The organism is Polynucleobacter sp. AP-Ainpum-60-G11, from assembly GCF_018688375.1.
GTDB lineage: Bacteria > Pseudomonadota > Gammaproteobacteria > Burkholderiales > Burkholderiaceae > Polynucleobacter.
On the sequence record NZ_CP061318.1, the window covers coordinates 1,840,613 to 1,895,867 of the forward strand.

The 55,255-nt window shown below is 46.0% G+C and carries 64 protein-coding genes, 1 tRNA gene, 2 pseudogenes and 3 riboswitches (1 of these 70 only partly in view); of the genes and pseudogenes, 22 read left to right on the forward strand and 45 right to left on the reverse strand.

Features of this window, described 5'->3' with window-relative positions; all coding sequences use genetic code 11:
- Positions 1 to 1,226, reverse strand: the 5' portion of a protein-coding gene (gene ahcY / locus FD971_RS09515) for an adenosylhomocysteinase (protein WP_215334063.1). The gene continues 220 nt to the left of window position 1, outside the view; only the first 1,226 of its 1,446 coding nucleotides appear in the window; its start codon is at positions 1,224 to 1,226; the stop codon falls past the left edge of the window.
- A gap of 61 nt (positions 1,227 to 1,287) precedes the next feature.
- Positions 1,288 to 1,399: riboswitch (S-adenosyl-L-homocysteine riboswitch) on the reverse strand.
- 79 nt (positions 1,400 to 1,478) lie between these two features.
- Positions 1,479 to 2,645, reverse strand: a complete 1,167-nt coding sequence (gene metK / locus FD971_RS09520) for a methionine adenosyltransferase (protein WP_215334064.1) — start codon at positions 2,643 to 2,645, stop codon at positions 1,479 to 1,481.
- Positions 2,646 to 2,849: 204 nt separating this feature from the next.
- Between metK and FD971_RS09525 the strand changes: the two genes are divergently transcribed.
- The 3 genes from FD971_RS09525 to dapF are packed head-to-tail and all read left to right on the forward strand — an operon-like array spanning position 2,850 to position 5,549.
- A complete protein-coding gene (locus tag FD971_RS09525; RefSeq protein WP_215334065.1) occupies positions 2,850 to 3,710 on the forward strand; it encodes a lysophospholipid acyltransferase family protein in 861 nt (286 codons plus the stop codon).
- A 25-nt stretch (positions 3,711 to 3,735) separates the two neighbouring features.
- Positions 3,736 to 4,635: a lipid A biosynthesis acyltransferase gene (locus tag FD971_RS09530; protein WP_215334066.1), complete on the forward strand. Its 900-nt coding sequence runs from the start codon at positions 3,736 to 3,738 to the stop codon at positions 4,633 to 4,635.
- Between the two features lie 59 nt (positions 4,636 to 4,694).
- On the forward strand, positions 4,695 to 5,549 hold the full coding sequence (gene dapF / locus FD971_RS09535; RefSeq protein WP_215335349.1) for a diaminopimelate epimerase: 855 nt from the start codon (positions 4,695 to 4,697) through the stop codon (positions 5,547 to 5,549).
- 45 nt (positions 5,550 to 5,594) lie between these two features.
- Here dapF and pyrE read toward each other — a convergent pair whose 3' ends face one another.
- A complete protein-coding gene (gene pyrE, locus FD971_RS09540; protein WP_215334067.1) occupies positions 5,595 to 6,263 on the reverse strand; it encodes an orotate phosphoribosyltransferase in 669 nt (222 codons plus the stop codon).
- An 8-nt stretch (positions 6,264 to 6,271) separates the two neighbouring features.
- Between pyrE and FD971_RS09545 the strand changes: the two genes are divergently transcribed.
- Positions 6,272 to 7,054, forward strand: a complete 783-nt coding sequence (locus tag FD971_RS09545) for an exodeoxyribonuclease III (protein WP_215334068.1) — start codon at positions 6,272 to 6,274, stop codon at positions 7,052 to 7,054.
- Here the strand turns inward: FD971_RS09545 and FD971_RS09550 are convergent.
- From FD971_RS09550 to gatC, 12 genes are all read right to left on the reverse strand, one after another.
- On the reverse strand, positions 7,047 to 8,381 hold the full coding sequence (locus FD971_RS09550; RefSeq protein ID WP_305848901.1) for an MFS transporter: 1,335 nt from the start codon (positions 8,379 to 8,381) through the stop codon (positions 7,047 to 7,049). The genes FD971_RS09545 and FD971_RS09550 overlap by 8 nt on opposite strands.
- Complete coding sequence (gene metW / locus FD971_RS09555; RefSeq protein ID WP_215334070.1) at positions 8,374 to 8,955, reverse strand: methionine biosynthesis protein MetW; 582 nt, start codon at positions 8,953 to 8,955, stop codon at positions 8,374 to 8,376. The genes FD971_RS09550 and metW overlap by 8 nt, the downstream gene beginning before the upstream one ends.
- Complete coding sequence (locus tag FD971_RS09560) at positions 8,952 to 10,091, reverse strand: homoserine O-acetyltransferase (protein WP_215334071.1); 1,140 nt, start codon at positions 10,089 to 10,091, stop codon at positions 8,952 to 8,954. The genes metW and FD971_RS09560 overlap by 4 nt, the downstream gene beginning before the upstream one ends.
- Positions 10,088 to 10,744 (reverse strand): nucleoid occlusion factor SlmA, encoded by a 657-nt coding sequence (gene slmA, locus FD971_RS09565; RefSeq protein WP_215334072.1) that lies wholly within the window; start codon positions 10,742 to 10,744, stop codon positions 10,088 to 10,090. The genes FD971_RS09560 and slmA overlap by 4 nt, the downstream gene beginning before the upstream one ends.
- A gap of 21 nt (positions 10,745 to 10,765) precedes the next feature.
- A complete protein-coding gene (argB, locus tag FD971_RS09570; protein ID WP_215334073.1) occupies positions 10,766 to 11,668 on the reverse strand; it encodes an acetylglutamate kinase in 903 nt (300 codons plus the stop codon).
- A 25-nt stretch (positions 11,669 to 11,693) separates the two neighbouring features.
- A complete protein-coding gene (gene dksA / locus FD971_RS09575; protein WP_062307316.1) occupies positions 11,694 to 12,071 on the reverse strand; it encodes an RNA polymerase-binding protein DksA in 378 nt (125 codons plus the stop codon).
- A 224-nt stretch (positions 12,072 to 12,295) separates the two neighbouring features.
- Entirely contained in the window at positions 12,296 to 13,360 is a 1,065-nt protein-coding gene (locus tag FD971_RS09580) for a GTP-binding protein (protein WP_215334074.1), read from the reverse strand.
- A gap of 63 nt (positions 13,361 to 13,423) precedes the next feature.
- The gene (locus FD971_RS09585) at positions 13,424 to 14,425 is read right to left on the reverse strand and encodes a tyrosine recombinase XerC (protein WP_215334075.1); all 1,002 of its coding nucleotides are present in this window, start codon (positions 14,423 to 14,425) and stop codon (positions 13,424 to 13,426) included.
- Complete coding sequence (locus FD971_RS09590; RefSeq protein WP_215334076.1) at positions 14,406 to 15,080, reverse strand: DUF484 family protein; 675 nt, start codon at positions 15,078 to 15,080, stop codon at positions 14,406 to 14,408. Before FD971_RS09590 ends, FD971_RS09585 begins: the two co-directional genes overlap by 20 nt.
- A 35-nt stretch (positions 15,081 to 15,115) precedes the next feature.
- Entirely contained in the window at positions 15,116 to 16,585 is a 1,470-nt protein-coding gene (gatB, locus tag FD971_RS09595) for an Asp-tRNA(Asn)/Glu-tRNA(Gln) amidotransferase subunit GatB (RefSeq protein ID WP_215335351.1), read from the reverse strand.
- Positions 16,585 to 18,102, reverse strand: coding sequence for an Asp-tRNA(Asn)/Glu-tRNA(Gln) amidotransferase subunit GatA (gene gatA, locus FD971_RS09600; protein ID WP_215334077.1), 1,518 nt, complete (start codon positions 18,100 to 18,102; stop codon positions 16,585 to 16,587). Before gatA ends, gatB begins: the two co-directional genes overlap by 1 nt.
- The gene (gene gatC, locus FD971_RS09605) at positions 18,099 to 18,392 is read right to left on the reverse strand and encodes an Asp-tRNA(Asn)/Glu-tRNA(Gln) amidotransferase subunit GatC (protein WP_215334078.1); all 294 of its coding nucleotides are present in this window, start codon (positions 18,390 to 18,392) and stop codon (positions 18,099 to 18,101) included. Before gatC ends, gatA begins: the two co-directional genes overlap by 4 nt.
- 62 nt (positions 18,393 to 18,454) lie before the next feature.
- Here gatC and FD971_RS09610 point away from each other — a divergent pair, with 62 nt between their 5' ends.
- The 5 genes from FD971_RS09610 to rodA are packed head-to-tail and all read left to right on the forward strand — an operon-like array spanning position 18,455 to position 24,023.
- A complete protein-coding gene (locus FD971_RS09610; RefSeq protein ID WP_046330974.1) occupies positions 18,455 to 19,498 on the forward strand; it encodes a rod shape-determining protein in 1,044 nt (347 codons plus the stop codon).
- Positions 19,499 to 19,523: 25 nt separating this feature from the next.
- The gene (gene mreC / locus FD971_RS09615; protein WP_215334079.1) at positions 19,524 to 20,453 is read left to right on the forward strand and encodes a rod shape-determining protein MreC; all 930 of its coding nucleotides are present in this window, start codon (positions 19,524 to 19,526) and stop codon (positions 20,451 to 20,453) included.
- Positions 20,450 to 20,974: a rod shape-determining protein MreD gene (mreD, locus tag FD971_RS09620; protein ID WP_215334080.1), complete on the forward strand. Its 525-nt coding sequence runs from the start codon at positions 20,450 to 20,452 to the stop codon at positions 20,972 to 20,974. Before mreC ends, mreD begins: the two co-directional genes overlap by 4 nt.
- Before the next feature lie 8 nt (positions 20,975 to 20,982).
- A complete protein-coding gene (mrdA, locus tag FD971_RS09625; protein WP_215334081.1) occupies positions 20,983 to 22,890 on the forward strand; it encodes a penicillin-binding protein 2 in 1,908 nt (635 codons plus the stop codon).
- On the forward strand, positions 22,872 to 24,023 hold the full coding sequence (gene rodA / locus FD971_RS09630; protein WP_215334082.1) for a rod shape-determining protein RodA: 1,152 nt from the start codon (positions 22,872 to 22,874) through the stop codon (positions 24,021 to 24,023). Before mrdA ends, rodA begins: the two co-directional genes overlap by 19 nt.
- A gap of 92 nt (positions 24,024 to 24,115) precedes the next feature.
- Here rodA and FD971_RS09635 read toward each other — a convergent pair whose 3' ends face one another.
- Both FD971_RS09635 and FD971_RS09640 read right to left on the reverse strand, forming a co-directional pair.
- On the reverse strand, positions 24,116 to 24,436 hold the full coding sequence (locus FD971_RS09635; RefSeq protein WP_143742185.1) for an HU family DNA-binding protein: 321 nt from the start codon (positions 24,434 to 24,436) through the stop codon (positions 24,116 to 24,118).
- 77 nt (positions 24,437 to 24,513) lie between these two features.
- The gene (locus tag FD971_RS09640) at positions 24,514 to 24,879 is read right to left on the reverse strand and encodes a hypothetical protein (RefSeq protein WP_215334083.1); all 366 of its coding nucleotides are present in this window, start codon (positions 24,877 to 24,879) and stop codon (positions 24,514 to 24,516) included.
- A gap of 162 nt (positions 24,880 to 25,041) precedes the next feature.
- Here FD971_RS09640 and FD971_RS09645 point away from each other — a divergent pair, with 162 nt between their 5' ends.
- Complete coding sequence (locus FD971_RS09645) at positions 25,042 to 25,944, forward strand: aspartyl/asparaginyl beta-hydroxylase domain-containing protein (protein ID WP_215334084.1); 903 nt, start codon at positions 25,042 to 25,044, stop codon at positions 25,942 to 25,944.
- An 11-nt stretch (positions 25,945 to 25,955) separates the two neighbouring features.
- Here the strand turns inward: FD971_RS09645 and FD971_RS09650 are convergent, their stop codons facing one another.
- Positions 25,956 to 26,252: a DUF167 domain-containing protein gene (locus FD971_RS09650; protein WP_215334085.1), complete on the reverse strand. Its 297-nt coding sequence runs from the start codon at positions 26,250 to 26,252 to the stop codon at positions 25,956 to 25,958.
- A 22-nt stretch (positions 26,253 to 26,274) separates the two neighbouring features.
- Between FD971_RS09650 and can the strand changes: the two genes are divergently transcribed.
- The 6 genes from can to FD971_RS09680 are packed head-to-tail and all read left to right on the forward strand — an operon-like array spanning position 26,275 to position 32,504.
- Complete coding sequence (can, locus tag FD971_RS09655; protein WP_215334086.1) at positions 26,275 to 26,940, forward strand: carbonate dehydratase; 666 nt, start codon at positions 26,275 to 26,277, stop codon at positions 26,938 to 26,940.
- 8 nt (positions 26,941 to 26,948) lie between these two features.
- Positions 26,949 to 27,836 (forward strand): lipid A biosynthesis acyltransferase, encoded by an 888-nt coding sequence (locus FD971_RS09660; protein WP_215334087.1) that lies wholly within the window; start codon positions 26,949 to 26,951, stop codon positions 27,834 to 27,836.
- A gap of 38 nt (positions 27,837 to 27,874) precedes the next feature.
- A complete protein-coding gene (locus tag FD971_RS09665; RefSeq protein WP_215334088.1) occupies positions 27,875 to 28,627 on the forward strand; it encodes a metallophosphoesterase in 753 nt (250 codons plus the stop codon).
- A gap of 7 nt (positions 28,628 to 28,634) precedes the next feature.
- Positions 28,635 to 30,053: a serine/threonine-protein kinase gene (locus FD971_RS09670; protein ID WP_215334089.1), complete on the forward strand. Its 1,419-nt coding sequence runs from the start codon at positions 28,635 to 28,637 to the stop codon at positions 30,051 to 30,053.
- 33 nt (positions 30,054 to 30,086) lie between these two features.
- Positions 30,087 to 30,824 (forward strand): pseudouridine synthase, encoded by a 738-nt coding sequence (locus FD971_RS09675; protein WP_215334090.1) that lies wholly within the window; start codon positions 30,087 to 30,089, stop codon positions 30,822 to 30,824.
- Between the two features lie 60 nt (positions 30,825 to 30,884).
- Complete coding sequence (locus FD971_RS09680; RefSeq protein WP_371743082.1) at positions 30,885 to 32,504, forward strand: peptide chain release factor 3; 1,620 nt, start codon at positions 30,885 to 30,887, stop codon at positions 32,502 to 32,504.
- A 2-nt stretch (positions 32,505 to 32,506) separates the two neighbouring features.
- Here FD971_RS09680 and FD971_RS09685 read toward each other — a convergent pair whose 3' ends face one another.
- Together FD971_RS09685 and FD971_RS09690 are read right to left on the reverse strand one after the other, a co-directional pair.
- Entirely contained in the window at positions 32,507 to 32,755 is a 249-nt protein-coding gene (locus FD971_RS09685; protein ID WP_215334091.1) for a hypothetical protein, read from the reverse strand.
- A gap of 35 nt (positions 32,756 to 32,790) precedes the next feature.
- Positions 32,791 to 33,015, reverse strand: a complete 225-nt coding sequence (locus tag FD971_RS09690; RefSeq protein ID WP_215334092.1) for a DUF2798 domain-containing protein — start codon at positions 33,013 to 33,015, stop codon at positions 32,791 to 32,793.
- Positions 33,016 to 33,169: 154 nt separating this feature from the next.
- Between FD971_RS09690 and FD971_RS09695 the strand changes: the two genes are divergently transcribed.
- The 4 genes from FD971_RS09695 to FD971_RS09710 are packed head-to-tail and all read left to right on the forward strand — an operon-like array spanning position 33,170 to position 34,993.
- On the forward strand, positions 33,170 to 33,376 hold the full coding sequence (locus FD971_RS09695) for a hypothetical protein (protein ID WP_215334093.1): 207 nt from the start codon (positions 33,170 to 33,172) through the stop codon (positions 33,374 to 33,376).
- 52 nt (positions 33,377 to 33,428) lie between these two features.
- A complete protein-coding gene (locus tag FD971_RS09700) occupies positions 33,429 to 33,935 on the forward strand; it encodes an MOSC domain-containing protein (RefSeq protein WP_251368629.1) in 507 nt (168 codons plus the stop codon).
- Complete coding sequence (locus FD971_RS09705) at positions 33,932 to 34,336, forward strand: GNAT family N-acetyltransferase (protein WP_215334094.1); 405 nt, start codon at positions 33,932 to 33,934, stop codon at positions 34,334 to 34,336. The genes FD971_RS09700 and FD971_RS09705 overlap by 4 nt, the downstream gene beginning before the upstream one ends.
- A gap of 9 nt (positions 34,337 to 34,345) precedes the next feature.
- Positions 34,346 to 34,993, forward strand: a complete 648-nt coding sequence (locus tag FD971_RS09710; protein WP_215334095.1) for a histidine phosphatase family protein — start codon at positions 34,346 to 34,348, stop codon at positions 34,991 to 34,993.
- Between the two features lie 45 nt (positions 34,994 to 35,038).
- Here the strand turns inward: FD971_RS09710 and FD971_RS09715 are convergent, their stop codons facing one another.
- From FD971_RS09715 to FD971_RS09735, 5 genes are all read right to left on the reverse strand, one after another.
- Positions 35,039 to 35,278 (reverse strand): hypothetical protein, encoded by a 240-nt coding sequence (locus FD971_RS09715; protein ID WP_015422196.1) that lies wholly within the window; start codon positions 35,276 to 35,278, stop codon positions 35,039 to 35,041.
- Positions 35,279 to 35,351: 73 nt separating this feature from the next.
- On the reverse strand, positions 35,352 to 36,104 hold the full coding sequence (locus FD971_RS09720; protein WP_215334096.1) for a transporter substrate-binding domain-containing protein: 753 nt from the start codon (positions 36,102 to 36,104) through the stop codon (positions 35,352 to 35,354).
- A 104-nt stretch (positions 36,105 to 36,208) separates the two neighbouring features.
- A complete protein-coding gene (locus tag FD971_RS09725) occupies positions 36,209 to 36,406 on the reverse strand; it encodes a hypothetical protein (RefSeq protein WP_215334097.1) in 198 nt (65 codons plus the stop codon).
- Positions 36,407 to 36,543: 137 nt separating this feature from the next.
- A riboswitch (glycine riboswitch) is annotated at positions 36,544 to 36,648 on the reverse strand.
- A gap of 2 nt (positions 36,649 to 36,650) precedes the next feature.
- Positions 36,651 to 36,743: riboswitch (glycine riboswitch) on the reverse strand.
- Between the two features lie 63 nt (positions 36,744 to 36,806).
- Positions 36,807 to 37,172, reverse strand: coding sequence for an aspartate 1-decarboxylase (gene panD / locus FD971_RS09730; protein ID WP_215302241.1), 366 nt, complete (start codon positions 37,170 to 37,172; stop codon positions 36,807 to 36,809).
- A 137-nt stretch (positions 37,173 to 37,309) separates the two neighbouring features.
- Positions 37,310 to 37,867: a phasin family protein gene (locus tag FD971_RS09735; protein ID WP_215334098.1), complete on the reverse strand. Its 558-nt coding sequence runs from the start codon at positions 37,865 to 37,867 to the stop codon at positions 37,310 to 37,312.
- Positions 37,868 to 38,051: 184 nt separating this feature from the next.
- Here FD971_RS09735 and pagP point away from each other — a divergent pair, with 184 nt between their 5' ends.
- Positions 38,052 to 38,603: a lipid IV(A) palmitoyltransferase PagP gene (gene pagP / locus FD971_RS09740; RefSeq protein ID WP_215334099.1), complete on the forward strand. Its 552-nt coding sequence runs from the start codon at positions 38,052 to 38,054 to the stop codon at positions 38,601 to 38,603.
- Between the two features lies 1 nt (position 38,604).
- Here pagP and FD971_RS09745 read toward each other — a convergent pair whose 3' ends face one another.
- From FD971_RS09745 to FD971_RS09770, 6 genes are all read right to left on the reverse strand, one after another.
- On the reverse strand, positions 38,605 to 39,165 hold the full coding sequence (locus FD971_RS09745) for a peroxiredoxin (protein ID WP_215334100.1): 561 nt from the start codon (positions 39,163 to 39,165) through the stop codon (positions 38,605 to 38,607).
- Positions 39,166 to 39,196: 31 nt separating this feature from the next.
- Positions 39,197 to 39,763 (reverse strand): SRPBCC family protein, encoded by a 567-nt coding sequence (locus FD971_RS09750; protein ID WP_215334101.1) that lies wholly within the window; start codon positions 39,761 to 39,763, stop codon positions 39,197 to 39,199.
- A gap of 66 nt (positions 39,764 to 39,829) precedes the next feature.
- The gene (locus tag FD971_RS09755) at positions 39,830 to 40,234 is read right to left on the reverse strand and encodes a BLUF domain-containing protein (RefSeq protein WP_215334102.1); all 405 of its coding nucleotides are present in this window, start codon (positions 40,232 to 40,234) and stop codon (positions 39,830 to 39,832) included.
- A 124-nt stretch (positions 40,235 to 40,358) separates the two neighbouring features.
- Entirely contained in the window at positions 40,359 to 40,757 is a 399-nt protein-coding gene (locus tag FD971_RS09760) for a DUF1398 family protein (RefSeq protein WP_215334103.1), read from the reverse strand.
- A gap of 305 nt (positions 40,758 to 41,062) precedes the next feature.
- Positions 41,063 to 41,746, reverse strand: coding sequence for a haloacid dehalogenase type II (locus FD971_RS09765; protein WP_215334104.1), 684 nt, complete (start codon positions 41,744 to 41,746; stop codon positions 41,063 to 41,065).
- A 15-nt stretch (positions 41,747 to 41,761) separates the two neighbouring features.
- Positions 41,762 to 42,316, reverse strand: a complete 555-nt coding sequence (locus FD971_RS09770) for a DinB family protein (protein WP_215334105.1) — start codon at positions 42,314 to 42,316, stop codon at positions 41,762 to 41,764.
- Positions 42,317 to 42,454: 138 nt separating this feature from the next.
- Here FD971_RS09770 and FD971_RS09775 point away from each other — a divergent pair, with 138 nt between their 5' ends.
- Positions 42,455 to 42,649 carry a hypothetical protein gene (locus FD971_RS09775; RefSeq protein ID WP_215334106.1) on the forward strand — a complete coding sequence of 65 codons (195 nt, stop codon included), beginning with the start codon at positions 42,455 to 42,457 and terminating at the stop codon, positions 42,647 to 42,649.
- Positions 42,650 to 42,808: 159 nt separating this feature from the next.
- On the opposite strand, the gene FD971_RS09780 is transcribed toward FD971_RS09775, so the two are convergent.
- From FD971_RS09780 to def, 14 genes and pseudogenes are all read right to left on the reverse strand, one after another.
- Complete coding sequence (locus FD971_RS09780; protein ID WP_215334107.1) at positions 42,809 to 43,204, reverse strand: MAPEG family protein; 396 nt, start codon at positions 43,202 to 43,204, stop codon at positions 42,809 to 42,811.
- A 113-nt stretch (positions 43,205 to 43,317) separates the two neighbouring features.
- Positions 43,318 to 44,424: a patatin-like phospholipase family protein gene (locus FD971_RS09785; RefSeq protein ID WP_215335357.1), complete on the reverse strand. Its 1,107-nt coding sequence runs from the start codon at positions 44,422 to 44,424 to the stop codon at positions 43,318 to 43,320.
- 109 nt (positions 44,425 to 44,533) lie between these two features.
- Positions 44,534 to 45,295, reverse strand: a complete 762-nt coding sequence (locus FD971_RS09790; protein WP_215334108.1) for a YoaK family protein — start codon at positions 45,293 to 45,295, stop codon at positions 44,534 to 44,536.
- A gap of 136 nt (positions 45,296 to 45,431) precedes the next feature.
- Positions 45,432 to 45,773: a hypothetical protein gene (locus FD971_RS09795; protein WP_215334109.1), complete on the reverse strand. Its 342-nt coding sequence runs from the start codon at positions 45,771 to 45,773 to the stop codon at positions 45,432 to 45,434.
- Positions 45,770 to 46,168 (reverse strand): hypothetical protein, encoded by a 399-nt coding sequence (locus FD971_RS09800; protein WP_215334110.1) that lies wholly within the window; start codon positions 46,166 to 46,168, stop codon positions 45,770 to 45,772. The genes FD971_RS09795 and FD971_RS09800 overlap by 4 nt, the downstream gene beginning before the upstream one ends.
- Before the next feature lie 220 nt (positions 46,169 to 46,388).
- Positions 46,389 to 46,464, reverse strand: a tRNA-Phe gene (locus FD971_RS09805).
- Between the two features lie 92 nt (positions 46,465 to 46,556).
- Entirely contained in the window at positions 46,557 to 48,761 is a 2,205-nt protein-coding gene (locus FD971_RS09810; protein ID WP_215334111.1) for an OsmC domain/YcaO domain-containing protein, read from the reverse strand.
- Positions 48,762 to 48,851: 90 nt separating this feature from the next.
- Positions 48,852 to 49,034, reverse strand: a pseudogene (locus tag FD971_RS09995) (sigma-54-dependent Fis family transcriptional regulator); the annotation flags it as partial.
- A gap of 152 nt (positions 49,035 to 49,186) precedes the next feature.
- Positions 49,187 to 49,532: pseudogene (locus FD971_RS10000) on the reverse strand (response regulator); the annotation flags it as partial.
- 2 nt (positions 49,533 to 49,534) lie between these two features.
- Positions 49,535 to 51,766 (reverse strand): ATP-binding protein, encoded by a 2,232-nt coding sequence (locus FD971_RS09820; RefSeq protein WP_371743083.1) that lies wholly within the window; start codon positions 51,764 to 51,766, stop codon positions 49,535 to 49,537.
- A 74-nt stretch (positions 51,767 to 51,840) separates the two neighbouring features.
- Complete coding sequence (locus FD971_RS09825) at positions 51,841 to 52,422, reverse strand: DUF4390 domain-containing protein (RefSeq protein WP_251368630.1); 582 nt, start codon at positions 52,420 to 52,422, stop codon at positions 51,841 to 51,843.
- Positions 52,419 to 53,732 (reverse strand): 16S rRNA (cytosine(967)-C(5))-methyltransferase RsmB, encoded by a 1,314-nt coding sequence (rsmB, locus tag FD971_RS09830; RefSeq protein WP_215334114.1) that lies wholly within the window; start codon positions 53,730 to 53,732, stop codon positions 52,419 to 52,421. Before rsmB ends, FD971_RS09825 begins: the two co-directional genes overlap by 4 nt.
- A gap of 1 nt (position 53,733) precedes the next feature.
- Entirely contained in the window at positions 53,734 to 54,729 is a 996-nt protein-coding gene (fmt, locus tag FD971_RS09835; RefSeq protein ID WP_215334115.1) for a methionyl-tRNA formyltransferase, read from the reverse strand.
- 7 nt (positions 54,730 to 54,736) lie between these two features.
- Positions 54,737 to 55,252 carry a peptide deformylase gene (gene def, locus FD971_RS09840; RefSeq protein WP_215334116.1) on the reverse strand — a complete coding sequence of 172 codons (516 nt, stop codon included), beginning with the start codon at positions 55,250 to 55,252 and terminating at the stop codon, positions 54,737 to 54,739.
- Positions 55,253 to 55,255: the final 3 nt, after the last annotated feature.

Consider the following 55,255-nt stretch of genomic DNA (forward strand, 5'->3'; position numbering starts at 1 on the left):
AATGAAGAGCTCATGACATAAGATGGGTGACCTGTACCGCAACCGAGGTTAACCAAACGACCTTTAGCCAAAATGATGATGCGCTTCTCAGGATTGCCATTAGCAGCTGGGAAAATCACATGGTCAACTTGCGGCTTGATTTCTTCCCACTTGTATTTCTCAATACCAGCAACATCAATCTCGTTATCGAAGTGACCTATGTTACAAACGATGGCTTGATTCTTCATCTTCACCATATGGTCATGTGTAATCACATGGTAGTTACCAGTTGCTGAAACAAAGATGTCTGCTTTATCTGCAGCGTAGTCCATTGTGACAACACGATAGCCTTCCATGGCCGCTTGCAATGCGCAGATTGGATCAACTTCAGTCACCCAAACTTGAGCGGACAAAGCGCGCAAGGCTTGAGCTGATCCCTTACCTACGTCGCCGTAACCACAAACCACGGCAACTTTACCGGCAACCATTACGTCAGTAGCGCGCTTGATTGCATCAACCAAAGACTCGCGGCAACCATAGAGGTTGTCGAACTTGCTCTTCGTAACAGAGTCATTCACGTTAATTGCGGGGAACTTCAAATCACCTTTGGCAAACATCTGATAGAGACGATGTACACCAGTAGTGGTTTCTTCGGTTACACCTTTTACTTTTTCTAAACGTGTGGAATACCAAGTTGGATCTTGCGCCAATTTCTTTTTAATAGCCGCAAATAAAATGGTTTCCTCTTCACTTGTTGGATGATTTAAGCAAGCTTGATCTTTTTCAGCACGTGCACCGAGGTGCAATAACAAAGTAGCATCGCCACCGTCATCCAAAATCATATTGGTAAAGCCACCATCGGCCCATTCAAAAATGCGGTGGGTGTAATCCCAATACTGCTCAAGGGTTTCACCCTTGATCGCAAACACTGGTGTGCCGTTAGCGGCAATCGCTGCAGCAGCGTGATCTTGTGTAGAGAAAATATTGCAAGATGCCCACTGCACTTCCGCGCCGAGCGCTTCAAGCGTCTCGATCAATACCGCAGTTTGAATGGTCATGTGCAATGAACCAGTAATGCGTGCGCCACGCAATGGCTGCTGTGATGCGAACTCGTCACGAATGGCGATCAGCCCTGGCATTTCAGTTTCAGCAATGGCGATTTCTTTACGGCCAAAGTCAGCCAAAGAAATATCGGCAATAGCGCAACGGGTTGCTACAAAGTTGTTTAAATCGGAAACGGTACTCATGAATGCTCCAGCTAAATACGATCCAATGCTGGAGTAGAAACTCGCTAGCCATTGAATCATGGGTTAGCGAGCGCAGTTGCAATTAGCAAACTCTGGGGTTACCTAGGAGTCCACTCCCTTCAAGCCTGGGGAAACGCTGGTTCACAGCATTCCTTGCAACGCTCCTTGAAGGTATGGCGAAATTGTAATCAATTTCGCCATATTTCGCCTCAATACAACTAGATACTGCAAATTTACTACCTAGAAAGCAGATTACAAGCCGGCTGCTGCACGTAAGGCAGGCGCCTTATCGCACTGCTCCCAAGTAAATTCTGGCTCTTCACGACCAAAGTGACCATAAGCAGCAGTCTTACGATAAATCGGACGTAATAGGTTCAGCATCTTGACGATGCCTTTTGGACGCAAGTCAAAGTGCTCAGATACCAATTGCGCAATCTTCTCGTCAGAGATCTTGCCAGTACCATATGTGCTCACCATCACTGAGGTTGGTTTAGCAACACCAATCGCATAAGAGATCTGGATCAAGCACTTGCTTGCTAAGCCTGCGGCAACTACGTTCTTTGCTACATAACGACCAGCATAGGCAGCTGAACGGTCAACCTTGGATGGATCCTTACCAGAGAATGCCCCACCACCGTGAGGAGCTGCACCGCCGTAGGTGTCCACAATGATCTTGCGACCTGTCAGACCGCAATCGCCTTGCGGGCCGCCGATTACAAATCGACCGGTTGGGTTTACCAAGAAGTTAATCGCACCTTTGATCAAATGCTTTGGCAACACTGGTTTGATAATTTCTTCGATCACTGCTTCGCGCAATTTCTCGAGAGAAATTTCTTCATCATGCTGTGTAGAGAGAACTACGGTGTCGATTGAGTCAGGCTTGCCATCCACGTAACGCAGGGTCACTTGTGACTTTGCATCTGGACGCAACCAGTTCAAGCGGCCATCACGGCGCAGTTGAGATTGACGTTCTACTAAGCGGTGTGACAAGTGAATTGGCAAAGGCATAAGCTCTGCAGTCTCGTCACAGGCGTAACCAAACATCAAACCTTGGTCACCAGCACCTTGATCTAGACCATCGTCATGTGCCTTGTCAACGCCCTGAGCGATATCAGGACTTTGCTTGTCATAAGCAACCAGCACGGCACAACCCTTGTAATCAATACCGTAATCAGTGTTGTCGTAACCAATTTCACGCAAAGTATTACGTGCTACTTGAATGTAATCCACATTGGCATTCGTTGTAATCTCACCAGCCAATACTACTAAGCCGGTATTACACAAAGTTTCCGCAGCAACACGTGCAGTTGGGTCCTGAGCCAGGATTGAGTCCAGGATGGCATCAGAGATTTGGTCTGCTACTTTATCGGGGTGACCTTCAGAAACTGATTCTGAGGTAAAGAAGTAATCATTAGCCATTGCATATTCCTTTAAAAAATTAACACGATCAAATGGACAACTCGACGTGCCAGGAATTTCAACGGCGACGCTTTAGCAGAATTTATGAATCGCCCTGCAAGTTGCCTTAACTCAGCGATGGATGAATTCTATCCGAAAAACACCTTATTCATCAAGCCAAACAAGAAATTTGGCCCTATCCCCAGCATTGAATATCATTAGAGGGTGCGTAAATACCTTCTCAAGCTAACCCTCGCTGCAATAGCGGTATTACCCTTATTCCTTGTTCAGGTGATTGGGGCTGCTTTAGGGGCTCTGGCTTATGTGGGCTCCAAGCAATATCGATCACTTTTTCGCCCTCAATACGAAGCAGCTATTAAAAGTCATCATTTACCCCTGCAAATCTGGCATGCTGCTGCCGCTTCAGGACAACTCTTCTCGGACAGTTTGTGGATTTGGCGCAATCCATCAAAGGCGCTTAAGCTAGTCGAGGTCCAGGACTGGGATCTGGTTGAGGAAGCTATTAACGAGGGTCATGGCTTAGTCATGCTGACTCCACACCTCGGTGGTTTTGAAATCATTCCCCGGGTCTTAGCTCAGCACTTTCCTGCGACCATTCTTTATCGCCCGTCTCGCCAAGAATGGCTTAACGAAGTGGTGGAAGAGGGTCGCGCTTATCCCAATATGCATTTTGTACCAACCAACCTCAATGGCGTTCGCCAAATGACACGCGCCCTCACTCGCGGAGAAGCCATTGGCATTCTTCCAGATCAAGTACCTAGCGGCGGTGAAGGTGTTTGGGTACCCTTTTTCGGGCGCCCTGCCTATACGACCCCACTTCCCGCTCGCTTAGCTAATCGCAATAACACGCCGGTTGTGATGTTTACCGCTAAACGCAAAGGTCTTGGTAAGGGCTGGCTCATGCAAGCCAAGAGACTAGAACCGCTGTCTGAAGACTCCACAGCTGCTGCCACCGAACTCAATGTCGCAATTGAAAATGCGATCCTAGTTGCACCCAATCAATTTATTTGGGCCTATAACCGCTACAAACATCCTAGCGGGGCAGAATTACCACCGAGCAATTAGTTAATAAATTTATAATTTATTCGACATGGTCTGCTTACAAAACGTTTTTAATTTTCTAGCACTGAACTTGCTACGACTATTTGCATTTCTGCCTTATGCCCTGACCATCTACATTGGCTACGGGCTTGGATGGATGGCTGCCCACATTCCCAATGAACGTGCCAAGGTAGTTAAAACTAACTTACGCCTTTGCTTTCCCAATCTGAGCGAAGATGAAATTCATTCGCTTGCATCAGAACATTGGAAGTTATTCGGACGCAGCGTCATCGAGAGAAGTCGTATTTGGCTTGGAAGCGGAAAACAGATCACCGACATCGTCAGTATCAATTCTGAGATTACGCTGGGAGATCGCAAGCCACGACTCTTAATCAACCCTCACTTTGTTGGACTTGAGGGCGGCTTCATGGCACTTTCTGTTTTGGCTAGTCAGCACGATTGGCCACGTGGTGCCGGTCTCTACCAAAATATGAAGAACCCATTCTTTAATCAAAAAATGATTGAATGGAGAAATCGTTTTGGTGGTAAATCGATTGAGCGTCAAAGTCGCTTGCGTGATTTGATTCGCGAAATTCAAACGGGTAACTTTATTTTCATTGCGCCTGATATTGATCTTGGGCCACGCGACTCCGTTTTTGTCCCCTTCTTTGGAATCCAAACCAATACGATCACTTCAGTCTCGCGCTTAGCCAAGCTGAGTGGTGCAGAGGTCTGCCTCATGACTACGACTTTAGACCCCGATCGCAAAGCCTATATTTGCAATATCAGCGCCCCACTTCCCAACTTTCCGACGGATGATGTTGAAGCTGATACTGCACGACTAAACAAATACATCGAAGACCTTGTTCGCGAAAGGCCGGCAGAGTACTATTGGGTACACAAGCGCTTTAAGCATAGGCCGCCTGGCGAGCCTAGCCTTTACAACTAATTGGAATTCTTTTGAGCACGAATTTAAATAAGCCTGCACGCACATTACGCTTCACCAAAATGCATGGTGCTGGCAATGATTTCATTGTGCTCAATGGGATTGATCAAGATCTCAGCAATATCACTCGTGAAGAGTGGCATAAGCTTGCTCATCGCCAGTTTGGTATTGGTGCCGATCAAATTCTGCTGGTTGAAAAAGCTACGCGCCCTGATGCCGATTTTCGTTATCGCATCTTTAATGCTGATGGTGGTGAGGTGGAGCAATGCGGCAATGGTTCACGCTGCTTCGTTCGCTTTGTTCTCGACCAAGGTCTTTCCACGAAAAATCCTTTGCGCGTAGAAGTAGCGCATACTGTTCTCACCCTGAGATCTCATGATGATGGCCAAGTGGAAGTGGATATGGGCGCGCCGATTTTTGAGCACAGCCAAATTCCATTTAATCCAAGTGGCCTAGCAAGTAAGCAAGAGTTTCATGAGATGCTCTACGCACTGCCTATTGCTAAACCTGCGATGCACGATAGTTTGGTCGGTGTCTTATCGATGGGCAATCCCCATGCAGTTCAAGTGGTGGGTGATGTTGACAGCGCACCCGTTCTCGAAGAAGGTCCATCAATCGAGAGAGATCCGGCATTTCCAAAAAGAGTTAATGCAGGCTATATGCAAGTCTTGAATCGCAATGCAATTAAGTTGCGCGTCTATGAGCGCGGCGCTGGCGAGACGCTCGCTTGTGGCACTGGCGCATGCGCTGCAGTAGTCTCCGGCATTCGTCGTGGCTTACTTGACTCCCCCGTCAAAGTGCGCACCCGTGGCGGTGATTTGCAAATTGCCTGGGGTGGCATGATCAATGAAGTGGCTCAGAGCGTCATCATGACTGGGCCAGCCATCACCGTGTTCGAAGGCGAAACGAAGATCTAAAGAGCGGAAGCGCTGCAAGTACGGTTGCCGCCACTATTCTTTAGATTAAATCCCGTACTTCTCGCGATAGGCTTTTACTGCTGGTAAATAGTTTGTTAGATCGGCATTACTGGAGCCAGTTAAGAAAGCCATCAAGTCTGCCAAGTTTGCAATAGCCACTACCGGCAAGCCAAACTCTTGTTCAACAGCTTGTACTGCGGACTTGTCGCCAATCTCTGTAGCGGTTCCTGACTTCTCCATACGATCCAAAGCAATTAATACCGCTGCTGGCTCAGCACCTGCATCGCGAATCAACTTCACAGACTCGCGTACCGATGTCCCTGCCGAAATCACATCATCGATGATGACCACTTTGCCTTTAACTGGAGCGCCCACCAATGAGCCTCCCTCGCCATGATCTTTGGCTTCCTTGCGATTGTAGGCATAAGGCACATTATGACCAGCATCAGCTAAAGCGATTGCAGTGGCAGCGGCCAAGGTGATGCCTTTATAAGCGGGGCCATAAAGCATGTCGTATTGCAGGCCAGACTCTTGCAAAGCCTTGGCGTAGTAACGACCCAAGGCGCTTAAGCGTGCGCCATCATTAAATCCACCTGCATTAAAGAAATAAGGAGAATGGCGTCCTGCTTTAGTTTTAAACTCCCCAAACGACAAAACATTTGCCTCTAAGGCAAATTGAATAAAGTTATCTTGATTTGAATTTTTTGAGCTCATAGGCCTATATGTTACGCATCATTTCTGCCAACCTCAACGGTATCCGCTCCGCGGTCAAAAAAGGCTTTATGCCATGGGTTGTGAAGCAAAAGGCGGACTTTGTCTGCATGCAGGAGCTCAAGGCTCAGCAAGACGATTTAGAAGATGCCATTCTCAATCCAGATGGTCTGCATGGCTTCTTTCACCATGCTGAGAAAAAGGGCTACAGCGGCTGCGGCATCTACACCCCACATAAGCCGGATGAGGTGCTCTACGGCTATGGCAATGAGGAGTTCGATGCCGAGGGTCGCTATGTCGAGGCTCGATTCAAAAAGCTCTCTGTCATCTCGGTGTATATGCCATCAGGCTCTAGCTCGCCAGAAAGGCAAGAGGCAAAGTATCGCTATCTCGATTCTTTTTTGCCACACCTAATTGACCTTAAGAAATCAGGGCGAGAAATTGTGCTGTGCGGCGACGTGAATATTGCCCACAATGAGATTGACCTCAAAAACTGGAAAGGCAATCTCAAAAACTCAGGATTTTTACCAGAAGAGCGTGCCTGGCTAACAAACCTATTTAGTCAAGTTGGTTACGTAGACGTTTATAGAAAGCTAGAGCCTGAAGCGACTGATACCTGCTACACCTGGTGGAGTAATCGCGGTCAAGCGTATGCAAAGAACGTGGGCTGGCGCATTGACTATCACATCACCACTCCGGGGATTGCAGCAAGCGCAAAGAATACTGCCATATATAAAGATGAACGCTTCTCAGACCACGCGCCACTGACAGTAGATTACGACTGGTCTATTTAGCAATCTCAGCGTCGTGTTTTTTAAACTCGACAACCTTAAGGTGGATTGTGAGCCAAATCAGAATTAATACTGGCGCACCAATAATTGCGGTGCTAATAAAAAAGTTTGAGTAGCCAAAGTGATTGACAAAGACGCCTGAAAATCCTGCTAACCACTTTGGCAATAAGAGCATCATCGAACTAAACAAGGCGTACTGCGTTGCAGAGTACTGAATATTTGTCAAAGCCGATAGGAATGCAATAAACGCGGCCGTAGCAATCCCCGAGCTTAAGTTGTCAGCAGAGATTACCCAGATCAAGCCATGTAAGTCGTGGCCTTGTGTAGCAAGCCAAGCAAACAATAAATTACTCACGGCCGATAAAATAGCGCCCAAGAATAAAATTCGCATCACACCATAGCGCAAGGTGAGAACACCACCAAGGAAGGCGCCCACCAATGTCATCACGACACCAAACACCTTGCTGACTGCTGCAACCTCATCCTTGGTATAACCCATATCCACATAAAATGGATTGGCCATAATACCCATCACCACATCACTAATACGATAGATGGCAATTAAGGACAAAATCAAAATAGCATGCCATCCGTAACGCTTAATAAAATCTGCAAATGGCTCAATCAAAGTTTGGTGCAGCCATGCTTTTGCATTGCGGGCTTTTGCTAACTCAATGCGCACTGGCTCTTTACTAAACAGGGTAGTGACCACACCCACACCAATCGAGAGCGCCATACAGAGATAGGCAAATTGCCAGGCAGCTGGATCGTAACCTGTGGCGCCTGATTCAGCACGGGCGGCCAACCAAAGAACGCCTGCACCAGACCAAATTAAAGCCAGTCGATAGCCTGTTTGATAGGTAGCAGCTAAAGCTGCTTGATGATCACTATCTGCAGACTCAATCCGAAAAGCATCTAAAGCAATGTCTTGCGTTGCAGAGCCAAAGGCAACCAGGAGCGCGCACCACACAATTGGCGTGAGTTGAACTTTGGGGTCAATGCTGGCCATACCCACAAGACCAAGCACAATCAGTAACTGTGCAAAAAGAAGCCAACTACGCCGTCTGCCAAAAAATCTTGATAACAAGGGAATAGATAGTCGATCTACCAAAGGCGCCCACATCCACTTAAACGCATAGATCAAGCCAACCCAAGTGAGATAACCAATCGTGCTGCGGTCAATGCCGGCCTCTCTTAGCCAAAAGCTGAGAGTTCCTAAAATTAGTAGTAGAGGTAGACCTGCAGAGAAGCCCAAGAAGAGCATTCGGAGACAAGGCCATTCGAGATAAACCCGAAAATCTTTCAGCCAGGACTCAATCGTACTAAGCACGTCGAACGCGGAACAGCGCTAGGCTTCCAAAAAGATTGGGCATCAAGGTAACCTGACGGCCCTCGTGCAAGATACATTGATCCAAAATTTGCAAACCTAAGCTCGAAGCCAACTTTTCAAAATCAGCGACCGTGAGAACACGCACGTTAGGTGTGTTGTACCACTGGTATGGCAGGCTCTTAGAGACGGGCATGCGGCCAAAGCCAACCGACAGGCGATGAGACCAATGGCCAAAGTTTGGGAAAGAAACAATTGACTCTTTGCCAACTCGAACTACTTCACGCAAGATCTTTTCAGTTTCATGAATGGTCTGCAATGTCTGTGAGAGCACTACCGTATCAAAGCTATTGTTCTCAAAGAGCGCTAAGCCCCCTTCAAGATTTTGCTGAATGACATTCAATCCTTTTTGCACGCATGAAAGCACACGTGCATCATCAATCTCTACGCCGTAGGCATGAACCGGTTTTTTCTTTTGCAAATACTCTAAGAAGCTGCCATCACCGCAACCGAGATCTAGCACTTCACTATTAGGCGCTATCCAGTTCGCTATTGCGGCAAAGTCTGCGCGCTTCATGATTTAGCCTCTAGCATTTGTTCAAAATAAGCACGAATCAGATTGTGATAACGAGGGTCATCTAACAAGAAAGCATCATGCCCGTGTGGCGCATCAATCTCTGCATAACTTACTTCACTCTTGTTGCTGAGTAAAGATTCCACAATCTCGCGACTACGATTGGGTGGAAAACGCCAATCGGTTGAAAAGCTCACTACCAAAAACTTAGCCTGCACTTCCGCTAAAGCACGATTGAGGCTACCCTCATAACGACGGGAAGGGTCAAAATAATCTAATGCTCTGGTGATCAGCAAATAGGTGTTGGCATCAAAGTACGTGGAGAACTTATCGCCTTGATGACGCAAATAACTCTCTACCTCAAATTCGACATCAAAACTAAAACGATAGTCTTGAGATTCACCGTAAGGTCGTTGTAATTCGCGCCCAAACTTTTCTGCCATGTCATCGTCAGATAAGTACGTAATATGTCCAACCATACGAGCCAACTTTAGACCGCGCTTTGGCACCACGCCATGCTCGTAATAATTACCACCATGAAAATCAGGGTCAGACAAAATAGCGTTTCGCGCCACTTCATTAAATGCAATATTTTGTGCGCTTAACTTTGGTGTTGAGGCGATTACCAAGCAATGCGCGAGGCGTCTAGGAAACTGAATTGACCAAGCCAATGCTTGCATACCACCCAAGCTTCCGCCCATCACCGCAGCAAAACGGCGAATACCCAACTTATCAGCCAAGCGCGCCTGGGTGTTTACCCAATCTTCTACTGTGATGACCGGGAAATCGGCGCCATAAGGCTTGCCAGTAGCGGGATTAATGCTCATCGGCCCAGTAGACCCAAAGCAAGAGCCCAAGTTATTAACGCCAATGACAAAGAAGTGGTTCGTATCTACCGGCTTGCCTGGCCCAATCATGTTGTCCCACCAACCAATATCGCTTGCATCATCGGGGTTGGGACCGGCTACATGGTGCGATGCATTGAGCGCATGGCAAACCAGCACAGCATTACTTTTATCGGCATTGAGCTTGCCGTAAGTTTCAATAACTAAATCGTAGCCCGATAAGATGGCGCCACTTTGCAAAGGCAAGGGCTCGGCAAAGTGGATCGTGTTTCTAGAGAGGTGCAGCTCGCTCATTCGGACAGAAGAATGCGTAGGCTAATATCAGACGCTTCGGTTGGCAACTTTTTAAAGCCGCTTCGTGCAAATCGATGCCAGCGCCCAAGAACGCAACTCATCAACATAGCTGCGCGGACACTTACTTCATCTTGACTTACATTTGCCCAAGCCCCACCTTGTGTTTGAGCGATACGTAAAGACTGCTTGAGGGATGCCTCCACGCGATCGAGTACTTGTGTAATACGTTCCTGCAGGCGATCATCCTCTTGCAACAACGCATCGCCTAAAAGAACACGAGTCATGCCAGGGTTCTTTTCTGCAAAGAATAAAAGCATCTGCAAAATACCGCGAGCTTGTGCGAGGCCAGACTCTTCTTTTTGATTAATTTGATTAATCAGACCAAAAACTGTTTGCTCGATAAAAGAAATCAAACCTTCAAACATCTGCGCTTTACTGGCGAAATGTCGATAGAGTGCTGCTTCTGAAACTTGAATTTTTGCTGCTAGAGCCGCAGTCGTAACGCGTTCCGCCTTCGGATTTTGCAACATCTCAGCCAACACTTGCAAGATCTGTAAACGGCGCTCGCCTGGGCGAGGACGCTTACGCGTCTTACCCTCTTCGGCAACTGTTGCCTCGATCTCTGATGCAGTAGGGGCTAAGGAATCACGCATATCTCTATCTCTTATCAACTCTTAGCGCGAGCGAATCATCGTTCCAAAAGCTTGTTCAGTCAAAATTTCAAGCAATAGTGAGTGCTCAATTCGACCATCAATGATGTGCACAGAATTCACACCACTCTTTGCTGCATCTAAAGCCGAAGAAATCTTTGGCAGCATTCCACCAGAAATTGTTCCGTCAGCAAAGAGGCCGTCAATCTCACGCGCAGTTAAGTCTGTTAAGAGCGTGCCATTTTTATCCATCACGCCAGGAATGTTGGTCATCATGACTAACTTCTCAGCATGCAGAATTTCTGCCATCTTGCCAGCCACTAAGTCGGCATTAATGTTGTAAGCTTGACCTTCTTCGCTAAATCCAATTGGGGAGATCACCGGAATAAAGGCATCGTCTTGTAATGCTTTGACAACCGCAGGATTAATTGCCTCAATCTCGCCTACAAAACCTAAATCAATAGTTCCGCCAACTTTCTTTTCATCGGCAACAAACATCTTCTTTGCGCGGATCAAGCCACCATCTTTACCAGTCAAGCCAACAGCCTGCCCGCCAAAGTGGTTGATCAACATCACGATATCTTGCTGCACTTCGCCACCGAGAACCCACTCCACTACTTCCATGGTTTCTTCGTCGGTTACGCGCATGCCCTGAATAAAAGTACCGGTCTTACCAATCTTCTTAAGGGCCTCATCAATTTGTGGGCCACCACCATGCACTACTACTGGATTCATACCAACCAGCTTTAGCAAAATGACATCGCGCGCAAAACTTTCTTTGAGGCGCTGTTCAACCATCGCATTTCCGCCGTACTTAATCACAATAGTCTTACCGTGATACGCACGAATATAAGGCAAGGCTTCGGCCAAAATCTCCGCCTTGAGTAAAGGAGAGATCTCGCTAATAGATGGGGATTGCTTAGTCATTGCTACTTTTTATTGGATCTGCAAATTAATCGCCAAACAACTTTTGACGAAGTTCACGGCGCTCTTGCGCCTCGAGTGAAAGGTTGGCTGTTGGGCGCGCAATTAAACGATTCAAGCCAATCGGCTCGCCAGTCTCTTCACACCAACCATAATCACCAGACTCAATACGAGCCAAGGCCTGCTCTACTTTTTTCAAGAGCTTGCGTTCACGATCACGTGTGCGCAGCTCCAGTGCATGCTCTTCCTCAATCGTTGCACGGTCAGCAGGATCAGGAACCAAAATGTTTTCACGCAAATGCTCTGTAGTTTCAGAAGCATTTTTCAAAATATCGTCTTTTAGGGTCAGAAGCTTTTGACGGAAAAAATCAAGCTGAGCCGCATTCATATAGTCCTTTTCGGACATCTTAAGCAATTCAACTTCTGTTAAAGGAGCACCTTTAGCAGCTTTAGCACTTGCAGCCTTACTAGGTGCTTTTGGTGTAGCTGTAGATTTTGTTGGTGTTTTTACCGTCATTTCGTTCTTTCCATGGATCTAAACCATTATTACTTCATTCTGCCAAACTTTTATTAACCTTTTGCCAATATTTACCAATATTGACCGTGGCGCCGGATTGTACTTGATATTTGCTAGGCCAAGCACCCCTCAAGCCCAGCCAGCAGGGTGTCTTTAGGTAAATCGATGCCAATAAAGACCATCCGAGTTTGCTTTGGTTCGGCGCCCCAAACACCTGCTAAATCGCTCCCCATCATCTGATGGACGCCCTGGAACACGACTTTTCGGTTACTACCCTTCACATAGAGGACGCCTTTATAGCGCAGCATCTTCTCTCCAAAGACCTCCAAAATGCCTCCCAGAAAGTCTTCTAATTTTTTATGATCAAAGGGTTTATCACTACGAAAAACAAAGGATTGGATGCGGTCCGTATGGCCTGCATGCCCATGGTGATCGTGGCTATGGTCGTGACCGCAAGTGCTGTGATCATGGTGGTCATGACTGTGATCATGGCCACAAGTTGCATGGTCATGATCCTCTTGCCCTAGGAAATGAGGGTCAATATCTAATTTGGCATTCAAATTAAAGCCCTTGAGGTCCAAAACGGCATCCAGAGGAACCACCCCTTTAGAGATGCCCTGAATTGGCGCGCGGGGATTCATGTGCATCAAACGATTACGCAAGGCATCGACTTCCGCAGGGGTCACTAAATCAGTCTTCGTAATGAAGATTTGATCTGCAAAGCCTACCTGGCGCTGCGCCTCTTCGTGCTCTGTCAATTGTTTTGGACCGTGCTTAGCGTCTACAAGCGTTACCACCGCATCCAATACGTAATGATCTGCAACGTCATCATCCATAAAGAATGTTTGGGCCACTGGGCCTGGATTGGCAACACCAGTGGTCTCGATGACTACACGATCAAAACTAATTTTTTTATCCTTACGCTGCTCCCAGAGCGAATTGAGCGCCTCAACCAAGTCACCTCGAATCGTGCAGCAAATACAACCATTGCTCATTTGCACAATATTTTCTTGATTGTCTTGAACCAAGATGTCGTTATCAATATTCTCTTCACCGAACTCGTTTTCAATCACGGCAATTTTTTTGCCATGATCTTCAGTCAAGATGTGTTTGAGTAAAGTGGTTTTGCCGCTACCCAAGAAGCCTGTGAGAATTGTTACTGGAATTAACGCCATCATTGATCCATTCAAAATCTATAAATACATTTCCCAAGCGGGAAACCTTCTATCTTACCGAGTTCCTCAAGCTTTGCCAGCCTTTGCGCGAGGATGGGCTTTATCGTATGCCTGCGCTAGGTGCTGAAAATCGAGAGACGTATAAATCTGTGTACTAGCAATGCTGGCATGCCCCAGCATCTCCTGTACTGCCCTCAAATCCTGAGAGGACTGTAAAACATGACTAGCGAAGCTATGACGCATCATGTGCGGGTGAACATGAGTTGGCAAACCAGCCCTCATTGCCAAAGTGCGTAAGCGCGCTTGTACTGTTCTTGGAGATAAACGAGCGCCGGTAGCCGAGATAAATAAGGCAATCGAGGCATCCGCATGCTCAGACTGATCTCGCAGCGCTCGCCAAATTTTGAGCGAGTTCATGGCCGGTCCACCGATGGGAACTGAGCGGCGTTTTCCGCCCTTCCCCAAAACCGTTACTTCTGCAGCATCCCAATCTAACCAGCCCGCTGACTCCTGTTGGCGATCTTTGCTTTGCAGCACATCGATACCTAAAAGCTCTGATAGTCGTAGACCTGATGAATACAGCAAATCAATGATCGCCGCATCACGCACCGCCTCCAGATCTTTTTTTTCTTCAGCCTCTTTTACTGCTTGATTTACCAAAGAGAGTGCCTGCTCAACCGAGAGTGCCTTAGGCAAGGATTTCAGGCGCTTTGGCGCTTTCACATCATCCACTGGATTAGCAATCAAGTTTGCGGTAATTCGTCCCGCCTGGGAATCACGTCGCGCATCTTTTTCAGTAAGCCAGTCATACCAGCCACGCCAAGCAGAAAGTGCTCTAGCAATAGTGCGTGATGACTTTCCTTTAGAGTGCAAACGACCAGCCCAGCGACGTACATGCGCATTCGTTACTTTTAACAACTCAACAGCATCATCTGTTGCCAACTCCTGAAGCTCGCCAAGATCCATGCGATACGCTTTGAGCGTATGGGGTGAGAGCTGCCTTAAAACATGCAGCTCGTGCAAATACTCTTGCACTAAGGGATGAAGGTCAACTGGTGCTTGGCTCATAAGCCTGGATACGATCCAAAGCTGCAGCAGTGAGTTCGGCAATCTGACGTAAATAGAATGCGCCCATGTCTGCCGTAAATCGGGTTTCATCCTTGCTTGCCAAAAGAAGCACTGCCGGCGACTGTACGGCGCCAATACTTTTACCCAATGGCAGGCCGATGGCAACCATGCTTTGCCATTCAGGGTCGATGCTCACTTGGGTTGCCAACAAATCCACACTAGCCGCAGCTAGCTCTTTAGCAGAGCCACAGAGTGGCGTATCAATCCATGGGCCAAATGCGGTATTGGGCGATAGAAGTTGCGCTGACTCAACCTCAAACACTTCTGCCAAGCCCGAGGTCACTGCCGACTCTACATCTGCTTTGGTATTGGCACGCATCAGGCGTAATAACCAAGCCACTAGGCTCTGTTGAGTTTTGTCATTGCGACTACCAAAGTGCAGCATCTCACTGAGACGACGATTAAGTTCTTGGTTCTGCGTACGCAATAAAGTCATCTGACGTTCTTGCAATGAAATAGCGCGATCTTCATGCGGATGCTTCAAGCGAATTTCATTTAAGAGATTGGCATAGCGCTCAAAGAAACCTGGGGTAGCACGCAACCACTCCGCCACCAATTCTTCTTGTTCAGCTTGCTTAGGATCAATTGCGCTCATCTATGTCTTTCTCGCTTATTTTCTGATTTCACTTGTTAGCCTAACTTGTTACGCAGCAGCTCGTTGACCTGACCTGGATTCGCTTTGCCCTGTGAGGCTTTCATGATCTGGCCTACCAAGGCATTAAATGCCTTTTCCTTGCCAGAGCGGAACTCCTCAACAGACTTTTCATTGGCCGCCAACACTTTATCGATCATGGCTTCTAGCTCACCGCTGTCGCTAATTTGCTTCAAACCTTTTGCCTCAATGACTTGATCTACAGTGCTAATGGCTTTACCAGCAACAGCCTCTTCCCACAAAATCGCAAAGATATCCTTTGCAATCTTGTTGGAGATGGTGCCGTCTGCCACGCGAGTTAACAGTGGCGCTAAATGCTCTGCTTTTAAGGGAGCATCTGCGGTCGCAATGCCAGCACGATTCAGCGAAGAAGCAAGCTCACCTGCAATCAGGTTGGCCGCGGCTTTTGCCAAAGGCTTGCCAACAATTGCAAGCAACTCTTCAAATACTTTGGCAGTGTCACGATCTTGTGTGAGTAATTGCGCATCGTATGGGCTTAAGCCGAATTCACTTTGCCACTGCTCACGAAGCTGTGCTGGCAAGGCCGGCATCTTGCTGCGCACATCTGCAATCCATGCATCATCAATCACTACCGGCAATAAATCTGGGTCCGGGAAGTAGCGATAGTCGTTTGCATCTTCTTTGCTGCGCATGCTACGAGTTTCTTGACGATCAGGATCGTACAGGCGCGTTTCTTGAACGACTGTCCCGCCGTCTTCAATCAACTCAATTTGACGACGCACTTCATATTGAATCGCTTCTTCTAAAAAACGGAAGGAGTTTAAGTTCTTAATTTCGCAACGAGTACCAAACTCTTTTTGGCCAACAGGGCGAACAGACACGTTCGCATCGCAACGGAATGAGCCTTCTTGCATATTGCCATCACACACTCCAAGCCAAACAACTAGGGTGTGAAGTGCCTTTGCATAGGCCACTGCTTCAGCAGCACTGCGCATCACTGGCTCTGTAACAATTTCTAATAATGGTGTACCGGCACGATTGAGATCGATACCGCTCGAAGGTTCGCCATGTGGGCCTAAGAAGCCTTCTTCATGTACTGACTTACCAGCGTCCTCTTCCATGTGGGCGCGGGTTAGCTCAACCACTTTGACTTGATCGCCAACCAGTATTTCCAAATGGCCACCCACAACTACAGGTAGATCCATCTGACTGATCTGATATCCCTTCGGTAAGTCGGGATAAAAATAATTCTTTCGGGCAAAAATACTCGCTGGAGAAATCTTCGCGCCCACAGCTAAACCAAAACGAATTGCATGTTCAACAGCTTGACGATTTAATACCGGCAAAACACCCGGTAAGGCTAAATCAACCGCACAGGCCTGTGTATTTGGGCCTGCACCGAAACGCGTACTTGCCCCACTAAATATTTTGGAATGCGTTTGTAGCTGTGCATGGGTCTCTAGACCAATCACGATTTCCCATTGCATCATGCCACCTCGCTTGCTTGACGCAAATGCCAATCACTGGCTTGCTGATAATGATGAGCCACTTGAAGTAATCGCGCTTCAGAAAAATAATTGCCAATGAGTTGCATGCCAATCGGTAAATTGCTTGAGTTAAACCCACAAGGAACACTCATTGCCGGGAGTCCTGCCAAGTTAGTTGAGAGCGTGTAAATGTCCTCTAAATACATCTGCACTGGATCTTTTGATTTTTCCCCTAAGCGCCAAGCAACATCCGGTGCAACTGGCCCTAAGATCACATCGCATTTTTCAAATGCTGCTTGAAAATCGGCTGCAATAATGCGGCGAATTTTTTGAGCCTGTAGGTAATATGCATCGTAATAACCATGGCACAGCACATAGGTGCCAACTAAGATGCGACGCTTCACTTCTGCACCAAAACCCTCAGTACGTGATTTCTTATACATATCAGATAAGTCACGATATTCATTCGCTCTGTGTCCGTAGCGCACGCCATCAAAACGACTCAAATTACTTGATGCTTCTGCGGGAGCTAAAACGTAATACACCGGTATCGATAGCTTGGTTTTTGGCAAGCTAACATCTACAAGTTGTGCACCTAAATCTTGCAAGGCTTTTGCTGCAGCATTGACCGCATTGGCCACCTCTGGGGCAAGCCCTTCGGCAAAAAATTCTTTTGGTAAACCTACGCGCAGACCTTCCAAAGGTTTTGCTGGATTTGAGCTGCCCTCTTTCCAAGACTGAGTGAGGTAACGACCATAATCTTCACCAGAGTCTGCCAAGGATGTAGAGTCACGCGGATCATGGGATGACATTGCTGACAGCAATAAAGCGCAGTCTTCAGCAGATTTACCCATAGGCCCAGCTTGATCCAAGGAAGATGCGTAAGCAATCATTCCGTAACGGGATACGCGGCCATAACTAGGCTTGATTCCAGTTAGTCCACAAAAAGCAGCCGGCTGACGAATAGAGCCGCCTGTATCTGTACCTGTTGCAATCGGGGCCAATCCTGCAGCTACTGCAGCCGCTGAACCCCCAGACGAGCCGCCCGCTACATATTCTGAATTCCAAGGGTTTAAGACTGGTCCATATGCTGAATTTTCATTGGAGGAGCCCATTGCAAACTCGTCCATATTGGTCTTGCCAAGGCAAACCATGCCGGCAGCAGTTGGGTTCAGCTCATCCGGAATTCCGAGATTCGAAACTACCGTTGCATCAAATGGGCTGAGGTAACCCTCAAGCATTTTGGATGCCGCAGTGGACTTCCAGCCGCGCGTCACAAAGACATCTTTGTGTGCGACTGGGATGCCTGTCAATTTTCCAGCGTTACCTGAGGCAATGATTTTATCTGCTTTAGATGCTTGATCTAAACTTAAGTGAGCACTTACATCAAGATATGCATTCCAGTGCTTACCGGCCTCAATACGCCCTAGAAAATACTTTGTTAGCTCGGTACTGGAAACCTCTTTAGAGGCCAAAGCTTTAGCCATGAAGGCAATGGAAGTTTGATGCCAACTCATTCGATCACCCGCGGAACTAAGAAGTAGCCGTCCTGCACAGCAGGGGCAGATTGCATGTTTTCAACGCGATGATCGGTTTCGGTAACGGCATCACTGCGCAAAGGTTGAGCCAAGTCTCGCAAAAAGAGAATGGGATGAGCCAAGGGGTCAAGTCCGGTGGTATCGACGGCTTGCATCTCCTCGACTAAGGCAAAAACTGCCTGTAACTGAGGTAATACCGCCTCGGCTTCTGCCTGACTTAAGTCAAGGTTGGAAAGGTGCGCAATGCGCTGGACATCATCAAGTTTCATGGGGCGCTAGAGTATCATTCATATATATATTTTTTAACACTTACTTATTTTCCCACTACATCATGTTTGGTTTTTTCCGCAGCTACTTTTCTAATGACCTGGCCATCGACCTGGGCACCGCCAACACCTTAATTTACATGCGTGAACGGGGTATTGTGCTTGATGAACCCTCTGTTGTGGCAATTCGTACAGAAGGTGGCCCAAATGGCAAAAAGACCATTTTGGCGGTCGGAAAAGAAGCAAAAGCGATGTTGGGGCGCGTTCCAGGAAATATTGAAGCAATTCGCCCGATGAAAGACGGCGTTATTGCCGATTTCACGATTACCGAGCAAATGCTCAAGCAATTTATCAAAATGGTGCATGAGAGCAAGCTATTAAAGCCTAGCCCACGCATCATCATTTGCGTTCCTTGCGGCTCTACCCAAGTTGAGCGTCGCGCTATTCGTGAATCTGCCTTGGGTGCAGGCGCATCACAGGTATTTTTAATTGAAGAGCCGATGGCTGCGGCAATCGGTGCCGGTCTGCCAGTATCTGAAGCTGCGGGCTCTATGGTGGTTGATATCGGTGGCGGCACAACTGAAGTTGGCGTGATGTCTTTGGGTGGCATGGTTTACAAAGGCTCTGTTCGTGTTGGTGGTGATAAGTTCGATGAAGCTATTACGAACTACATTCGTCGCAACTATGGCATGTTGATTGGTGAACAAACTGCTGAGTTAATTAAGAAAACTATTGGCTCCGCATTCCCTGGTGCTGAAGTGCGCGAGATGGAAGTAAAAGGCCGCAATCTTTCTGAAGGTATTCCACGCAGCTTCACCGTGACTAGCAATGAAATTTTGGAAGCCTTGACTGATCCATTGAATCAAATTGTGACTGCAGTTAAAGCCGCCTTGGAGCAAATTCCTCCTGAGCTTGCATCTGACATTGCCGAACGCGGAATGATGCTCACTGGTGGTGGCGCACTATTGCGCGACCTCGATCGCTTGCTTCTAGAAGAAACTGGTCTGCCAATTCATGTTGCCGAAGATCCCCTCACTTGTGTCGCTCGTGGTTGTGGCATCGCCTTAGAGCGCATGGACAAGTTGGGCGGCGTGTTTTCACAAGAGTAATTGACTTTAAGTATTCATTCGGGAATTGCAACATAGCGCTCCTCCTCTTTTCAGACAAGGCGTTCCGGCTCTAGTCAAACTGATTGTCTGTTTATCGATCAGCATCGCATTGATGTTGATCGATTTTCGCTTTAAGGCACTCGACCCCATTCGCAGTAACGTTAACTGGTTACTGCGTCCACTAGAGTATGTGATGATGATGCCGCGCAATGTGTATGAGTCCGCATCAGAATATTTTACTAGCCGTGGAACGCTCGATAAAGAGAATCAAGAAATGAAAGTGCGCCAAGCTGAGCTCTCTCTACTGGCGAATCAATCTGAATTTCTGTTAATTGAAAATCAGAATTTGCGTCAGCTCATTGATTTGCAAAATCAAGTTCCTTTCAAAACATTATCAGTAGAAATTTTATTTAACCCCCCCAATCCAATTTCTCAACGCATCGTAATTAATCGAGGAAGCGCTGACGGACTAAAGCAAGGCAGTCCCATTGCCAATGACTCTGGCATCTTGGGTCAGGTAGTGCGCCTCTACAATCACTCTGCAGAAGTTTCATTATTAGAAGATCGTGACTTTGCAGTGCCTGTTCAGGTGGCTCGCAATGGCTTAAGAGCGGCGGTATTTGGGGCTGGGCGCGGCAATCCCTTAGAACTTCGCTACTTACCTGTAGCCAGCGATTTAGAAGTAGGCGACGTACTCATTACCTCTGGTATCGACGGTGTTTATCCACCAGGTTTTGCCGTTGCGGTCATCAGTCGCATAGAACGTAACGCCGATAAAAACTCATCGAATGTTTTTTGCGTGCCAATTGCCCCCGTCAATCGCTATCGCCAGGCTTTAGCCCTTCTCTATGATCCACAGTGGGATGCCAATGCTTCTACTGCAACCAATAAGCCAGGTTCGCCAATCATTAATGCTCCGGGTCGCCGTCAAACTCGTGCGCGAGGCATGCAATGATCGATTTTCAAAGCGGCTATATTCTTCGGCCGGTCAATCCGGTCTTCATTTATTTCAGCTTGCTTTGTGCGCTGCTGCTTAACCTGCTGCCAATTGGTAATTACAGTTGGGTTCCTGACTGGCTCATTATTTGTATCGTATTTTGGAATATTCACCAACATCGCTTTATTGGAGTGGGCGCCGCATTCTTTCTTGGACTCTTGATGGATGTGCATAACTCCGACCTGCTGGGTTTGCATGCTTTTAGTTATTCACTAGTCGCCTACCTTGCGATCTCTTGGCATAGACGAATCATTGTTTTGAATGTCCTCACTCAAGCGATGCACTTGCTGCCGATCTTTTTGCTAGTTTCATTGTTCCCCGTAATCACACATTGGCTATTGAGCGGGGAAATCTATTGGTGGGCATTAACCGGCGCCATCCAGGCAATAATTGAGGCAGTGCTATGGCCTGTGGCAACGCAAATTTTGCTTTCACCTCAACGTCGCCCAATTGATGTTGACCACAATCGTCCGCTTTAAAGCGCTGCATGGTTTCATTTAAAAAACCAAATCTCGACTCGTTTCAAGAGCGCATTCATATTGCGACCTTGTTTGTTACCTTTTGCTTCCTCCTGCTCATTACTCGATTGGTATGGCTACAACTGGTAAGTCACGGCAAATACGCCCTGTTGGCAGAGAGCAATCGTATTGCCCTAGTTCCCGCACCCGCTAATCGCGGCCTCTTGATTGATCGAAATGGCATTGTTATTGGCAGAAACTATTCAGCACTGACCTTAGATGTCAATGCTGAAGAGCTAAAAGGTAATGTTGATGAGCTCATTGATGAACTCTCTCAAATCGTATTGATTTCCCCAAGAGATCGTCGGAATTTCAAGCGCTCACTTGAAGATTCCCGAAAAATGGGCACTTTCCCCCTTAGATCCATGCTTACCGAGTCCGAAACAGCGCGATTTATGGCTAATCGCTATCGCTTTCCGGGTGTTGAGATACGTGCCCGAAGCTTTCGTGAGTACCCTTATAACGAGCTCGCGTCGCATCTGATTGGGTATATTGGGCGCGCCTCCAAACGCGATATTGAGCGCATGCAAGTTGAGATCGATAACTCCAAAGCGGGTGATCCCGATGCACTACAAACTTCATTTTTGCCAGGCATTCAGTACGTGGGGAAAATTGGTATCGAGCAAAGCTACGAAACAGTATTGCGTGGTACTCCAGGATACGATGAGGTAGAAATTACAGCCGGCGGCAAACCAGTGCGCACACTCGCAAGCTCACCATCGGTGCCTGGGAAAAATGTGGTGCTATCAGTTGATATCAAACTGCAGTATTTAGTAGAGCAGCTCTATGGAAATTTCCGTGGAGCGTTTGTGGCAATTGAGCCCGAAACTGGCGACATCTTGGCATTTGTATCTAAGCCCAACTTTAATCCGAATGATTTTGTGGAGGGCATTGATTCAGTAACTTGGAAAGAATTAAACGACTCTCCACAAAAGCCACTCTATAACCGGCCACTTAAAGGAATTTATCCACCAGGATCTACATACAAACCTTTTATGGCGCTCGCAGCTTTAGAAACTAAAAAGCGCACGCCCTCACAAACAATCTCAGATCCCGGTTATTTTGATTTTGGAAACCATACATTCCGTGATGATAAAAAAGGCGGGCATGGCACTGTAGACATGCAAAAGTCTATTGTTGAATCCTGTGACACCTACTACTACATGCTGGCAAGAGATATGGGCGTCAACATGATGCATGACTTCATGAAACCACTCGGCTTTGGACAAATTACTGGTATTGACTTACAAGGCGAATCTAAAGGCGTGCTTCCATCAACTGAATGGAAGAAAAATACTTTCAAAAAACCAGAGCAACAAAAATGGTACGAGGGCGAGACAATTTCTCTTGGTATTGGTCAAGGCTATAACGCATTTACGATTTTGCAGTTAGCACATGCTATGGCCAATCTTGCCAATAACGGTATCGTAATGAAGCCACACCTAGTGAAGGCAATAGAAGATCCATTTACAAGACATCGCACTCTCACAACCCCAAAAGAAAGTTACCGAATTGACCTTGTTCCTGAAAATATTGAAATCATCAAAAAGGCAATGGTCGAAGTAAATAATTCCGGAACCTCTGCTACCGTCTTTAAAGGCACGGGTTATCAGGTCGGCGGAAAAACTGGAACGGCTCAAGTATTTAGCTTGAACTCCAAAGAATATAAACATAGTTCTACAGCGGAATTTTTACGTGATCATGCTTTGTATATAGCTTTCGCCCCTGCAGACAAACCAACGATTGTGATTGCAATGGTGGTTGAGAATGCTGGCTTTGGAGCGCAGCATGCCGCACCAATTGCACGCAAAGCGCTTGATTTTTATCTTGAAGGTAAATGGCCAAAGGAGATTCCTGAATGGAAAAGAGCGCCATAGATAAAGCAAAAAAAATATTTCTCAGTATTTTTAGTGGCCTAGATCGCCAGCTAGCCCTTATTTTACTTGGCTTGGCCGGACTTGGATTTATTATATTTTTGTCTGCAAGTCAAAATACGCCCGTGCGTTTTGAAGACGAGCTGCGTAACCTAGCCCTTTCATTCGCTGTCATGTGGATCGTTTCCCGCATCCCGCCAAAATGGCTAGAGATGGCTGCAGTGTGGATTTATGGGATTGGAGTTGCGCTTCTAATCGCAGTCGCCGTATTTGGATTAATAAAAAAAGGGGCAAGGCGATGGCTCAATATTGGCTTTGTGATCCAGCCCTCTGAGTTGATGAAGATTGCAATGCCACTCATGCTAGCTTGGTATTTTCAAAAACGAGAAGGCATTCAAAAATCGTGGGACTATGGGGTGGCTGCAATTATTCTTGGCATTCCAGTACTGCTGATTGCACGTCAACCTGACCTGGGTACTGCGCTCTTGGTTTTTGCTGCAGGTATGTATGTGATCATTCTTGCGGGATTGCCATGGAAGTGGATCCTGCCCTTCGTAGGCATTGGCGCCTTCGGGATTATTCTCATCATTATTTTTGGCAACACCATTTGCGCACATGATGTTGCTTGGCCGTTTGTGCATAACTATCAAAAGCATCGAGTATGTACCTTGCTTGATCCAAGCAGCGATCCCCTTGGAAAAGGTTTTCATACTATTCAATCCATGATTGCAATTGGTTCTGGTGGATTTTTTGGCAAGGGCTGGTTTCAGGGGACACAAGCGCATCTTGAATTCATTCCAGAAAAACATACCGACTTTGTCTTTGCTGTTTTCTCTGAAGAATTTGGCTTGCTGGGTAACCTAGTCTTATTGGCGCTGTTCTTTGCTTTGATTAAACGGGGTTTGGCTATCTCTGCTAGCGCACCCAATCCCTTTACACGATTGCTCGGTGCATCAGTCACACTGATTTTCTTCACCTACGCCTTTGTCAACATCGGGATGGTAAGTGGCCTATTGCCCGTTGTAGGCGTTCCACTGCCCTTTATTAGCTATGGCGGTACCGCTCTAGTGACGCTTGGCTTTGGCGCTGGCATTCTGATGAGTATTCATCGCCATCGACGCTTGGTGCAAAGCTAAAAAGCGGATTAAATCCGTGCGCTAGATAATTGCGCTACTTCAGGAAACAAAAAAGCCCGGCATGCCGGGCTTTTTCATCAACAAAGCAAGAATTACTTCTTACGCTTGTTAACTGAATCTTTAAATGCTTTACCAGCAGAAAACTTAACAGTTTTAGCAGCAGCAATTTTGAGTGGCTCGCCAGTTTTTGGGTTACGGCCCATGCGTGCAGCGCGCTTACCAGAAGCAAAAGTACCAAAACCGATCAGCTGTACTGAGTCGCCTTTAGTAACAGCTTTAATGATTTGCTCAATAGCAGAATTCAATGCAAATTCAGCTTTGGCTTTTGAGATCTCAGCGTCGTCAGCAATCGCTGCGATTAGTTCTGCTTTGTTCAAGTGAAGCTCCTTATAGATATTGATATCAGCGCACAGTGCGCTTACATGATTTTAACCACAAAAAATTACAAAAATAAAGTTGCGTCACAGCAAATTTATTCATTACCGCTTTTTTAGTCCTCTATAACTGTCACATCGGATACAAAATACTCGGTATCGCCAAAACAGCTTGTAGGCAATCCGATGTGCTGATCGTATTTAAGGGCGACTTTTTTTCCCAAATTGGCATTAATTTTTTGCGCTACAGCATCTTCGCGCACCGTAAAGAGAAATTTTTCCGACATGGTGCCTGGCATAGAAACCATCGCCAATTCTCCCTCCCAGGTTTTACATAGATAACCCCGATTAGAAAACTTCTGCACATAGCCGGCACGCTCACCACTGCCATAGCTCCAATTGAGCATGATCCAGGTATAGGCCGCCAAGCCTGCCAAACCAATCAATACCAGGCTTACAAGCCATTTTACGAATCCATTCATGCAAATTTCCTTAATAAATCATCTGTGCAGCCCTAATTGGGAGCATTCACCGCAGTCAGTTTTGACTCCAATCAACATTTGAGCATATTCATAATAAAAATAGGGGTGAAATCTGCCCCATACAAATTAAAATGTCAGTATTAACGCTAATCGGTAAATCCCATGGAACTACGTCACGCCGTCTTTTTAGTCTTTGTTGTCTCTGCAGTTTATGTCTATTACAGGGGCAAAGTCCGATTTGGCGTAGTGCGATCCTTGACAGACTATCAAGTGCTTTTGGCACCAATTAATAGCCTGCTTTACTTATTCTCAAAAACTAAGGCTGGGGCATTCATTCCAGTTGCAGATTTTCCGGAGATGAAACCACTTCAAGATCATTGGCAGATCATCCGAGATGAAGCCCTGGCTTTGAATGCTGATGGCGCTATCGCAGCTGCCACGGGATATAACGACATTGGCTTCAACTCTTTTTTTCGAACAGGCTGGAAACGCTTTCACCTCTACTGGTATGGCAAAGAAATGCCTTCGGCACAACTCAATTGCCCTAAAACTGTTGCACTCCTGAAATCAATCCCGTCAGTGAAGGCTGCGATGTTTGCCTCACTCCCCCCAGGAGCCACACTGGTGCGCCACAGAGACCCCTATGCAGGCTCGCTGCGATATCACATTGGCCTTGTTACTCCCAACGATCCCAAGTGTTTTATTGACGTGGATGGGGAGCGCTATTTCTGGAAAGATGGCGAACCGGTGATGTTTGATGAAACCTATATTCACTATGCAGCCAATGAAACAGATCAACAGCGCATTGTTTTATTTTGCGATGTTGAGCGGCCAGTTCACACCAAATTGGTGCAATTACTCAATCGCTGGTTTGGGCGTTACGTCATGAGTGCCGCCTCCTCCCAAAATGTTGAGGGTGAGCAGGTTGGGTTTGTAAATATCCTCTTTAAATATTTCTACCACTTAAGAGCGCAGGCCAAAAAACTTAAAGCAACACATCGCACTGTTTACTACATCGGCAAATGGGTTCTCATTTTAGGGATTCTGTGGGCAATATTTTGGTAGGCTCTAAGAACTTAAGGGCTTAGGATCTCAATAACTTGCTCTGGGGTGATTGAGCCCCAGATTTCTACCCGCTTAATGCGGCTACTTTGCCCTGACAAAAGCTGAATTTGTTTTTGTGGCACCCTTAGCTGCTTAGAAAGCCAGGATAGCAGCATCTCATTTGCTCTATTTTCAAGGGCAGGAGCCTGCAGAGATATCTTGAGACAGCCGTCATGCAAGCCAACCACCTTGGTTAGTTTTGCGCCTGGCTGGCAATGTAAATTAAGAACAATGCCAGTGGGGGTTTGCTTTAACCAAATAGGCATCATTAAAGTACTTTAAACTCAAATCATGATTATGAAGAACTCCAACGCCTTAGACCAGCTTTTTGCCAATAATCGCGAATGGGCAGAAGCCATGATCGCTAAAGATGCTAATTTCTTTAAGCGCTTAGTTTCCCAACAGGCACCAGAATATCTTTGGATTGGCTGTTCAGATAGCCGTGTCCCTGCAAATGAAATCGTTAACCTGCTTCCAGGTGAATTATTTGTTCATCGCAATGTTGCCAATGTAGTAGTTCACACAGATTTGAACTGCTTATCCGTGATTCAGTTTGCTATTGACCTCTTAAAGGTCAAGCATATTTTGGTTGTTGGTCACTATGGCTGTTCCGGCGTACACACAGCAATGACAGATAGGCGCGTAGGCTTGGCTGACAACTGGTTACGCCACGTCAAAGATGTGCACCAAAAACATGAGCGCTACCTTGGCGATACTATTCCAACCCCCAAGCGCCAAGACCGTTTATGCGAGCTGAATGTGATTGAACAAGTTGTCAATGTTTGTGAAACCACCATCGTTCAAGATGCATGGTCCAGAGGACAAGACCTTACAGTGCATGGGTGGGCTTATCGCCTTGAGACAGGTTTGGTAAATGATTTGGGCATGTCCATCAGCTCCGATGAAGAGATGCATGTACGCTACGCCACCTCCTTGTCTCGATATAACGTCGAATAAATTGAATTTTGTTTAAAAACTTTTCAAGCTATTCTGGGGTAGCGCTCCTTCAATTCCTAGTATTGCTTCCCTACAAGACCTTAGTCTCATTTGGCTACGGCTTGGGCTATTTGGCAGCGCATATTCCCAGCGCTCGTAATCGCGTGGTTCAAAAAAATTTAGAGCTGTGTTTTCCTGAGCTGAACTCAAAAGAAATTGATGCGCTTAGAAAAGAACATTGGAGGCTGCTAGGTCGAAGCTTAGTAGAAAAAAGCATTATTTGGCTCGGAAGCAAAAAACAGCTTAACGACATGATCGAGGTTAAATCAGAGGTTGATCTCAGTGACAGACAGCCGCGCATCCTAGTGAATATGCATTTTATTGGCATTGAAGGAAGCATTATTTTGAGTGCCCTCGCTCACGATAAAGGCTGGCCACGCACTTCTGGTTTTTTCCAGCGCATGAAAAGCCCCTTTTTCAATAAAAAAATTATTGAATGGCGCAATCGCTTTGGTGGAAACTCAATTGATCGCCAAGGTAACTCCCTTGAACTTATTCGAGAAATCCGTAAGGGGAGTTTCATCATCATTGCACCTGATATTGATTTGGGCCTCAAGGACTCTGCCTTCGTCCCCTTCTTTAATATTCAAACCAATACGATTACGGCTGTATCACGACTTGCCAAAATCACAGGGGCGCAGGTTTGCATGATGATCACGACCCTTAAAAAGAATGAGGCTGGCTATGTTTGCACTATCAGCAAGCCACTTGAGAATTTTCCAACTGAGAATCCTGAAGCAGATACTGCACGTCTAAACCAAATTTTTGAACAAGAAATCAGACTCAGACCAGCTGAGTACTATTGGGTACATAAACGCTTTAAAAATAGGCCATTTAACGAAGCAAGTCCCTATTAGCCCTTCTTCTGGTGGCGCTTTTGTCCTATCATTAAAGGATGACTGAACGTATTGGGCTATTTGCCGATCTACATAGCAACTTAGAAGCTTTTGATGCCTGCATGGAAAAGGCTAAAGAGTTAGGCGTGACCCGCATGGTTTTTTTAGGGGACTTGGTTGGTTACAACGCAGATCCTGGAGCACTCATTGATCGCATTGCAGAAATGGTTGCCGATAAAAAAGCAATCGCAATCTTAGGCAATCATGATCAAGCGGTATTTGAAGATCATCGCCATCAAATGAATGCAAGCGCTAATGCTGCAATTGAATGGACTAAGAGCCAGCTCAACTCCTCTCAAATTCAGTTCCTCAAAGACTTACCATTAATGGTTCAAGAGGATGCCTTGTGCTTTGTACACGCATCAGCCCATAATCCCGCAGACTGGAATTACATCACTGACAGTATGAGTGCGTGGCGTTGCGTACAAAGCTCAGGCAAGACATATACCTTTGTTGGCCATGCTCATGAGCAAGCACTTTTCTATCAAAGCGCTGTTGGCAAGCTTATTCGGTTTACGCCGCATCCCGGTGATGAGGTTCCAGTAATGCATCATCGCCAATGGGTAGCGGTTGTGGGTTCACTTGGCCAGCCACGAGATGGCAACCCAGAAGCTTGCTTTGCAGTTTTTGAACCAGAGTTAGAAGTGCTCACTTTTCATCGCACTCCTTACGATCAATTTACAGCGGCAGACAAAGTGCGTCGCGCTGGATTGCCAGAAGATCTCGCCAACCGCCTCATCACAGGCAAATAATTTTCTTATGTTGATTAATACTGATATTGAAGCAGTCGATGAAATTTTCCAAGAAGGCAAAGTAGTTGATGGATTTGTTTTGGGAACAGAAGTTCATCGCGGCGGCATGGCCAGCCTATACTCCGCAACCAAAGAAGGTATCGATGTTCCTATTCTTCTGAAGATTCCGCGGGTGGGCCGCGACCAACCCGTTGAAAGTCTCATTGGCTTTGAGACCGAGCTGACAATTCTGCGCTCCCTTAAGAGTCCTTATGTTCCTAAGTATCTTGGCTCAGGCAATATGGCGACGCGCCCTTATATTGCAATGGAACGTGTTGAGGGACGGCCACTTGAGGACTTTATCAAAGAAGGTAAAGTTTTTACGATTGATGAGGTAGTGAAGATTGGCGCTGACTTGGCGCAAGCGGTACAGTCGCTTCATGCGCAAGATGCAATTCATTTAGACATCAAGCCAGAAAATATTCTAATTGACGATAAAGGCAAGCTCACCTTAATTGATTTTGGCTTATCGCATCACGCACGCTTCCCTGACTTACTCGCAGAAGAAATGCGCAAAGGAATTGGCTCGGCGCCATACATCTCTCCAGAACAAGTAACTGGAATTCGCTCTGACTATCGCAGTGATATTTTTTCTATCGGCGTCATTATGTATGAGCTGCTAACGGGGGAACTTCCCTTTGGCAATCCGCAGTCAATGAGTGGTCTACGAAAAAGAATGTGGGCACAGGCGTTTCCTCCGCGTGCTATTCGTAAAGAAATTCCGCGCTGGCTACAAGAAATTGTTTTACGCTGCCTAGAACCACGCGCAGCAGATCGCTATCAAAGCGCGACCCGTCTGCGTCAAGTCCTGCGTGATCATGAAAGCGTCACCCTCACTGAGCGCGCTGACCGAGTGGATCCGCTTAGTTTCTGGGAGAACCTCAAGCGCATGTTCCGTGCAGCAGGTTACGAACCATCCCCAAGCCCACGCCCTAGCGTTGGAAATTATGATGCGCCATTAATGATTGCAGCGATCGATACGCGCCAATCAGATGAAGACTTACGTGAGCGTATGCAAACCACCGCAAAGAATTTATTACAAGCCTATCCCGAAAGTCGACTTGTATGTCTCAGCACTATTGCAAGCACCCCTACTTTTGAAGGTAATCAAGAAAGCGAAACCGCCAGCGGTATTGTGCGCGGTCATCTCGTGCAGCTCATGGAATGGGCTAAACCATTGAAGCTGCCGCCAGAGCGGATTTCGTATCATGTGCTAGAAGCGCTTGATCCAGCCAGCCGCATTGTGGACTTTGCCAAAGACAATGATGCCTCGCTGATCTTAATTGGCGCATCTCACAAGCTTCCCAATAAAGTGACGCCATGGCGAACCTCGATGACCAAAATTGTTGAAGAGGCCTCTTGCAGCGTGCATATTGTCAGAACCTAGTATTTACTGGGGCAATTGCCCGATAATGCATTCATGGAAGAAAAAATACGCGTATCCAAGCTGCTCTCTGAGCTAGGTCTATGCTCTCGTCGCGAGGCTGACTCTTATATTGAACAAGGCTTGGTAACCGTTGATGGTGAAGTGGTCAATGAGCTAGGCTCCCGTGCCTTTCGACACCAGAAGATTGAATTACAGTCTGGCGCCAAAGCACAGCAAGCATCTCGGATTACAGTCATTCTCAATAAGCCAGTAGGCTTTATCTCCCACTATGATGACGAGCAAGAGTATCAACCTGCCGCCTCACTCATTACTCCAGACAATTACTTTGCCAGCCCACTTGATAAGGGCCGTAACCCGCGCTTTAATACCCGCGGCTTAGCGCCTGCCGGTCGCCTTGATATTGATTCTACTGGGATGCTGGTGCTAACCCAAGACGGGCGGATTGCAAAACTCCTCATCGGCGAAAACAGCCCCATTGAAAAAGAGTATTTAGTTCGAGTTGAAGGCGCCCTTTCTTTTGAAGACCTAGACAGACTAAAGCATGGCCTGGAACTCGATGGCGTCGTTTTGAAGCCAGCCCAGGTGAGCTGGCAGAACGAAGACCAACTTCGCTTTGTGTTGCGAGAGGGTCGCAAACGTCAAATTCGTCGCATGTGCGAAATGGTTGGCTTGAGAGTTTTAGGTCTCAAGCGCGTTCGCATGGGTAGAATTTCTCTTGGCGCGCTGCCCCCCGGGAAATGGCGCTTTGTGAGGCCTGAAGAGCAATTCTAAGTAGCTCCACCCGCTTATAATTCTGTCAATTAGATTAAGCGCAGAATTACCATCGATACCATCACCTCCAGTACTCCCGGTGCAGAAGTTTTAAGACGCCGCAGCTTTGCCATCATCTCTCACCCAGATGCGGGTAAGACCACACTTACTGAAAAACTCTTGCTATATGCAGGGGCCATTCAGATTGCAGGCAGCGTCAAAGCTCGTAAAGCAAGTCGGCATGCGACCTCTGACTGGATGGAGATTGAGAAACAGCGCGGAATTTCGGTTGCGAGCTCGGTAATGCAGATGGAATATCGTAATTGCATTATTAATCTTCTCGATACCCCGGGCCACCAAGACTTCTCCGAAGATACCTATCGCGTATTGACTGCTGTTGACTCTGCACTCATGGTGATTGATGCTGCAAATGGTGTTGAGTCACAGACGCTCCGATTGCTGGAAGTCTGTCGTGCACGCAACACGCCAATCGTCACCTTCATCAACAAAATGGATCGCGAAGTGAAACCGCCCATGGAGTTGATGGACGAAATTGAAACTGCGCTCGGTATTGAAGTGGTTCCTTTTACCTGGCCAGTAGGAATGGGCAAATCATTTGCCGGTGTGATTGATATTGCGAATTCTCAGATGCGCATGTTCAAAGCAGGCGAAGATCGTGTAACTGAAGATTCTCATGCAATTGTTGATATCAATGATCCCGCGCTAAAAGAACGCCTAGGCACTGATCTTGAAAATGCGCTTGCTGAAGTCGATCTGATTAAAAATGCGATGCCTGCTTTTGACAGAGAAGCCTTTTTAGCTGGTCGTCAGTCGCCAGTATTCTTTGGCTCCGCCATTAATAACTTTGGCGTACGTGAAATTCTCAATACTTTAGTTGAGCTCGCACCATCACCAGGCTCACGCAAAGCTTTACAACGTGAAGTCAGCCCTGCCGAGAATAAATTTTCCGCTGTGGTATTTAAGATTCAAGCCAACATGGATCCGGCACATCGAGATCGTGTTGCATTCTTGCGCATTTGCTCTGGGCATTTCCAGCGCGGTATGAAGCTGAAGATTTGCCGCAATGGCAAAGAGGTGCGTACCAACAATGCGCTGTCCTTCTTGTCACAGCGCCGTGATATTTTGGATGAAGCATTCCCTGGCGACATTATTGGCTTACCAAACCACGGCCTGCTTCGCTTGGGCGATACGCTCACTGAAGGCGAGCAACTGCAATTCACGGGCTTGCCGTTTTTTGCCCCAGAAATTTTCCGCATGGTCGAGTCTGCTGATCCATTACGCTCTAAACAATTGCGTACAGGTTTAATGCAGCTTGGCGAAGAGGGCGCAATTCAAGTTTTCCGCCCCATGACTGGTGGCACGATGTTACTCGGCGCATTTGGACAGCTGCAGTTTGAAGTAGTGAGTCATCGACTGCAAACTGAATATGGTGCCGAAGTACGCTTATTACCAGCGCGCTATAACTTGGCTCGCTGGGTCAGCTCAGATGATCCCGTGGCACTCAAGAAATTTATACAAGAAAATATTCACCGCATGGCGGAGGATGTTGTGGGTGCTTCCGTATTTTTAGCTAGCCACAAATCTGAATTAGATGTTGCTCAACAGCGTTGGGAATCTATTCAATTCCATGCACTAAGAGAACATGCGGGGCTGATCTATCAATCAGATCTCGCCGGCTAAATTTAGCGCGACCCTGATTGTGGCCAGCTGCAATCAAATACTGCTACTAACTGAGTATCACTCTTCCTAAAAGAGGCAGTCTTACCGTATTGCGCGCAATACGCATTTGCCTTTGATGTTAAGGATGTAATAGATTCCCCATCGCTATTTAAAAAGGTGACGTGATTTGAATCTGATGCATCGGTGTAAACCGCTGCGCAAGCACTCAAACCAAAGGCCCACAACAACACAATAAATCTAAAGCGCGCCATATAAATCCTTTTAGTCAGTGAATACATGAGCCTACTTATAGCTTTAACTGGCCCACTATTTTTGCAGTGAGTTTGCTAGCAAATGGTCGGTAAATCAAAATACAAATAATCGCCACTGGATAGGCAACCGACCACACCTCCAACCAAACCCAAAAGAAATCCGGCGCAAGACCTAGGCGCACCAATGTCGTTGCTAAAGTAATGCTCAATGACATGAGTCCACCCATGATTGCGGAAAAAATAAGATTGGGAATATTCATCTCGATTCAAAATAGAGTTGATGAGGATCTATCAATCATAGCGCCAGAACCACTTAACTGTTATTCTGATTTGTGATCACTATTCCGCGCCCTATATAGGGGAGTCTGCTGAGCAAGCTCAGAGGTTCATCATTCCAAGACTCTAGGAAAAAATATGGCTGTTGGCCAAAATCAAAGAAATAGAAAAAACGATCCCATGGTTAGTAAAACTGGCAAAGCTAAATTGGGCCCACTTACCGTTACTCAACTCAGTAAATTACTAGAAGCCAGCACTAAGCCTAAGGAGAAGGCTAAGATTCAGAGGGCTCTTAATAAGCGCCCTCCGCTCCCAGCGCCTGCCGCTAAGACCGTCGCAGCCTAAGCACTAAGCCCCGAAATTACCGGGGCTTTTTCTTTTGTAATATGCTCTCATCATGAAGGCATCCCCCAAAATTCATTCGATTTATATTGCAACTCGTGCAGGTGAATCAATGGCGCCACTGATGCAAGCCAATATCATTGCTGGCGAAGGAATTATGGGAGACCGCTACGCGCTTGGTATAGGTGCATTCTCCAAAACTAAACCCAAGATACGACATATTTCCCTCATTGCACTAGCGGGCTTGGAATATGCCAATCAGCAACTAAAGACAAAACAGCAAGCGTCTTTTGACGAAAGCGAAACTCGCAGAAATCTAGTGATCAGCGGCATTTCAGCGGAGGAACTCAATTCCTTGGTTGGAAAGACTTTCTATTTAGGAAATCTTGCATTTAAGGGCACTGAATTATGTGAGCCCTGCCAGCGACCTGCTAATTTGCTAAAGCGGCCTGATTTTATGAATGCATTTGAAGGTCGAGGTGGGCTTAGGGCTGAGGCACTCACATCTGGAACTCTGAGCGGTGGCGACTTGCTGACCTATTCGATCGGTCATGAACAATGATCACCTACTCCGAGCACGCCAGTATTAGCCCAGAACAGGCGATCGATCTTTATACCCGCTCTACTCTTGGGGAGAGACGCCCAATCAATAGCATCACCACGTTTGCAGCGATGCTTGCTAATGCAAACCTTACTATTTCTGCATGGGATGGTGAAAAGCTAGTTGGAATCAGTCGTAGCCTGACAGACTTTGCTTATGTGGCTTATTTGGCTGACCTTGCTGTAGATGAACAATATCAACGGCAAGGAATAGGCAAGCGTCTCATTGAAGAAACCAAAAGTCGCCTAGAGTCTAACTGCATGGTGGTACTGCTTGCAGCCCCAAAAGCAAACACTTATTACGAGCATCTTGGCTTTGAGCACAATCCTCGCGCCTGGACTATAAAAAATAATTCAATTTAATATTGCAACATGACTACAACGAAACTCTGCCTCATTCGCCATGGGGAAACCGCTTGGAATGCTGAAAGGCGCTTGCAAGGACACACCGATATTCCTCTTAACGCTAAGGGTATGTTGCAAGCGCGCCAAATGGCACAGGCACTTAAAAATATTAATCTTGCCTTTGACTTCTTGTATACCAGCGATCTAAAAAGGGCAGCTGACACTGCACAGGCTGTTGTTGAATTATTTGGAGTTGAAGCACAAGTAGACAGCGCTTTACGAGAGCGGCATTTTGGTGCGCTCCAAGGGTTTTCAATTAGCGAGGCGCCACTACAGCGTCCTGATATTTGGCAGGCTCACATTGCTCGCGATTTAGATCATGATCTTGAGGGTGGCGAAAGTATTCAGCAATTTTCATCACGCGTACAAAAGGCGCTAGACAATATTCAGATGCGGCATGCCGGTAAAACTATTTTGGTAGTGAGTCATGGTGGCACGCTCGATATGATGTATCGCATAGCGAGTAAGCAATCGCTTGGCGCTGAAAGAGTCGCATCCGTACCCAATGCATCATTAAATTGGATCTCCCATAGCCAAGGTGATGGATGGTCAGTGGGGCAATGGGCTGATATCCGCCATCTTGAAGATCCCGCACTAGAGAACGTTGACCTCTAAGTAAAAAAGTCACCCGCAGGTGACTTTTGCCTTATCAGAAAGAGATTACTTTCTGATATGCGCGTGACGAGCAGCATCTTGTGACATGCCTTCACCTTTTGGCTTGCCTTCAAGCGCTTCTTTTTCAGCGGTAATTTCTTTACGACGCTCTTTGCAAGAACCAGCAATCTCTTGCAATGCCTTACGAGCTCTGGCAGCGGAGGCTTTAATTCCTTTTCCGTGGAACTTTTCATTCTCTGATTGGTATGTTTCAAAAGCAGCAATTAACTTGTCATGATGGGACATATTTTTCCTTATGAATTATTGAAATAATCGGCTCAAGGAGCACTTTAACCCAATATACGTAAATGACTTCAATTTATTGTGTCCAGCGATTAATAATCGCTTTTAAATTTTCTGGGCCCAGCTCCGAAAGGTACAAATTAAAGTCATCGCGCAATTTCGAGCCTTTTTTGAAGGCAAAGCCTAGGCTATCAAAGCCAACTACCTGGTAGCTGCTACTTACTGGAAGATTCAAGGATTTTTGGTAATTGACGAGCATGGCACTATCCACAAATACTAAGTCCACATTACCATTTTGCAAAGCAATGAGAGCTTCTGTAGGCGATGGATAAAGCTTAACTTGATCTACGGAGTAATGGCCATTTGGCTGCAATACTGTTTTTACATAATCATCAAATACGCTTCCGGTTGGATAGGCAATTGTGTATTTTTTTAGTTGGGCTAAGTCGGTGATTTTGATATGGCGGTTTTTTAAACCAATCAATTCCCAAGTACTAGTGAAATAGGGCTTAGAAAAATCCATTACCTCTTTGCGTTTATCAGTAATAGAGATTCCGGAAAATGCGACATCAGCCTGTCCACTAGTCACAGCGCCCAGCATGCCGAGCCAATCATAGGCAGTCATTTTGAATGTACAGCCTCGGGACTGACAGTAGCCCTCAAATATCTCCAAGTCTATGCCCGTATATTTGCCATCCTTTTCAAACAGCATAGGCGGTACCGCCGGAGATACGGCAACTTTAATTGCATTGGATTGCTCCTCTTTTGAGCAAGCACCAAGAACAAATAGGCTTGTTAATAATATGGCGATAGAGCGAGCAAGTCTCATGGCGTATTCAGAATTAATTGAGATAAATGATCTTATCAAGAATTAAATATAAAAAACCACCCGAAGGTGGCTTTTAATTTTTAATACGCTCAACATAGCCCTCTTCAGGCCTTAGTGACTTTCTTGGTTGAGACATGACTTGACTTGCAGTAATCCACAATCGCCTCTGCAAATTTGAGATAACGTGAATTCACACGTCTGAGTTCGCTTAACTCCGAAACGCCTTTTGATACTTCATTTTTAAACGATGCGTCTTCATAGCCTGGATGGTACGGGGCTTCTTTAGTGTAGATATTGCTCATATTGTTTGCCTGATTCAGTAAGTTTTTAAAGGTCCCAGTGCGGGAAATTAGTTACGCTTTCTTACTGAACTAGCTTGGGGTGATATTCATACAGGGCTCCTAACTTGCGCGTGCGCAATTCAATGCGTCACTCGCTTGCCGCTCCCCCTGTCCTTGATACCTGAGAGATTCACACTAAGACCTAACTTAGTGCTTGCTCCTTCGGTGCACCATTAATATGGTGGCTCTCCAGACGGCAGTTTAGGATAAGCAGTACCTTCCTATTGGGTACCTGAGCGTTCATGGGAGTTTGCGCCTTCGGTGGAGGCCTATGGCCTCACTCTCCTGCTTAGCGCTAGTATATCTTGAGATGTTACTTTTGTAATCCTGGCTAATACCTAACCCCAGGAATGCCTAGAATTTAATTGACCTTTTTAATTTCTTTAATGGTATTGCCTTCACCCAACAATACGATCTTAGGCACATGCTTTGCAACTGCATCGTTGCTAACCTGTCCATATGTACAAATAATTAGATGGTCGCCAACATGTGCTTTACGTGCAGCAGCGCCATTTAGAGAAATGATTCCGGAGCCACGCTTTGCCTTAATGATGTAAGTTGAGAAACGCTCGCCGTTATTAATGTTGTAGAGCTCGATCTTTTCAAACTCGCGCATATCAGCAGCATCGAGTAAGTCTTCATCGATTCCACAAGAGCCTTCGTAATGCAAATCCGCCTCCGTAACGGTTGCTCTGTGAATTTTTCCCAACAACATAATGCGATTCATACGATTTCCTCGAAAATTAAAAGCGCCTCTTCAAGCATTTCTAACAGCTATCTTGCTATTTTCTCAAACTTTTTTGAAGTATCACCATCAAAAAACCCCGCTTACACGGGGCTTTCTGTTTAGCTATTATCTACCAATTACTTGGCGCGGCTTTTTGCTGCTTTAGGAGCCTGGCCAAATTGACCCTCTGCAGTCTTCATTGCAGTTTCAACACTTTTCTCAAAGTTTGCAAAGGCATCTTGAGTTGTTGAGCGTACTTGGTCAAAGTTTTGCATTGCTGTATTGAACGCAGATGTAAATGCACTTACATATGCCTCTGTACCTGCAGGCGCCTTTGAAGTAGCGGTAGCTACAAAGCTCTTGAGGTCATCCTGTGATTGATCAATAGCAGCCTCAACAGCCTCAACTAATTCTTGGTTGCCGCGACGCAGCACTGCAGCTACTTTTTTCTGATAAGCGGCAACTTCAGCAACTGCCTCTTGCACTTCTGGGCTTTGCAGCAGATCTAATGCCGCTTTGGCATCTTTGCCCTTCAATAGCTCGGCGGCTTTAGCTTGCGCATTTGCTACCGCTTGTTGTGCGGCCTGGTAGTTGATCTCTGCCAATTCTTGAGCATTCTCAAGGGCGGTTTGACCCAATGCGCGGGCGCTTTCTACGGATTTAGCTTGATTTTCTGCAAATTGATTTTTGAACATGATATTTCCTTTAAAGGGTTATTTGTTGCACTGCACCATATTAATAGCTTATTTTGGGCTTAGCAAGCAAATATTGCTGCAAAGCAACATATAATCTCGTCAGCCCGAGTAGCTTGTTACAAAAAATAGTATTCAGCATCGCGAAAGAGGTACTTTGCTTCGCCCAGTTCAGAAATTATTAGTTATGTACCGTAGATTTATTGCCCTTTTACTGCTTTGTATGCCATTTGCTGCATTGCGCGCTGAAAACCTCTCCGATTGGCTTCAGACCACAACTACATACCTTGAGTCTATTTGGGATAAAGGCGGCAATGAGCTCTATATTCCCCTCTACACCTATCACATGCCTTATGCGTACTCTCAAGACAAGATCAACCAATACACCGAATATCCAATGGGCATTGGATTCGGCAGGGGTCTGATGAATGAGAGTGGCAATTGGGAGGGCATTTATGGAATGACCTTCAAAGACTCACATGGAATTTATCAATACATGGTGGGCTACGGATGGATACCTATGTGGAACATTGGCGATAGTCCTGACTGGAAGTATGGTGTTGGAGCGACCGCTTTCATCATGTCTCGCCAAGACATCATGAACTACACCCCCTTTCCAGGCCTACTCCCTATTGCCTCGATCAGCTACAAAGATCTAAGTATTCAAACTGCTTATGTACCTGGTGGACAAAACGTCGGGAACGTCTTGTTTACCTGGGCTAAATACAATTTGCCTTAACTTAGGCAGGATTATTTTTTAGATAGTTCATCACCCAAGCTGGATCACTATCGCTTGGAAAAATCGGGTAATGCACAGCCTCGATCACACCATTATTCACAATGAGAGTGACGCGTTTTAATAGAGTCATTCCAGCAGCAACAAAAGTTGGCAAGCGCAAAGCTTGCTGAAGCTGATAATCCACGTCGCTCAACACCGGAAATGGCAGGTGCAAGCGATCTGCCATCTCTTGTTGGTATTCCGTAGATTGCACACTCAAGCCCACTACCTCCGCACCCAACGCGCGCAGCTCTTGATAGTGGTCTCTAAAGGAACAGCTTTGTGGAGTGCACCCTCTTGCGCCCGGTATCTGATCCCAACCTTCTGGTAGTGCAACATTAGGCTGGCCCGTCATGGGATAGCAGTAAATCACTAAGCGGCCTTTACTCTCGCCAAGATTGAAGCGGCTAGCGGTAGTCGTGGCTAAGGAAATGGCGGGCAAGTGCATACCCACTAAATGGTCAGCGGCCCCATCATCCTGAGGAATCGGGAGATCGGTTGGTAATTGATTGAGATTGGTCATAGTTTTAATCTTAGCCTAAAAATTCAATAAGCTATCTACACGCCTTTGTCGAAGTTGACCTCTTAAGTGCCGCCAGCTCTGCCATTGATTCAAACTGTCGGCGCACAATATTTTTGATAAAAAACTCAATTACTGCTGATGGCACTAGAGAGTTTGGCTCAACTTGTGCATCGTATTTAAATATTGTGAAATCTTTTTCGGGTACGAGTCGCCAGCTCCCTTTGTAATGCTTAGTTTCCCCACTTATCTGCTCAAAGAGCAAAGTTTTATTGGGGATTTCCGTGTACTCCAACTCAGAGCGCATCTCAAAAGGAATAAAGAGAATTTTCTCTTCGAGCAAGCGCGCAACCTTCACTTTATTTCCCGATCTAGAAATCACTTTTGAATCCACTATACCGGGCAAACTTTTAGCACCCTCATAGTCAGTAATAAATGTAAAAGCTTCGCATACAGTAATCGGCACCTCATAGCTTGCATTTACTTGGAAGCGGTCACCGGCACGCGTGACGGCAACCCTTAAGTCATAAGTATTCGATGCCTCTTGCGCAAAGGCAATACCAAATAAGCTAATGAGAAGAAAGTAGGGGAGCCGCTTCATGCCCGTAGTGTAGATGCATTAATGCAGCCTACTGATGTGTGGCAACTCGGCTGATGGATATGACGTTTACTCTGCCGCTGAACGCATTAGCCTTAGGAGCTCAACATCATGCTCCGGTAGGCCATCCAAGACGCCAGTGAGGTTTGGCATCTTTGCAATAATTTCTTTTGCTAAGAAGAAGCGCATTGACCAGGCGGGAAAACTTCTTTCTGCAATTTCTTCCATCTTCAACAGGCGCACTTGGTGGTGGCGTGGGTCCCGCTGAATTTTTTCCCAGATTTTTATAGCCTCTGCGCGAGGGCCCTCTAATATTTGGCCAAAATGTTGATTCTCATAAAAAAGCACACCCGATAGGCCTAGCTTTTGATTCAATTGTGCGGCTTGGTCTGTAAGACGCATCAATGCCAAGACGCCCATATCCTGTGTTGCTTTGCTGATATAGCTTATAGAAATTAATTGGGACTGACTCATCTAGTTATCTCGGGGCTAACGCTGGAATTGCTCTGAATGAAACTGGGGAATGCTTTTCAATACTAGCCTTAGATGCGGCCTAAATCCATTCTGATTAACCCGAAAGCCCAAGCATTCGCACCCTCTACCCTGGCGGAAAATGCTCAATATGCACTTCGCCACGCCTCCCGAAATAACTGACATGCCTGCCAGCTATCCAAACCATATACCCCATGCAACCAGCAGCCATTGTTAGCCTCAAAAACTCGAGATATCTCAGCTGATCACTCTGCGCACCACGGATTGCCAAAATCACACCCTCTTCATTAAACGATTCTGCAATATCTACCTGGGGCATCTCCATAGAAATACGCAGCGCTTCATTATTAGAAAGATAGTAGGTGCTTGACTGGTCTCGATAGTCGGCAAGGTAGGATTCAACTCCTACTCCAAGCAAGCGCTCCAAGACTTCTGGAAAGGTAAGTTCGCCGACATGCGATTGATGGGCACATTTTTCGATTGCTTCTTTAATGCTGGGATTCATAGACCTCCACATGTTGATGCCCAAAACAGCTGTTTTTACCCCTAACTTTTAATGAAAAATATCAACAAATTAATTATGGCGAATTACTTACCCTGACAAGCAAGCGGCATTTCCCATAAAGGCTTTTCTTGGCTGTAATCACAATTAACCCCGACCGGCGATGAAGTGCTTGCAAGGCAAGCACTCAGTAATAACGCAAACAAAGTTATAAAAGAAAGATAAAAAAGTTTTTTCATATTGATTCCCAATCAACAACACGGTCACATATAAACACTAAACCCAAAATAGAAATATGGGCAATCCAACTAAATGACCTCCAACACCGCACTCAAGGAATTACCTTCATAGTTTGGCTTCTCACCAATCTCTTCGTATGGATGTCCAAGACGATTTACCCAAAATACATCGAAGCCAAACCACTTTGCCGCTAACGCATCCCAAGCATTGCTTGAAACAAATAAAACTTCTCCCTTCGCGACCGGAAATGTTTTTAATAGAAGCTCATAGGCCTGGGGAACTGTCTTAAATAGACGAATATCCTCCACCGTCACTACGCGGTCTAAGTAAGCCGTTAATCCATTGCTCTCCACTACAGTTGCCAGCATTTCTCTACTACCATTGGACAAAATTGCGGTAGATATTCCTTTATTTTTTATTGTCTCGAGAACACTCAAGCTATCTTTAAAACCAGTAAGCTTGGCATACTGGTCCATCAATCTCTTCTCGTAGTCAGGAGTCAAATTTAAGTTCATGCGCTTACATACATAACGTAATGAGCGCAGAGTGAGCTCCCAAAAAGGAAGGTAGTACTTGCTGCCACCAGGACTTGGATCACTCATGGTAACCAGGCGGGTGTACTCAATTTGGCGGTCACGCCACATTAAGGCGAAGGCTTGACCATGCCCTGGAAACAATTCTTCTGCCAACTCTCCCATTGAATAGACATCAAATAATGTTCCGTAAGCATCAAAGGCAATAAGCTTATACATGGGGTCTCCTTGGTATTAATTTGTTTTTATATTGTCGTTTAAAACAATGTTTTGAGTCAGGCCTACCTCCTTGAAGCCATCACGCAAATACACTGGCAGATCGATTGATGGCGGCCTATAGCCGGACTGATAAAACATATCTCCAATGTGGCCACGATGAAATGCTTTGTGATTGCAGATATGCATCAAGATATCGCCCCTTGTCATTTCTCCAGCGCCACCATCCACAAAAGAAAATTGAACCATTTCATTTAGCAATAACTCGGTCATAGAGTCAGCATATTGGATATACCAATCGCCTGTTTCTTTTAATTTTTCACTGAGTAAACTCAGTGAATCAGGCAACTCGGTGGTACGAGACTTAAATCCATGATCTTGTCCAAGTAAATGCGCTTGCCATATTTGATCAACAATCACTATGTGAGCCAAGGCAAAGGACATTCCCCCGAATGCCGCGGCACGCTGTTTAGTTACCTCATTAGATGGCAATTGAGCAATCGCATCCAAAAGCATATTATTTGCCCACTTGTTATAGCGAACGAGCATTCGAATATTTCGAACGGCAGACATATTGCCCCCTCAAATAAGTAAGCACAGTCTATCAAATACATAACTAACCGTAGGCAGCTTTTGGCTTCTTGGCGTCATCTATGCGGAATCAACTAGAGCAAAAGTATCGCCCTACATCAATTCAGCGACAATAGAACAATGAAGAAATTTGATGTGCTATCAATTGAACCTACAGACTTAGGCAATCACTGGGTAATCACCTATCGAATTGCCAATGGAGAAATTGATAAACAATCCGTTATAGCAATAGACTCAAATGATGCCTTTATTGTGTTTCGCAACCTCATGATTAAAGAAGCCAAAGCCAAGGCCAAATCCAAGACGCCAAAATAAAAACTGTCCGAAGATGATTTAGTACCCCTTGAGGGCGGCGGGAGGATTGACTCATGTCATCTCCGTTAGTGGATTAACAATTGATAGCAAATCCCATAACTCCAAGCCTTATTCGAGACTACTTTGGCTGGCTTCAGAAAACTGGGGTGCCTAACGCTATCAGACTAACTTGTACAGCAACCAACCCAGGTTTAACAAAGCCAATGAAATTAGCGTTACAAATGTAAATTTCATTCCCAGTACGCGTTTACTAAAATCCGGGGGTGGCACATTAATACCAACAGCATGAATCAGGCGCCCAATAATTAGCGTAATTCCGGGAATAGCAACCAACCACCAAGGCGCTCCATTTAACTCAAGACAGGCAATTAAGATAATTCCGAAAGGAACGTATTCAGCAAAGTTGCCTTGAGCGCGGATAGCTCTCTCCAAGTCTTCATGGCCACCACTTCCTAGGCCAACCTGATTCTTTCTTCTGAGACCAATAACAGCAAAGGAGAGCTTTACAAAGATGATGGTTAAAACAGCGGTAATGATTGAGGCAACTATTAGCATTTAGGGCTCCCAGGACAATTCGTAGATATTAATCAGAAAAAAATCACCCGAAGGTGATTCTGGTATTTCTTGGTGGCCGGGGCGGAATCGACTAGAGCTGAGAATGCTCAATATCATGCCCAAAATTCTTTAATTTTTAATGCCTCTGCTTTTGCTCGATCATATCCAGTTCGCAATGCGCCTTCGATCTGCTTTGGATCTAACAAATTTACGCCCGGAGGAGTGCCAGCAACAATCCACTTTACTTTTGTGCCAGTTGCTTCTACATCCTTAATATTTTGACTAATAGGGTGCGGAATTGTTGTGAGAATCGCTCCAGCAACACCATTAGTTAATGTAATGATCAAAGCTCTTTTTGAGCCGGCCACCAAATCCACATGTGCTGGATTAGAGCAAATGCCCCCATCCATGACATAACGCTGACCCAATAATGTTGGCCCGGCAACCCCGGGCAAAGAGCTACTTGCTGCCGCACCATGCGCCAAGGGAATATTATTTTTTCTAGCAGTTTTCTGACTAACGACAATACGCTCACCCGTGTAGCAGTCTACCCCTGTTGTATGCATTCGGCTAGCTGGCCAATCTTTTTTGCTATCGCCCGTTAATAGTGCCGCCAATTTTTCGATGTTAGTGCTGTTCAATTTATTATCAGCGGCTAAAGCGGCTGCGCCAATAATTCTGCGCGTTTCAATACTGCCATCGGTAGCGCTCATATTCACTTTATCAGCCCTCATTTGACTAATATTGGGGGTCGCCACGGGTGCCATCTTAGAAAAAATTTCTGGGAACTTGCCAAAAAAATCAAACTCTGCCCGCAAACGGGCAAACTCGCCGGAGAGCAATGACGAGCCCATATAGGAACCAGCGGAAGTGCCAACCACCATTTCAGGAAGCCGTGTCATGTCTAGGCCCGCCTCCATGAGTCCATGAAAAAATCCGCAATACCATGCGATGTAGTATTCACCGCCACCACCAAGCACCATAGTTCGATCCAATCCTTTTGCCAAATTGGAAACGGTTGGTTTTGTTGCGATAGGAATTGCTAAACCATCATCGGCAAATAGTCTTTTAGAAATCTCATCTGCCTTTAATTCGATATTAGATTTTCGAGGCATTGTCTGCGCGAAGGCAGATTCAAGCCCAGGTCCAGCGGTTGTGGTGAGAGCAACGGCACCAACGGTAGAGGTTTTTAAGAAATTACGGCGCGATTGTTCTGTCATATTAGATCCATGTGATTTCCACTGATTTATAACAGATCCTGGCAATGAAAAAACCACCCGAAGATGGTTTTGGTATTTCTTGGCGTCCCGGGGCAGGATTGGCCAGAGCCTAAGGCATCCGAATCTTCAAGGCAATTCTGATATCTCTAAAAATCTGTAAGCCGGCTATCAAAAGAAGTGAGAGCGATAAAGGCAGCACTGCTATGTAACCAACCTTCTTGAAGCTAACTGCCCCAATGATCCCCCCAATTAAAAACATTCCAAAAATGAATAAATGGGTTTTTAACTTCCCCCTATTAGCTTTTACATACCCAGTCACATTGGCCTCTTGTGACTTGTTCCAATAAATTAATTTGCCTAGCTCAATTCCAATATCAGTAATTACACCCGTCATATGGGTCGTTCTAATCTCTGCCCTAGATGCCTTCGTAACAATTGCATTTTGAAGGCCCATTACAAAACATAAGAGGAGAGCAATAGCTGGAACTGTTAAGGGCAAATACAGATTCAGGTTAGCGCCAACCAAACCAAATACCAACAGTAAGATGGCCTCAACCAGTAAAGGCAAAGCAAACTCGCTATGAATTTTTCTTCTATGCCCCCAGTTAACAATAATGGCAGTCGTCGCTGCGCCAAATAGAAATGAGAGCAAGAGAGAGATCCCACCTAAAACGGAAATAAAGTCATTCAGGGCCAGATCATCGCCAATTGCTGAAATAATTCCACTCATATGGGATGTATATCTGGCAATAGCCAGAAATCCACCGGCATTTACCGCTCCTGCTACAAATGCCATATAAGCACCCAACTGAATATTGGTTTTGTGGGAACGCTGGGTGCTGGTTAAAAGCTGAATAAACTTAATTGGCATTGAGAATACATTCTACGACCAAGCGTTATTCGCCCATTTTTTGGCCGTAGTAAATGAAAAAACCACCCGAAGGTGGTTTATAGAATCTTGGTGGCCCGGGGCGGAATCGACCAAGACTCAGGATACCCGGCTATACCTATGACTTCCTTAGGCTTGTCTCAATACAGTCCGACAAGAATTGAACATATTTGTAGGCTAATTTTGTTGGTACTACAAACTTTTTACGCCCATCCGCCTTATCGGCAACTAGCTTTAGATAGCCAAGAACAGCAAGATTTTTAATTCTGCCGTGTAAGGTTGCTTGAGATCCAAACTGGCTTAAGTGAATCAAATCGCCCACTAAAAGGGTTTGACCTTTATCTGCTGCCAACAATACATATTCAAGCAACTGGATTTCAGTTAAATCAAGCGCTCGGCCAGGATTGGCTCTGCCCAAGGCATCAATCGTATTTAAAAAACGGATATATAAATTATTCATAGGCGGAGTTTACTCTTGCGCAAATTAGCAATCCACTTCGCCAAAGAGATGATGAGCAAAATTCCAGTTACATCGCCTAGGAACATCACCCCAACACCGCTCCACAAATCTTGGGACTGACCAGCCAAGTAAATGATTGATTGCGTAACCAGGCTATTGAGAACCGCATAACCTAGAGAGATGGCAAATAATGAAGATAGAGTTAAGTTCGATAACTCGCCATCTAAGTGAAACTTATCAGAACAAATTTTGGAAACAAGCCAAGGCACCCCAGCGCTGCCAATGGATAACAGAAAGACTAGACTAAATTGTCCAGGGAATGGGTACATTACCCCCCAAATATTAGAGACAATAAAGATAGCCAATGCCCCGATGGGCCCGGTAATTAGCGTCATCAATATTTTGACCCCACTTGGCAAGTGAACTAAATGTGCCCCGGGAGTCAAATACAGAAAATCTGTACATAAGTTATTTGTGAAATAGAACAGGCCATACCCAAGAGTAAGGATTGCCAATAATTTAAAGTTTTGAAGAAGTGGGCTCATAACGGTTGTAATACTAATTGAATACTTCTTGGGCAATAAAAAACCACCCGAAGGTGGTTTTGGTATTTCTTGGTGGCCCGGGGCGGAATCGAACCACCGACACAAGGATTTTCAATCCTCTGCTCTACCGACTGAGCTACCAGGCCAAGAGTTGGAATTATAAATGAAACTCCATCCCAGCCCGAAAATTGGACTAACTGTCGCCAAGCCTTAGCAAAATTCCTGCCCTGCCCTCTCTCTAGCTGGGCTTAACTGCAAATTTAGCTCTAAAAGCATGTAATTTTTTATAGCTATCAAGCAGACGATGGTGTCGGTCTAGGCCCTCTAATTTCATACTTGTGGGAGTCAAGCCATAGAAGCGAACTGTACCGTCTATCGAACCCATGACGGCATCCATTCTGTCCTTGCCAAACATCCGGCGGAGATTGACCATGAAGTCATTCAACTCCAAGCCGTCATCCAGCACAATCTCTAACACTGCGTTTAATGCCTGATAAAACAATTTACGCTCGACAGTATTGTCGTTGTATTGAAGAAAAGCACCGACAAGCTCATGGGCATCTTCAAATTGCTTTAAAGCGAGATGAATAAGTAGCTTCAACTCTAATACTGTTAGCCGACCCCATGGCGTGTTCTCATCAAACTCAATGCCAATCAATGTAGCAATATCACCGTACTCATCTAACTCGTTATTTTCTAAACGCTCAAGTAATGCAGCCAAGCTTGCATCGTCCAAGTTTGGTAGATTCAAAATATCGGCACGGAACAATAGTGCTTTATTAGTGTTATCCCAAACTAAATCTTCGATTGGATAAACCTCAGAATATCCTGGCACCAAGATTCGACATGCGATTGCACCTAGTTGGTCGTACACCGCAACGTAAGCTTCTTTACCCAGGGATTCCAGAATATTAAATAAAGTAGCGGATTCTTGAGCATTCGAGTTTTCGCCTTCACCAGAGAAATCCCACTCAACAAATTCGTAATCTGATTTAGCGCTAAAGAATCGCCATGAAACAATGCCGCTGGAATCAATAAAATGCTCAACAAAATTATTTGGCTCGGTCACTGCCTCACTTGCAAATGTGGGTGGGGGCAAATCATTCAGCCCCTCTAAACTGCGGCCCTGAAGCAACTCCGTCAAGCTCCGCTCCAGCGCTACCTCTAAGCTAGGGTGAGCACCAAATGATGCAAATACTCCACCTGTTCGTGGATTCATCAGAGTAACGCACATCACTGGATAAACACCACCAAGTGATGCATCCTTCACCAACACCGGGAATCCCCGCTCCTCAAGACTCTGAATACCTGCCAAAATGCTGGGGTATTTGGCGAGCACTGTCTGTGGCACATCCGGTAAAGCAATTTCACCCTCAATAATTTCACGTTTAACTGCACGCTCGAAAATTTCAGAGAGGCATTGCACTTGAGCTTCAGCAAGCGTGTTGCCAGCACTCATGCCATTGCTGACATACAAATTCTCTATCAAGTTGGATGGGAAATAAACAATCTCGCCATCTGACTGGCGAACATAGGGCAAGGAACAAATACCGCGCTCCATATTTCCTGAATTGGTATCGAATAAATGTGAGCCACGCAGCTCCCCATCCGGGTTAAAAATCTCTAGGCAATACTCATCTAGAATTTCTTTAGGAATTGAATCTTTAGGGCCCGGCTTGAACCAGCGCTCATTTGGATAATGCACAAAGCTGGCATTGGCAATATCTTCACCCCAGAATGCGCCAGCATAAAAATGATTATTGCTCAGTCGCTCGATATACTCACCCAAAGCTGAGGCTAGGGCACTTTCTTTGCTTGAGCCCTTGCCATTGGTAAAACACATTGGCGAGTGTGCATCACGAATATGCAAAGACCATACGTGAGGAATCAGGTTGCGCCATGAGGCGATTTCGATCTTTATCCCCAGGTTAGCCAGCATACTAGTCATATTTTCAATAGTTTGCTCTAAGGGCAAGTCTTTACCAGGAATATACGTACTCGCATCCGAAGCGGGCTTTAAAGTCAGCAAAGTCTGTGCATCAGCATCTAAGTTCTTCACTTCTTCAATAACAAACTCGGGGCCAGCTTGTACGACTTTTTTTACCGTACAGCGTTCAATAGAGCGCAATATACCCTGACGATCATTGGCTGAAATATCTTCTGGTAATTCAACCTGAATTTTGAAAATCTGTTGATAGCGGTTTTCTGGATCAACAATATTGTTTTGTGAAAGACGAATATTCTCAGTAGAGATATTGCGTGTATCGCAATACAGCTTTACAAAATAAGCTGCGCACAAGGCCGATGAAGCTAAAAAATAATCAAAAGGTCCTGGGGCTGAACCATCGCCTTTATAGCGAATGGGCTGATCAGCAATCACCGTGAAGTCATCGAACTTGGCTTCAAGACGAAACTTATCGAGAAAGTGAACCTTTATTTCCATGGGAATAATTCCGAAATGATGTGAGCGCTATTATCCGTCGCAACCGGAACGCTGTGTGCTGCAACATCGACAAAACTGTTGGCAGAATTTTTACTGCTCAGCTTTGTTGCGCGAAGTATCGATTCCCAAGGCTTTTAGCTTGCGGTAGAGATGGGTACGTTCTAGGCCTGTGTATTCAGAAATCTTAGTCATGCTGCCGCCCATGATGATCATTTGATGCTCAAAGTAGGCCTTTTCAAATAGGTCCCTAGCTTCGCGGAGCGGCAAATCAAAATAGGTTTTTGCAATTCCACTGATGTATTCGCCATCCTGGGCTTGTGTAGCTTGTTCGCTAACGATCGCTTTAGGGCTTGGGCTTGATGAGGTTACCGAGGTAGCCCTCTCTTCAGCAGGTTCAATATATTTGGGGGCGCTTTCCAGTGCCTTATTTACTGTCTTGAGCAACTTTTGTAGCGCAATGGGCTTTTCTAAAAAGTTGAGCGCACCAATACGAGTAGCCTCAACTGCCGTATCGATCGTGGCATGTCCAGACATCATGACTACTGGCATCGTGAGCTGCCCAGTCTTGGACCACTCCTTTAGCAAGGTGATGCCATCTACGTCTGGCATCCAGATGTCAAGCAAGACCAGGTCTGGGCGCATTTGCTCACGAATTGTGCGCGCTTGCATAGCACTCTCGGCCGCATAAACAGTGTGGCCCTCATCCGTCAGAATCTCATTGAGAAGCTCTCGGATTCCCATCTCATCATCGACCACCAAAATACTTGCCATTCTTATGCTGCCTCTTTTGCCAGATTCATAAACAAAATTGATACTTTTGCGCCAATCACTTCATCGCCCTGCATCCGGTTCCGGACTTCGATTTTGGCACCGTGATCATCCACGATTTTCTTCACTACCGCCAGACCCAATCCAGTGCCTTTACTCTTTGTTGTTACGTAAGGCTCAAAAGCCCTTGCCAATATCTTAGCTGGAAACCCCGAACCACCATCACTTATTGTTAAACGCACCGCATTTTGTGGAATGCCATTTACCTCACCATAAGGTACTAATTCTGTTTTTACTTGAACTGGCTCAGTCTGATGTTGGCCTTCAAGGGTAGCATCTTGTGCATTTTGCAAAAGATTATGAATAATCTGTCTGAGTTGCGTTGGGTCACCCATGATATTTGGGCAGCGTGAGTCCAGCTGCGTTTTTATAGGACTTCCTTCATACAGACCCAAAATCTCTTGCGTCAAAGTATTGATTGAGACAGATTTGAGTTGCGGGCTTGGTGTCTTTGCAAAATCTCTAAAGTCATTCACCATTTCTTTCATGGCTTGAACTTGGCCGATGATGGTTGCTGTACTGCGATTCATCATCTCTTCTTGTTCAGGACTTAGTTTACCGGCCAGCTTATGCTGTAGTCGCTCTGCTGAAAGCTGTATGGGGGTTAGTGGGTTTTTAATCTCATGCGCTAGACGTCTTGCGACTTCGCTCCAGGCAATGGAGCGCTGTGCACTCACAACATCGGTAATGTCATCAAAGACCACCATGCGCAAGTCAGCCGTTAACTCTGTTCCACGAATGAATAAAGTAACCCCCAGCTCATTCTCAAACTCATTTGTACTATGGAGCTGGATCTGCTTTTGCCATACTGGTGCTGATTTATTCTCGCCCACCTCCGGCTGACCAGTCTCTACGCCTACTGCCAATTTCATTGTGGCAAAGCCTTCTTTGATCGCTTGTTCAAACTCGACAAGCATAGGACTGTCGCTCAAGGGGCACCCATCCAGCTGCGTTAAATCTTGTCCAAAAATGCGATCAGCTCCTGCATTACTAGAAACCACATTAAAGTTTTTATCAAAAATACAAACGCCAGCAGTTAAATTGCCTAATACCGTTTCCAAAAATGATTTGGATTCTTGGAGAGATGTTCTAGTATCTGCCAACTGGCGTGTCATTACATTAAATTGCCGCGTCAACATTCCCAACTCATCGCCAGTATCCAGCTCTGGCTTGGGTGATAAGTCCCCCTGAGCCACGGCTTGCGTTCCTTTTAATAGCATGAGTAAAGGTCTAGCCAGTTGACGGCCCAACACTAATGCGAGGGTAACCGCGACAAATAATGCAAAAAATAGCGTTAATGTAAGCGTACCCACAAACATTTTTCGTAAACCGGTCCTGCCCAAAGACTTCTCTTGGTAGTCGCTGTAGGCAGACTCAACTGCAACGATATTTTTGGCTAATGGGCCAGGAATGAAGCGCACTAACTGCAAAAAATATTTATCTTCTACATCTTTGCCAGAATCAAGTTTGCTGGAGATATGTTTTTTACGCACGATCGGCACAATCGCCCGGACTCGATAACCGGGTTGCCCCCCATTCACTTCGATTTGCTCAACCGAGGTGATGCCCTTCTTTTTAAATGCCTCGGCAACAACATCGGGGGCCGGGGCAGGCAGATATTTTTTAGGGCGCGACTCGCTACTAAGGATCAAATTGCGCTGGATACTAAACAGGCTGACTTCTTGGATGCCAAATTGATTACGAATCTTCATCACCATGGGGCCAACTTGTTCAGAAGTTGCGCCAGATGGGACCTGAACAATTTGCTCAGCAATGTAATTGCCCTCAGCTAAAATTTCTTCTTGTGCAACACGCAAGGTAACGCGCCCTAATTCAAGGCCTGCATCCAGGGCAGACTCCACCTGAACATCAAACCAAGTTTCAATACTGCGTGATACAAACTGTAAAGAAACGCCATACAAAATTAATCCTGGAACAACACCAACCAACGCAAAAATCATGGCTAACTTGGCAACCAAGCGCGTACCAAATCGGCCTTTATGCCAACGAACCGCGATCACAATCACCAAAGTCAGAATGACAAGGGTTAAGCAAATGCCAATGATGAAGTTGGCAGCATAGAGCCAAATAAAATAGTTATCAAAAAATTCGGTGTTAGATGTTGCAATAGATAGCAACACTAAAAGTAAGAGTGCAAAGCTAGCAATCACCGCCATCGCTATTGGCAGTGCGCGTCTTTTCCAAGCATCCTTTTCAAATGCGTTTGATCCAATGAAGTCTAAAGATATCTTCATCGTTTGATGACGTTAGGGCCATTTGATGAAAATGGAAAGCGGAGCCAATCACTGGTGACATTCCAGTCGCGGTTATTTAACGCATTCACTTGAAACGGCTTCGGCAACTTGCTTAAGTCTAGGGTCATTCTGAGTGCGGCAGTGTAAGACTTGCTTGAATCGATTTGGTTGCTATCAATTACTCGCCAGCCGCCAATACTTCCTGCAGCTTGTAAAGCTTCAAACATCGTCCTAGCAGAAAAAGTAAAGCCTTCGGAGGCAATACGATATTGTTGCGTCATTGGCTGATAAGACAGGCGTGTTAGTCGCTGAGCAACCACAGGTCTTTCATCAAACCAGTACCAACGTGATCTCGTGAGGTCAAACTCAGTTTGAAAATATAAGACAACACCTTTTTGAACCGCATCCTCTAAGCCCGGGGTTAATTCAATCTGAAACGCGGCATTTAATAGCCAATCACTATCCACCCGCTCTAGATCAGCAGATTTAAGCTTGATACCCTCTGCGCTAGCCGCGGCCGAAAATAAACTCAGCGCCATCAAAACACACAGGATGAATTGTTTAATGCCTTGGGTCATGGACCATTTTTCTTAAACAAAGCGTAATAAAAACCATCATTTAACTCAGTGGGCAAGATTTGACCGGGGGCACTTAATCGTAATGCATCGCCATGCTCCGCTACAAACCAAACAGCCTGCTCCTCACCCTCCTCAGGAAATACGGAACAAGTCACATACAAAAGCGTTCCGCCTATCTTAAGCATCTTCCAAGCCTGCTCCAAAATAGCACGTTGTCTTAGTTGCAATGCTTTAATGTCCGCCTCACGACGCAAAAAGGGAATATCGGGATGTCTTGCAACAATGCCCGATGCCGAGCAAGGTGCGTCCAATAGAATTTTGTCGAATGGCTTAGCATCCCACCAAACCGCCTTTGAAGCATCGCCACGGACTACTCGAACACGATCAGACTGAAGTCGCAAACGGTCTAAATTGCCGCCAATTTTTCCAAGACGCTGTCCATCCAACTCCAAAGCAATCATCTCGCATTGTGCCAGCTCTAATAAATGCGCTGTTTTTCCGCCAGGTGCAGCACACGCATCTAATATGCGATCACCCGGTTTTGGATCAAGCAGTACGGCTGCAATTTGGGCCCCAGCATCTTGAACAGAAACTGCGCCGCTATAAAAATCTGGCAAATCTGAAACGGGTACCGGCTCTCGCAAGAGCAGGGCAGAATCTAATGCAATCCCAGCAACACTTTTTACGGGTTCAGCAGCTATACCAGCTTGATGCAATAACTCTTGGTATTCCTTACGTGAATGTTGTTTGGCATTTACCCGCAAAATCAACGGTGCGCGCTGAGCTTGCTGAATCAGCATAGCCTGCCAGGACTTCGAATAGTTACGTTTCAAGCTGGCGCGCCACCATGCCGGAAAGAACATTGGAATTGGGTCTGGTGGATAAGGCTTCTCATTCTCAGCCTGAACTGCGAGACTGACCTTTCGCAATACCGCATTCACTAATCCCTTGGCATACATCGTCGGCTCATATTCGCTGCAGGCTTTGACAGCCTGATCAACGATCGTATGTGCTGCGTAGCCTTTGCCCTCAGTGGCGCCCTGCAAAAATAAAGCAATCGCTACGCTTAATAAGTATTCCACTTCAGTTGGTGGCGACTTTGGGATGAATTGCTTAATGAACTCATGTGACCTCACCCACTTACGTAAAGCATCAAACGTGAGACTTTGCACAATTGGGCGCTCATGAGCATCCAGTTGATCCAACACCTCTGTGAGCGATCGACCCACCATCACCTCGCCAATTGCTTGTGCAGAAATAGTAATCGCCTCTGATAGCGGAAGACTGCGTGGTGTTTTTTGATCGGTCAAATTAATCTTTCTTGAACTGCATTATTTTTTCTTGGATGCGATAGCTTTGAAGGCAAGCACTGGCGCTCGTTTTTTTTCCGCCGGGCTTTTGCATTTCTAAAACCTCAATCACCCCATCTCCACACTGAACAAATACGCCATCCCCTTCAAATCCCAAAACTTGTCCTGGAGTTGCGTTTTGGTGTGTTTGCATTTTGCTTGGCAAACGAGCATTCCAAAACTTAAATTGCTCACCGTGAAGATAACTAGTAGACCCAGGAAATGGATTGAATGCACGAATGCGTTGATCAATTTCGATGGCGCTTAGATGCCAATCGATCTCCGCTTCTTTCTTTAATATTTTTTCTGCGTAAGTGATGCCCTCACTAGGCTGCGGCGTTCTTGTAATAGCGGCGCCTTGATCTAGGTCCTCGAGCACTCTGACTATAAGCTCAGACCCCAAGACTGCCAATCGATCATGTAGTGATGCGCTAGTTTCCTGGGATGTGATTTTGAGATCTTCCACCAAGATGGTATCGCCTGTATCTAAGCCTGCATCCATCTGCATAATGCTCACGCCTGTGTTAGCGTCCCCGCTCTCAATAGCACGCTGTATTGGCGCTGCACCACGCCATCTCGGCAGTAAAGACGCATGGATATTAAAGCAACCATGTCTGTTGTTGCGAGAGGCAACATCAAGAATATCTTGGGGAAGAATCAGTCCATAGGCAACCACCACCATTGCATCAAAATCTATCTCAGACAAATACTGATAAGCCTCTTGCGCAGCAGCTCTTTTTTGTGGATCTGCATGTTCCCGCTTTAATGTTTCTGGTTGCAATACAGGGATTTTTTTTTCTTGCGCAAATACTTTTACAGGGCTTGCCTGAAGATGCATGCCGCGACCTGCACGACGATCTGGCTGAGTCAGCGCCAAAACAATTTGATGACCAGCACCCTCTATTGCACGCATTGCCTGTGCAGCAAACTCTGGGGTGCCAGCAAAAACAATTTTCATTGTGCGCTTAGCGCTCGCCTACTAATTCTTTTGCGCGCTTTTTCATTTTGAGAGAAATGCGGTTACGCTTCAACATCGAGAGATACTCAACAAACACTTTGCCCTGCAAGTGATCCATCTCGTGTTGCAAGCAGACCGATAGCAAACCATCCGCCTCGACTTCAAATTCTTTGCCGTTGATATCCAGGGCTTTTACTCTCACGACTGCTGGACGATCAACTTCATCGTAATACTCAGGTACGGAGAGGCAGCCCTCCCGCCATGATTTTTTTTCTGGGCTTGACCAAACCAATTCAGGATTGATAAACACCATTAACTCGTCTTGATTGTCCGAAACATCAATCACCACAATCCGCTCATGAATGTCTACCTGGGTTGCGGCTAAACCAACACCGGGCGCTTCATACATCGTCTCCGCCATATCGGCCACAATTTTTTTGATGCGCGCGTCTACCTGCGCTACAGGTTTGGCAACCTTATGTAGGCGCGGGTCTGGGTAACAAAGGACGGTTAATAAAGCCATATA

What these genes read in the sequence shown, in the direction of transcription:
- FD971_RS09695 (WP_215334093.1), top strand. Translation starts at nt 33,170, where the DNA reads ATGGCTGTTGGCCAAAATCAAAGAAATAGAAAAAACGATCCCATGGTT.
- FD971_RS09715 (WP_015422196.1), bottom strand. Translation starts at nt 35,278, where the DNA reads ATGTCCCATCATGACAAGTTAATTGCTGCTTTTGAAACATACCAATCA.
- FD971_RS09675 (WP_215334090.1), top strand. Translation starts at nt 30,087, where the DNA reads ATGGAAGAAAAAATACGCGTATCCAAGCTGCTCTCTGAGCTAGGTCTA.
- FD971_RS09640 (WP_215334083.1), bottom strand. Translation starts at nt 24,879, where the DNA reads ATGAATGGATTCGTAAAATGGCTTGTAAGCCTGGTATTGATTGGTTTG.
- FD971_RS09690 (WP_215334092.1), bottom strand. Translation starts at nt 33,015, where the DNA reads ATGAATATTCCCAATCTTATTTTTTCCGCAATCATGGGTGGACTCATG.
- FD971_RS09700 (WP_251368629.1), top strand. Translation starts at nt 33,429, where the DNA reads ATGAAGGCATCCCCCAAAATTCATTCGATTTATATTGCAACTCGTGCA.
- FD971_RS09810 (WP_215334111.1), bottom strand. Translation starts at nt 48,761, where the DNA reads ATGGAAATAAAGGTTCACTTTCTCGATAAGTTTCGTCTTGAAGCCAAG.
- FD971_RS09720 (WP_215334096.1), bottom strand. Translation starts at nt 36,104, where the DNA reads ATGAGACTTGCTCGCTCTATCGCCATATTATTAACAAGCCTATTTGTT.
- FD971_RS09820 (WP_371743083.1), bottom strand. Translation starts at nt 51,766, where the DNA reads ATGGCGGTGATTGCTAGCTTTGCACTCTTACTTTTAGTGTTGCTATCT.
- FD971_RS09785 (WP_215335357.1), bottom strand. Translation starts at nt 44,424, where the DNA reads ATGACAGAACAATCGCGCCGTAATTTCTTAAAAACCTCTACCGTTGGT.
- FD971_RS09685 (WP_215334091.1), bottom strand. Translation starts at nt 32,755, where the DNA reads ATGGCGCGCTTTAGATTTATTGTGTTGTTGTGGGCCTTTGGTTTGAGT.
- def (WP_215334116.1), bottom strand. Translation starts at nt 55,252, where the DNA reads ATGGCTTTATTAACCGTCCTTTGTTACCCAGACCCGCGCCTACATAAG.
- pyrE (WP_215334067.1), bottom strand. Translation starts at nt 6,263, where the DNA reads ATGAGCTCAAAAAATTCAAATCAAGATAACTTTATTCAATTTGCCTTA.
- FD971_RS09735 (WP_215334098.1), bottom strand. Translation starts at nt 37,867, where the DNA reads ATGTTCAAAAATCAATTTGCAGAAAATCAAGCTAAATCCGTAGAAAGC.
- FD971_RS09760 (WP_215334103.1), bottom strand. Translation starts at nt 40,757, where the DNA reads ATGAATCCCAGCATTAAAGAAGCAATCGAAAAATGTGCCCATCAATCG.
- FD971_RS09580 (WP_215334074.1), bottom strand. Translation starts at nt 13,360, where the DNA reads ATGATGGCGTTAATTCCAGTAACAATTCTCACAGGCTTCTTGGGTAGC.
- FD971_RS09775 (WP_215334106.1), top strand. Translation starts at nt 42,455, where the DNA reads ATGAAGAAATTTGATGTGCTATCAATTGAACCTACAGACTTAGGCAAT.
- FD971_RS09705 (WP_215334094.1), top strand. Translation starts at nt 33,932, where the DNA reads ATGATCACCTACTCCGAGCACGCCAGTATTAGCCCAGAACAGGCGATC.
- FD971_RS09530 (WP_215334066.1), top strand. Translation starts at nt 3,736, where the DNA reads ATGGTCTGCTTACAAAACGTTTTTAATTTTCTAGCACTGAACTTGCTA.
- FD971_RS09560 (WP_215334071.1), bottom strand. Translation starts at nt 10,091, where the DNA reads ATGAGCGAGCTGCACCTCTCTAGAAACACGATCCACTTTGCCGAGCCC.
- FD971_RS09800 (WP_215334110.1), bottom strand. Translation starts at nt 46,168, where the DNA reads ATGACGCTAATTACCGGGCCCATCGGGGCATTGGCTATCTTTATTGTC.
- pagP (WP_215334099.1), top strand. Translation starts at nt 38,052, where the DNA reads ATGTACCGTAGATTTATTGCCCTTTTACTGCTTTGTATGCCATTTGCT.
- dapF (WP_215335349.1), top strand. Translation starts at nt 4,695, where the DNA reads ATGCATGGTGCTGGCAATGATTTCATTGTGCTCAATGGGATTGATCAA.
- FD971_RS09795 (WP_215334109.1), bottom strand. Translation starts at nt 45,773, where the DNA reads ATGAATAATTTATATATCCGTTTTTTAAATACGATTGATGCCTTGGGC.
- rodA (WP_215334082.1), top strand. Translation starts at nt 22,872, where the DNA reads ATGGAAAAGAGCGCCATAGATAAAGCAAAAAAAATATTTCTCAGTATT.
- FD971_RS09825 (WP_251368630.1), bottom strand. Translation starts at nt 52,422, where the DNA reads ATGACCCAAGGCATTAAACAATTCATCCTGTGTGTTTTGATGGCGCTG.
- argB (WP_215334073.1), bottom strand. Translation starts at nt 11,668, where the DNA reads ATGACTAAGCAATCCCCATCTATTAGCGAGATCTCTCCTTTACTCAAG.
- mreD (WP_215334080.1), top strand. Translation starts at nt 20,450, where the DNA reads ATGATCGATTTTCAAAGCGGCTATATTCTTCGGCCGGTCAATCCGGTC.
- can (WP_215334086.1), top strand. Translation starts at nt 26,275, where the DNA reads ATGATTATGAAGAACTCCAACGCCTTAGACCAGCTTTTTGCCAATAAT.
- dksA (WP_062307316.1), bottom strand. Translation starts at nt 12,071, where the DNA reads ATGTCCGAAAAGGACTATATGAATGCGGCTCAGCTTGATTTTTTCCGT.
- panD (WP_215302241.1), bottom strand. Translation starts at nt 37,172, where the DNA reads ATGAATCGCATTATGTTGTTGGGAAAAATTCACAGAGCAACCGTTACG.
- FD971_RS09585 (WP_215334075.1), bottom strand. Translation starts at nt 14,425, where the DNA reads ATGAGCCAAGCACCAGTTGACCTTCATCCCTTAGTGCAAGAGTATTTG.
- FD971_RS09770 (WP_215334105.1), bottom strand. Translation starts at nt 42,316, where the DNA reads ATGTCTGCCGTTCGAAATATTCGAATGCTCGTTCGCTATAACAAGTGG.
- metW (WP_215334070.1), bottom strand. Translation starts at nt 8,955, where the DNA reads ATGAAGCGCGCAGACTTTGCCGCAATAGCGAACTGGATAGCGCCTAAT.
- slmA (WP_215334072.1), bottom strand. Translation starts at nt 10,744, where the DNA reads ATGCGTGATTCCTTAGCCCCTACTGCATCAGAGATCGAGGCAACAGTT.
- metK (WP_215334064.1), bottom strand. Translation starts at nt 2,645, where the DNA reads ATGGCTAATGATTACTTCTTTACCTCAGAATCAGTTTCTGAAGGTCAC.
- FD971_RS09745 (WP_215334100.1), bottom strand. Translation starts at nt 39,165, where the DNA reads ATGACCAATCTCAATCAATTACCAACCGATCTCCCGATTCCTCAGGAT.
- FD971_RS09665 (WP_215334088.1), top strand. Translation starts at nt 27,875, where the DNA reads ATGACTGAACGTATTGGGCTATTTGCCGATCTACATAGCAACTTAGAA.
- fmt (WP_215334115.1), bottom strand. Translation starts at nt 54,729, where the DNA reads ATGAAAATTGTTTTTGCTGGCACCCCAGAGTTTGCTGCACAGGCAATG.
- FD971_RS09790 (WP_215334108.1), bottom strand. Translation starts at nt 45,295, where the DNA reads ATGCCAATTAAGTTTATTCAGCTTTTAACCAGCACCCAGCGTTCCCAC.
- FD971_RS09650 (WP_215334085.1), bottom strand. Translation starts at nt 26,252, where the DNA reads ATGATGCCTATTTGGTTAAAGCAAACCCCCACTGGCATTGTTCTTAAT.
- gatB (WP_215335351.1), bottom strand. Translation starts at nt 16,585, where the DNA reads ATGCAATGGGAAATCGTGATTGGTCTAGAGACCCATGCACAGCTACAA.
- FD971_RS09750 (WP_215334101.1), bottom strand. Translation starts at nt 39,763, where the DNA reads ATGAAGCGGCTCCCCTACTTTCTTCTCATTAGCTTATTTGGTATTGCC.
- FD971_RS09610 (WP_046330974.1), top strand. Translation starts at nt 18,455, where the DNA reads ATGTTTGGTTTTTTCCGCAGCTACTTTTCTAATGACCTGGCCATCGAC.
- FD971_RS09755 (WP_215334102.1), bottom strand. Translation starts at nt 40,234, where the DNA reads ATGAGTCAGTCCCAATTAATTTCTATAAGCTATATCAGCAAAGCAACA.
- FD971_RS09590 (WP_215334076.1), bottom strand. Translation starts at nt 15,080, where the DNA reads ATGAGCGCAATTGATCCTAAGCAAGCTGAACAAGAAGAATTGGTGGCG.
- FD971_RS09780 (WP_215334107.1), bottom strand. Translation starts at nt 43,204, where the DNA reads ATGCTAATAGTTGCCTCAATCATTACCGCTGTTTTAACCATCATCTTT.
- gatC (WP_215334078.1), bottom strand. Translation starts at nt 18,392, where the DNA reads ATGAAACTTGATGATGTCCAGCGCATTGCGCACCTTTCCAACCTTGAC.
- gatA (WP_215334077.1), bottom strand. Translation starts at nt 18,102, where the DNA reads ATGAGTTGGCATCAAACTTCCATTGCCTTCATGGCTAAAGCTTTGGCC.
- FD971_RS09710 (WP_215334095.1), top strand. Translation starts at nt 34,346, where the DNA reads ATGACTACAACGAAACTCTGCCTCATTCGCCATGGGGAAACCGCTTGG.
- FD971_RS09670 (WP_215334089.1), top strand. Translation starts at nt 28,635, where the DNA reads ATGTTGATTAATACTGATATTGAAGCAGTCGATGAAATTTTCCAAGAA.
- FD971_RS09645 (WP_215334084.1), top strand. Translation starts at nt 25,042, where the DNA reads ATGGAACTACGTCACGCCGTCTTTTTAGTCTTTGTTGTCTCTGCAGTT.
- FD971_RS09765 (WP_215334104.1), bottom strand. Translation starts at nt 41,746, where the DNA reads ATGTATAAGCTTATTGCCTTTGATGCTTACGGAACATTATTTGATGTC.
- FD971_RS09545 (WP_215334068.1), top strand. Translation starts at nt 6,272, where the DNA reads ATGTTACGCATCATTTCTGCCAACCTCAACGGTATCCGCTCCGCGGTC.
- mrdA (WP_215334081.1), top strand. Translation starts at nt 20,983, where the DNA reads ATGGTTTCATTTAAAAAACCAAATCTCGACTCGTTTCAAGAGCGCATT.
- FD971_RS09725 (WP_215334097.1), bottom strand. Translation starts at nt 36,406, where the DNA reads ATGAGCAATATCTACACTAAAGAAGCCCCGTACCATCCAGGCTATGAA.